Below are 55,931 nucleotides of genomic sequence, written 5' to 3' on the forward strand. Positions count from 1 at the left end.
GGCCACCTGACCGTGCCCACCGGCCCCGGCATCGGCGTCGACCCCATCCCCGACCTCCTGCGCGAGGTCACCGTCTCCACCGAATGGATCGCCCTGTAGGGCCGGTACGGCCAGAGCCGGGCAGGGGCGGGGCGGGGGCCTGACCCGCGAGATCGGGTGGCCGCCCGCGCGTGTCCGCGGCGGCTCAGCCGCCCTGCGACCAGACGCCCTCCCAGTCCGAGCACCTGCCGGTGATCCTGGTCGCCGTGCCCCGGCAGACCTTGGCCTCGGCGGACAGCATGTAACCGGCGTTCACCCGGAAGGCGAGGGTCGACGACTGTGAGCAGTTCCTGAAGGTGGCGACGCGGTACTTCCCGCGGTCGGTGAGCCACTTGATCTTCAACCACGAGCAGGTGCGCGCGCCCGAGGCGTCGTACAGGTCGCCGGAGATCCGCAGGCCGGAGCGGGTGGTCCTGATGACGCCTCCGGCCCAGCCCTTCGTGTCGGTCGAGGCGGTCGGTCCCCAGTGCCAGGTCTCGGCGGCGCCCGCCGCGGTCGTGGCGGATGCGCCCGAGGCGGTCACCGCGGCCGACGCCGTCGCGACGCCCTGTACGCCGAGTCCCAGGGTGGCGGCGGTGGTGAGTCCGAGCAGTAGGCGAAAAGCGCCACGCATGAGTCTTTCCTCCTGATGGTGGTGCGGCCGGCGCGCGGTGGAGATGGCCGCGCGCCGATGGAGCACATCGATGGATCGGTGCGCATCCATGGATAGGTCAGGGGGCTTGCAGATGGCTTGATGTTGCTTGCAGTGAACTGACCGTTGTGTCCGTTCTGTTTGGGGGAAGGTGACGACCCCGCCCTCCGGTCCCGTCCCCTCCCGTCACGCCGGCCTCCTGTACGGCGACGGCGACCGGGTGTCGTCACATTCCGTGTCCGAGCGAGTCGGATCCGTGGATCGGGGGTAAGGCGACCAGTGGGGCACGGGTGAACGGACGTGGGGAAGACGAGAGCACGGCGGGGTGACATGAGGGCACGGGGCGGGAGACGACCCGGGGCGGCGCATCGGACGCGGGCGGTGCGCCGGGTGCGGGGGAGACGTTGCGCGCGGACGGAGCGTCGCGCGTGTGCGGTGCGCCGGGTTCGGGCACGGGCGGGGCGGACGCGGGCGGGGCGGACGCGAGCGGTGAGGGTACGGCGAGCGGTGAGGGCACGGTAGTCCGGTGGGCATCCACCCGCTGGCCGCCGCCGCGACCGAGGCCGATCTCATCGCGGCGCGCACTCAGATGGCGCTCTCCCTGGGCTGGCACATCATCCTGGCCTGCTTCGGCGTCGGCATGCCCGCCATCACGCTGATCGCCGAATGGCGCGGGCACCGTACCGGCGACATCGGCTACCGGCTGCTGGCCCGGCGCTGGGCCAGGGCGATGGGCGTGCTGTTCGCCGTCGGCGCGGTCTCGGGGACGATCCTGTCCTTCGAGATGGGGCTGCTGTGGCCGGGGCTGATGGGCACCTACGGCGAGGTCATCGGCCTGCCGTTCTCCCTGGAGGGCATCGCCTTCTTCGTCGAGGCCATCTTCCTGGGAATCTACCTCTACGCCTGGGACCGTCTCACGCCCGGCAAACACATCCTGTCCGGGATCCCCATCGTCGTCGCCGGGGTCGCCAGCGCCTTCTTCGTCGTCACGGCCAACGCGTGGATGCAGCAGCCGACCGGCTTCGAGGTCGCGCACGGCCGGATCGTCTCGGTCAGCCCGTGGGCGGCGATGTTCAACCCGGCGACCCCGCCGCAGACCGTCCACATGATCCTGGCCGCCTTCATGGTGACGGGGTTCGGCATCGCGAGCGTCTACGCCGTGGCGATGCTGCGCGGGCGGCGGGACCGCTACCACCGCCTGGGCTTCCTGCTGCCCTTCACCGTCGCCGCGATCGTCACCCCGGTGCAGATCGGCGTGGGGGACTGGGCCGCCCACTTCGTCGCAGACAACCAGCCGGTCAAGCTCGCCGCCATGGAGGGCGTCTTCCACACCATGCGAGGCAGCCCCCTGCACCTGGGCGGTGTCGCCGTCGACGGGGAGCTGCGCTACGCCCTGGAGATCCCCAGAGGGCTCTCCCTGCTGGCCCGATGGAGTCCCGACGCGGAGATCGAGGGACTCGACAGGGTCCCCGAGGCCGACTGGCCGCCGGTGAACATCGTCCACTGGTCCTTCCAGATCATGGTGGCCGTCGGCTTCGCCCTGCTGATCCTGGCGGTCTGGCTGGCGGTCACCTGGAAACACCACCGGGACCTGCCCCGCTCGCCGTGGTTCACGCGCGCGGCGGCACTGTCCGGGGTGGGGGCGGTGGCAGCCCTGGAGGCCGGCTGGACCGTCACCGAGGTCGGCCGGCAGCCGTGGATCGTCTACCGCGTGATGCGCACCGCCGATGCCGTCAACCCCGCCCCGGGGCTCGTGTACGGCTTCGTGATCGTCACCGCCGTCTACGTCGCGCTGACCGTCGCGAGCGTCTACGTGCTGCGTCTCCTGGCCCGCCACAGCCCCGTCCCGATCGCGCCGCAGGAGAGCGACGTCACCGGCTACAAGGTCGTCTGAAGGACAAGGCATGCCCCTTCCCGAGATCCTGCTGGCCGTACTGTGGATCGGTCTGAGCGCCTACGTCCTGTTCGGCGGGGCCGACTTCGGCGGCGGCGTGTGGGATCTGCTGGCGGGCGGCTCCCGGCGCGGGCGCGAGCAGCGCGACCTCGTCGAGCACGCCATCGGCCCGGTGTGGGAGGCCAACCACGTCTGGCTGATCTTCGTCCTCGTGCTGATGTGGACCGGTGTCCCGTCGGTGTTCGCCGCCGTCGCCTCCACCCTCTACATCCCGCTGACCATGGCCGCGCTGGGCATCATCGCCAGGGGTGCGGCGTTCGCCTTCCGCAAGGCCAGCGTCGAGCTGTGGCAGCAGCGGCTGTTCGGCGCCACCTTCGCCTTCTCCTCCGTCGTCACGCCGTTCTTCCTGGGAACCGTGGCCGGAGCGATCGCCTCGGGCCGGGTGCCGCCGGGCATCGCCAGGGGCGACCTGATCACCAGCTGGGTCAATCCCACCTCCCTGGTCAGCGGTGCCCTGGCGATCGGCACCGCGGCCTACCTCGCCGCCGTCTATCTCACCCGCGACGCCCAGCGCGAGGGGAAAGGCGGGCTGGCCGAGGCCTTCCGCCGCCGCGCGCTGGTGGCCGGGGCGGTCGTCGGCCTGCTGTCGGCGGCCGGCCTGATCGTGCTGGCCGCCGACGCCCCGAAGTTGTTCGCCGCGCTGACCTCCGGGCGCGCCCTGCCGCTGCTGGTCCTGTCGGTGCTCTGCGGCCTGGCGTCGCTGGTACTGCTGTGGCTGCGCGTCTACCTGGCGGTACGGGTGACCGCCGCGCTCGCGGTCGTCGGCCTGCTGTGGGGCTGGGGGATCGGGCAGTACCCCGAGCTGCTGCCCGGGGTCCCGCTGCGCCGGGCGGCGGCGACGGACGCGGTGCTGGCCGCCAGCCTGGGCTCACTCGCCGTGGGCGCCCTGATCCTGCTGCCCTCGCTGTGGTGGCTTTATGCCACCTTCCAGCGTCCGGCGGAGCCCGCGGAACCAAGAGGGCCGGTCTCCTGACGTCCGGCTCCCGGGACGGACGTCAGGGAACCGGCCGGTCGGTGTCGACGCCGGCGTTCCGGCCGCCGGGGGCCGGAACGCGCGCCGCTCCTATGACCACTCGGTCAGGATCTTCGCCTCCTTCTCCGGATCGATGCCGTGCCTGCCGAAGGAACGCTCCGCCTCGGGGATCTCACGGAGCCAGGCCCAGGTGTCGCGTACGGTCTCGGCGACGGGACGGCAGCGCAACCCCGCCGCGTGGGCCTTCGCCGACGACGCCAGCCAGACACCGGCGAAGTCGGGACCCTCGGGTGCCCACAGCGGCAGCTCGGTCCACGGGGCGACCTCCCGGTCGAGCAGGAAGTGGTCCTTCACCCAGACGAACTCCGCGTCAGAACCCGTCACCGCCCGGCACTCCGCCAGCAGGTCGCCGTAGGTGACGTTGCCGAGCACCCCGCCGGTGAAGAAGCGGTCGCTCACCCCCGCCTCGGCCTGGGCGAGGGTGAAGGCGGCGATGTCGCGCGCGTCGATGACCTGCATCCTCGTGCCGGGATCGCCGGGAGCGAGGACCCGCCCGCCCCGGGCGACGCGGGTCAGCCACCAGGGCAGGCGGCCGACGTTCTCGCGCGGCCCGAGGATGAGGCCCGGTTCGACGATCAGGACGTTGCCGTCGAAGCCCCGCTCGACGGCGCGCTCGCATCCCGCCTTGAGCGTGCCGTAGTCCCCGTCCTCCGGACCGGCGTCCGGGGCGCACTCGAAGCGGGGCGAGCCCTCGTCGGAGCCCGCCTCGGCGGGCCAGGTGGAGCAGGCCGAGATGCTGGAGACGAACGCGTAGGTCGCCGCCTTCCCGTTCAGGGCGCGGACCGACGCGCCGACCACCCGGGGCACGAATCCGCAGACGTCGACGACGGCGTCCCACTCCCGCCCCTCGGTCAGTCGCGCCAGGTCCTCGGCGACCTCGCGGTCGCCCCTGACCGCTTCGACACCGGGCAGGTCGGCGCCGCTCCTGCCCCGGTTGAACGTGGTCACCTCGTGCCCGCGCCGCAGCGCCTCCTCGACGATCGCCCGGCCCAGGAAGACCGAACCGCCGATAACCAGAATTCTCATGTCGCTCATTGTTCGCCCGGGTTCGAGGGAGATCATCGGCTTTCACCCCTGGCGCAAGCCGTCCGCTCAGAGCGGACTCAGAGCGGACTCGGGGCGGACTCGGTGCGGACTCAGAGCGGACTCGGTGCGACCGGGGGCTGGTCGAGGATGTGGACCCGGGCCGCGGCGATGTCGAAGTAGAGGCCCACCAGCTCCAGGCGCCCCTCCCGGACGAGCCGGTCCACCCGGGGGTGGGTCCGCAGGTTCTCCAGCTGCTGGATCACGTTGATCCGGCACAGGCGGTCCAGCGGGCCCCTGTCGTCGGCGTCGTCCGCGCCCTCGCTCTCCAGCGCGGTGAAACGCGCCAGACTGTGGTCGCCGTGACGCAGCCAGCGGCCCAGCGAGGGCAGCTCCGTCGCCTGCTCCCCGCCGCCGAGCAGCGCGGCCATGGCCCCGCAGCCCGAGTGGCCGCAGACCGTGATGGACTTGACGGTGAGCGCCCCGGTGGCGTACTCGATCGCGGCCGCCACCGAGTCGTCCGGGGGTGCCGTGCCCCGGCGGGGAACCAGGTTGCCGATGTTGCGGACGGTGAACAGGTCGCCGGGACCGCTGGCGGTGATCAGGTTGGGCACGATCCGGGAGTCGGCGCAGGTGATGAACAGGTGGGAGGGCTCCTGCTTGCGGGCCATCGCGTGCAGGAACGGGCGGACCAGCGGTGCCGTACGGCGGTGGAACTCCCGTGCCCCCGCGATCAGGTCCGGCGCGGCGGGGTGGTCCTCCTCCGGGGCACGCTGGCCCGGAACGGAAGGCCCGCTCCCGCCCGGCACCTGCCCGGCGGGTACGGCGGGGCCCTGCCCGCTCCGCGTCCGCCGGCCCGGCGCGGCGAGGGCGGTGCCGTCCGGCGCGTGCCGGTCCCGGAGGTCCGCGATCGCCGCCCACCCGCGCCGCCGGTGCGCCCAGGGCAGCCACCAGCGGTCCGGCGCCCGCGGCGGGGTCTTGACCGGGAACAGCCTGGCGCCGCTGGCGGCCATGGCGTACCACTCGTCGTGGATCTCGTCGATGTCCACGGTGCCGCCCCCGCGCTCGTGCTCCTGCCGCCAGGCGTGGACGGCCTCGAAGGCCGCGTTGTCCATGAAGTCGATGTTCAGGTCCAGGTCGACCGCCGCCCCCCGGGGAATGGCACGCAGCTCCGAGGTGATCCTCGGCACGCCGAGGAAGGTCAGCGAGCCCCCGACCAGCACGTGCCAGCGGCCGTCGGGCTCGGGCGTGGCCCGTACGGTGACCCGGGTGAGGCGGCGCAGCGCCGACAGCGCGGCGATGCCCAGGCCGAGCAGGATGCCCTCGGCGAGACCCAGCAGCACGACCCCGGCCATGGTGACGCAGTAGATCGGTATCTCGCGGTGGCCGCGCAGGTTGCGCAGGTGCCCCATGTTGACCATCTGGACGCCGATGAAGACCAGCAGGGCGGCCAGCGCCTCCATGGGGATCAGCGTGATCGTCCATCCCAGGCAGACGGCGAACACGAGGATCCAGACGCCGTGCAGGACCGTGGACCAGCGGCTGCGGGCCCCGGCGCGGATGTTGGTCGTGCTGCGCACGATGACCCCGGCGACGGGCAGGCCGCCCAGCGCGCCGCTCACCATGTTGGCCACGCCCTGGGCGCTCAGTTCCCGGTCCAGGTCGGACCGCCTGCCGCCGTGCTGTTTGTCGGTGGCCACCGAGCAGAGCAGCGACTCGACCCCCGCCAGCAGCGCCACGAGCATCACCGCCGCGATGATCCCGTGCCAGTCGCCCTTCGGCCAGACCGGCGCGGCCCAGTCGCTCAGGCTCGCCGACAGGTCGATCCGGGTGACGTTCCAGCCGAACGCCGCGGCGGTCACCGAGGCCACCAGCAGGGCGGCCAGCGGCGCGGGCACGATGCGGAGCCGCCGCGGCAGGCGCGTCCAGCCGATCAGGACGCCGATGGTGAGCAGGCCGACGAAGACCGCGTGGCTGTGGTTGTCGGCGATCTGCCCGGGCAGCTCGATCAGGTTCTCCACGGCGGACCGCTGCGGGGTGCCGCCGAGCACCACGTGCAGCTGGGCCAGGGCGATCACCACGCCGACCCCGGCGAGCATGCCGTGCACGACGGCGGGCGAGACCGCCAGTGCCGCGCGCGCGACCCGGCACGTTCCCAGCAGCAGCTGCAGGGCGCCGGCCAGCAGGGTGATCGTGCAGGTCGCCCGCCAGCCGTACGTGCCGACCAGCTCGGCGACCACCAGTGAGAGTCCGGCGGCCGGTCCGCTCACCTGGACGACCGAGCCGCCCAGGAAGCCGGCGACGACGCCGCCGATCACACCGGCGACGAGGCCGGCGACCGGCGGCGCCCCCGAGGCGACCGCGATACCCAGTGAGAGGGGTACCGCCACCAGGAAGACCACCAGGGAGGCGGGCAGGTCGTGCCGTAGCACGGATGTCAGACCGCTCTTCGTGAGCGAGGTGTCGCTCTTCGTGTCCGTCCCCATGGGCCAGACACTACGATGTGGATGCCTCCTGGGTTAAGTAATTAGCGTGGCCTTTTACGGACACCGGAGGAAATCAGCGGTAATAGTCGGGGTAGTCCGGGTCCTGGGCCCGATGGTGATTTCCCCTGGAGTCCCTGTTTCCCTGTCCGTCGGCGGGGGCCGCTCCGGGCCCGTTGCCGTAGAGCTCCCCGTAGCTCGGCCAGGCCGTCTTGGCGGTGCCGTCACCGCCGGCGGAGGCGGTCTCGGGCCACGCGGAGGGGGTGGCGGGGTCGTAGCCGTAGCCGCCCGCGCCACCGCCGGCGCGCGTGTGGTCGTCGCGGGAGGAGACCGTCCTGGAGGGGCCCGTCGGGGTGGAGATCGCCGGGGTCGGGCCGGTGAGCGCGTCGTCGTCGATGGTCGCCCAGCCGGAGCTCACCTCGTAGGAGGCCGCCGACGGGGCGGCGGGCGGGGTGGCGGACGGGCCGCCGTACACCGGGTTCTGGTAGGAGGTGTAGGACGGCGCCGGATCGTCGAGGATGTCGGCGTTCATCGCCGCCGACCAGCCTCCCGAGTCGGGGGCGGTCGCCCGTGCCCAGGGATTGTCCGAGACCTGCTTGGGCGCTTCGGGCGCACCGTAGGCGGGGGCCGGGCCGGTGCCAGGGCTCGCGGGGAAACCGCCGCTGGTGGTCGGGCCCATGGGGGGCATCGGCGGGGGGACCGGTCCCGCGTCCTGGGCGGGCACCGAGCCGGGCACGCCGCGTCCCGGCGTCCCGCCGCCGGCCATCGGGCCGCGGGCGGGCGCGGGCGAGGCGCCGCGCGGATAGGGGCCGCCCAGCGGGTCGTTCAGCGGGTCGGGCCGGGAGGGCGTGCCGTTTCCGCCGCCCGCGGCCGCCGCTGCCGCCGCGCGTCCGCTGCCACGACGGGAGCTGGGACGCGGGGCGCGGGTCTCGCCGAAGGCGCCGGGGGTGGGGGCGGCGAAGGTGACCGTCTTCTGGTCGGCGAGCGCGGCGGCGGTGGGAGCCGGGTTCGGCTGGACCGGCTCGACCAGGTCGGCGAGGCCGGAGGGCAGCGAGGCGGAGGCGACGGCCGGGGCGGGCGGCGGCACCGGGGCCTGCGCGGGCCTGGGCGGCTGCGGCCTGGTCGGCAGCGGCGCCTGCATGGTCACCGCGTCCGCGTCCGTCACCGCCGGGGAGTGCCCCCGGTCGGCGGAAGCGGGACGGCTCGTGCCCATCCGGGCTGCCAAGGACCCTCCGAAACCGCCCTCGTCAGCCTGGAGCCGCGTCCAGTAGTCGTCGTCGTAGTCGTCGGCCACGCCGAACTCGTTCACGCCGCGCTTGCCGCGCGAGCTCGCGGGGCGGGGCTGCCGGGGAGGCTTCGGCTCGTCGAACGGTGTCAGGTCGGGGCTGAAGTGGTTCATCTTCGGCTCCCGAGTCGCGAAGTCGTCGATGGACACCCCGGGTGTCTGCGCCTCCTTCTCCTCCAACTCGCGAAGGCGTTCCGCGGGGAGCGCGCTCTCCCTGCGGTTCATCGACCGCATTCCCAGTGCCACGACGACGAGCACGAGGAGCACGACGGCGACCAGACTTACTACGACCGCGATCATTGCACCACCCTCAAGGCCATGGCCTTCCAGCGGCGCCGGTGAGGTCGCGCGGCCATCGACGCGACCTGCCCCCTTGCATCACCTGCGCACGGACATTGGATCTGATTGTGTCGGACCACTATGAGCGTTGTCACACCCTAAGTGAAGAATTGGTAACCATTACTACCTCCGGTGTTTGGGCTGTCACTCGATGTGCGCCGTGGTGAGCCGTCCCCAGGCGATCGTTTTGCCCGCGATGCTCTTCAAGGTCTTCTCCAGGGATGCCCCCTTGGCGAGATCGACCCTGGCGTTGAGCGCGTACACGGTGAAACGGTAGTTCTCCTGGGTGCGGCAGGGAGGGGCGTAGCCCGCCTTGCCGCCGGTCGTGCTTCCCTCGACGGCGCCCACCGGGACACTGCCCTCGGCCACCTCGTTGGTGCGCGGGTCGATGTCGAACACGACCCAGTTCACCTCTCCACCGGTGCGTGAGTTGTTGTCGACCACGATCGCGACCGACTTCGTGCCGTTCGGTACGCCCGACCACCGCAGTGGCGGGTTGCCCACCGACCCCTTGCACGAGTAGTCGGACGGCAGAGCCGCCCCGTCCCGCAGTTGGGGGCTCGAGACGCTGATCGGCTCCAGCTGTAACCGGTCGGCGGACGCGGAGCTGCCTCCCAGCCCGCAGCCTGAGGATACGACGACGAGCGCCGCGGCCAGTGCCGTTCCTGCGGCCCACCGCGGGCGGCGCGTAGACGTTTGCGGCTGCCCCATGCCCGATGATGCTACGCGGATCTGGAAGATGCGCAGACCGGATCGCGAGGTTCCACGGCGCGGAAATACTTGGGAATCGGACAGAAGCGGAGGAGGTGGAGAGTGACCTTGGACACGGAGGCCGGCTTCGCCGGCACCGGTCCCGGGCGGTCCCGCCCTCCCGGCGAGGGGCGCCACATCGGAGGGCGGCGCACCCGTACCTGCTCCGACCTGCCGCTATCCGGCGCCGGTCGGATCGCGCCGGTCGCCGTACCGTTCCCGGGGCCTCGAAGAGCGGTTCTCCGGCCGGTCCGCGGGGACCGCGGTGAGGGGCCGATCGGGAAAACAGTCATCGGGTGGATCCGATCCTGAATCGGGATCTATGTGAGACCGGAGACACGGCCGCGGGGACGGGACGGCCGGACGCGCGGGGGACACGGGCCGGGAAACCGGGGCGGCCGGGACGCGCGGGAACGCGCGGGGACGCGGGCCGGGAAACAGGACGGCGGAGACGCGCGGGGGACGCGGGCCTCCCGCGGCCTCACAGGGGCCCGCGGGAGGCGTCCGCGGGGCCCCGGGGAGGGTGGCGGCGCGGGGCTACCCGCGGCCGTCCAGCTCGCGGTAGGGCCGCCTGAGCAGGTCGACGAGCGGGATGTGCCGGACCTTGACCGGCGGCGGCTCCAGCATCCGAAGCAGCAGGTCCGCGGGGGCCGCGGGGGTCACAGGGGCGGCCGCGGCACCGGGGCGCGGCCGCAACCGGTGCAGTGAGACGCCGGGGGAGTAGAAGTCGGCCACGCGCTCCTCGAACGGCGCGTCCTCGGCCGGGACGTCCTCCACGTCAGCTCACCGCCCCGGGGCCGAGCCGGAACAGCTCGCGCAGCTGCTCGGTCGACAGGTCCGCGATCCACTCCTCACCGGCGCCGACCACGCTCTCGGCGAGCGACTTCTTCCGTTCGATCATCGCGTCGATCCGCTCCTCCAGTGTGTCCAGGCAGATGAACTTCCTGACCTGGACGTTCCTCGTCTGGCCGATCCGGAAGGCCCGGTCGGTCGCCTGGTCCTCGACCGCCGGATTCCACCACCGGTCCACATGGATCACGTGGTTGGCCCCGGTCAGGTTGAGCCCGGTCCCGCCCGCCTTCAGCGACAGCAGGAACAGCATCGGCTCGTCGTCGCGCTGGAACCGTTCGACCAGTTCCTCACGCGCGCTCTTCGACAGCCCGCCGTGCAGCCACAGCACCGGCCGGTCCAGGCGGGCGGCCAGGTAGGGACGCAGGAGGGAGCCGAACTCGGCGTACTGGGTGAACACCAGCGCCTTGTCCCCCTCCTCGACGATCTCCCCGGCGATCTCCTCCAGCCTGGCGAGCTTTCCCGATCGGCCCGCCAGCTGGGAGCCGTCCTTGAGCAGGTGGGCGGGGTGGTTGCAGACCTGCTTGAGCCGGGTCATCGTGGCCATCACGTTGGCGCGCCGCCCGGCGCCCGCCGAGCCGTCGATCCGGTGAAGCATGTCGTCGACGACGGCCTCGTACAGCCGCGCCTGCTCGGGGGTCAGAGTGCACCAGACCTTCATCTCCAGTTTCTCCGGCAGGTCGGAGATGATGGACCGGTCGGTCTTGAGCCGCCGCAGCAGGAACGGCCCGGTGGCGCGTTTCAGCGCCCTCGTGGCGTCCTCGTCGCGCCGGGTCTCGATCGGCTCCTGATAGCGATTCCTGAACCGCCTGGCGGAGCCGAGCAGCCCAGGGTTGCAGAACTCCATGATGGACCACAGCTCGGAGAGACGGTTCTCCACCGGGGTGCCGGTCAGGGCGAGCCGGGTCCCGGCCGGGATGGAGCGCACCGCCGCGGACTGCCGCGCGGCGCTGTTCTTGATCGCCTGGGCCTCGTCGCAGACCACCCGGCCCCACTCCAGCGCCGCCAGCGTCCCCAGGTCGCGCAGCGCCGTGCCGTAGGTGGTGACGACCAGGTCCGCCCGCCGTACGGCGGCCGCCAGATCCCCGTCCCGCATGCGCGAGCCGCCGTGGTGGACGTGGACCCGCAGGGAGGGGGCGAACCTGGCCGCCTCCTTCTGCCAGTTGCCGACCAGGGACATCGGGCAGATCAGCAGCGTCGGACGGGGCGAGCCGCCCTCGCGCTCCGACAGCAGCAGGGAGAGCGTGGAGACGGTCTTGCCCAGCCCCATGTCGTCGGCGAGGATCCCGCCGAGGCCGAGCCCGGACAGGAAGCTCAGCCAGGCCAGGCCCCGCTGCTGGTAGGGGCGGAGCGTCCCGTTGAGGGCCGCGGGCACGTCCACCGGGGTGAGGCGGCGCTCGGTCTCGCCGGACAGCAGGTCGCCGAGGACGCCGTCGGCGTCCACCGAGAGCAGCGGCAGCTCCTCGTCCCCGCCCTCCACGACCTCGCGGATCACCGCTCCCACGGTCGTCTCGCCGCCGTCGCCGCGCCGCTCGACGACCGCCAGCGCGGCCTTCAGCTGCCGCTCGTCCAGCTCGATCCACCGCCCTCCGACCCGGACCAGGGGGATCCCGAGTCTCGCCAGGCCGGCCAGCTCCTCCGGGCCGATCGTGTGGTCGCCGACGGCCACGTCCACCCTGAGGGCCACCCGCCCGCCCAGGCCGAGGTCCTCCTCGCCGCCGAGGGCGCGCGTGGTCAGCTTCAGGCCCAGTCCCTGGCGTCCCGCCCAGGCGGGCAGCCGTACGTCGTATCCGGCGGCCCTGAGCGCGGGCGCGCCGTTGCGCAGGAAGGAGAACGCCCAGGCGGTCTCGACCGTCAGGCCGGACGGCCGGGGGGCGCGCAGCGCGCGGTGCAGATCGGGGTGGAGCCGTACGGCCCGCGCCAGCTCGGTGTCCAGGACCTCGAGCGGCCGTTCGGGCAGCCAGGGTGCCCGCCGCCCGGCCCGGATCAGGTCGGCGGACAGGTAACCGGGCTCGTCCCCGTCCCCGTCCCCGTCGCCGGGGAGGACGGGGCCGGGAGGCGGGCCGGAACGGCCGGGAGAGCGGTCCGGGGCGGGGGCGAGGCCGAACTCCACCCGCCACGCGTCGTCGTCCCCGGCGGGCTCGATCAGCCGGAAACAGGCCCTGACGGGCCCGTCCAGCTCGTGGGCGGCGGAGAACCAGCCGTCGAGGGCCTCACCGAGGGCGGCCCGCTCGGCGGGCCTGGCGGCGGGAAGCGCGGCGTCCTCACCGGTCAGCGCGTACAGCCAGCGGTCGGGCAGCGGCGCCCTGAGCCCGGGCCGGTTGCCGAGGATGAGGCGCTCGGGCAGCGACAGCCGTGCCGCGCCGTCCACCAGGCCGTTCAGCGACTCGTCGAGCACCTCGGCGGACGGGCGTTCCCCCGGCACCGCCCTGCAGACCGGGGGCATCGCGGCGCCGACCTCGCCGAGCGCGGCCAGGTCGGCGCCGGTGAGCACGGGCCGCCAGCGGGCCGCGGGCTCGCCGTCCTCCACGACGAGCCGGGGCAGGATCCGGCCGCGCCGTACCAGGCTCCACGCGTGCTCGGCGACCACGGCGAAGTACCGCAGGGACAGGCCGGGCCGCCAGCCGGCCTCCTCGCCCGTCGCGGCCGGGTCCCCGGGCCCCGGGGCGGCCGGGCCCGCCTCCCGGACGGCAGGGGAGCCGAGCAGGTGGAGCGCGTCCGCGCGGGAGAGCAGCAGCGCGGGGACGCGCCAGGTGAGGATCCCCGGGGTGCGCGCCCGGCTCGTCAGGCCGGACTCCGGCGAGGGCAGCGGCCCGCCGGCCGAGCCGGGCAGCCGGACGGTCAGCTCGCGCTCCTCGGCTCCGGCGCCGATTCCCGCCCCGCCCGCAGCGCCGCCCGCTGCTCCGCCCGCCGCCGCGGTGGCCGGGCCGGGGGAGACCTCCTCGCCCGGGGCGGTCCCGGCGAGGGCGAGGGCCAGCGCGGACGCCGGGGCCGCGAAGGGGTGGGGGCGTATCGTGGCCCGGGAGGCGGTGCCCGGTGCGCGGGAGGTGTCCTCCGCCCAGACGGCCAGTCGCCCCTCGACCCATGCGCCGTGGATCACCAGCACGTGACACACTCCCGTTCTCGTGTTCTCGCCTTCCGGCCGGACCGCTCTCGCGAGCACGTCCCGGCGGCGCCCCGTTCTCCGGGGGCACCGCACGCCCGGCCGCCTCCGCCGCCCGGGCACGGCTCGCCCGGACAGGGTAGATCGGCCGGATGTCCCGCGCGGCGCCGCCGATCTCGCCGGGAGACCGGAACGACCGGCCACGCCGATCTCTTCCCGATCGTCCCCTGCCACCCCTCGGCCGTCGCGTGGCGCGGGAAGAACGCCGCGTGGCGCGGAAGGGCCGCCGGAGATCGCGGACATGAGGCGCGGCTCGCCGGGACGGGACCGTTTAGGCTGACAGCGTGAGCGACCAAGCCGACGAGCACGCAGACATCACGGGCGGGGCCGTGGCTCGTGTGAGCGGGCGGGCCGCCGTGCCCGGGCGCGTCCCGCTGCGGGCCCCCGCCAACCCGGTCTCCCGCAAGGCCATCGTGCTGTGGCTGCTGGAACAGCTGTTCTGGTCCGTCGTCCTGATCGGCGGCTCCTTCCTCCTCGCGCGATGGATCGACGGCGACCGATGGTCCTGGCTGCCCGGCTGGGCGCTCGACCACATCTGGTGGCTGCCCGCGCTGACCGTGGTCGCCGTGCTCCCGGGCGCGATCGCCGAGCCGTTCTGGCGTTACGCCGTGCACCGCTGGGAGCTCAGCGGGGACGTGGTCTACGCCCGTTCCGGGTGGATCAGCAGGGAGTGGGCGTTCGTCCCGGTCAGCCGGATCCAGACGGTCGACAAGGCCCAGGGCTGGTTCGAGCGGGCCCTGGGACTGGCCACGGTGGAGATCCGCACCGCCTCCCACGCCGGGTCGTCCACTATCAAGGGGCTCGACTACGGCGTCGCCGCCGCCCTGGCCTCGGAGCTCGCCCGGCGGGCCGAGGAGCTGAGGGACGACGCGACGTGACCGGGCCCGCCGAGCCGACGCGCCCCTGGGGTGACCCCGCCGACTCCCCGGACATCGTCCGAGGAGTGCCCGAGGGGGGGTTCCCCGCGCCGGGCCCGCGGGCCGCGCCCCGGGACCGGGAGGGCGTTCCGGCATGGGGCGCCCCGGACCCACCGGTTCCGCCGGACGGCCGGAACCTCGCTCCGCCGCCTTCGGAGCCGCCGCTGCGGCTCAGCCCCAAGGTGCTGCTGACGGACCCGATCCGGATGCTCCCCTCGCTCTTCCTGCCGCTGGCCGGTGTGCTGTTCATCGGCGGCTTCTCGCCCGGCTCGTTCGGGTGGGCGGCCTTCGGCGTCGTCGGCTCGGTCGTCTACGCCGCGGCGCGCTGGGCCACCTTCACCTACCGGGTCGCGGGGGACAGGATGGAGCTCACCAGGGCCCTGGTCAGCAGGTCGGTACGGACGATCCCGCTGGAGCGGATCCGCGGCGTCGACGTCAGCAACCCGCCGTTGCACCGCCTGCTCGGCATCGCCGTCCTCAGGATCGACACCGGCGCGGGCGGCGACGACAAGCAGGAGGGCGAGCTCGACGGGGTGACGGTCGCCGAGGCGGAGCGGCTCAAGGCCGTCCTGCTCTGGCACGCCCGGGCCCGGATGGCGCGGCGTGCCCAGAGCCGGGAGGGCGCCTCACAGGTCGCGACGGACGATCCCGCGATGGCCGGCGCGGTCGCCGGACCCGAGACGGGCTCCGGTGGGGGCCGGGGGAACGCGGGACCGTTCTCGGCCCGTCACGAGGTCGGTGAGACGACCCCCGAGCGGGTGTTCTTCGTGGTGCCCCGTGCGTGGCTCGCCTACGGTCCCCTGTCCGGGGCCTACCTGCTGACCCCGTTCGCGCTGGTCGCCGGTGCCGTGGGCGCGGCGTTCCAGTGGGGCTCGGAGTTCAGGATCGACGGACGGGTCGTGATCGGCGCGGGGGAGTGGCTCTGGGAGCATCCCGCGCTCCTCGCCGCGGCCCTGGTGCTGCTGGTGCTGGCCATGCCGGTCGTGGGCGCGGTCATGTACGCCGTGTTCAACTGGGACTTCACCCTGCGTGCCAGGGAGGGCTACCTCGTCGCCGAGCGCGGCCTGGTCACGCGCAGGAGCGTGTCGCTCGAGCGGCGCAGGGTGCGCGGGTTCGAGCTGGTCGAGGGGGTGGCCGAGCGCTGGGCGGGGGTCGCCCGCGCGTGGGCGATCGTGACCGGGCTGGGTGACTCGCGGACCCGGGGACAGCTGATGCCGGTGGCGCCGCGCGCCACGGTTCTGAAGGTGGTCGGCGAGGCGGTCGGCCCGATCGCCACCGGGCTGCGGGCACACCCGCCCGCCGCGCGCAGGCGCAGGCTGTTCCGCGCCGTCTTCCCGTGGCTGGTGGTCGCGGGCTGCGCGGTGGCCGCCGCCCTGGCCTGGTCGCCGCTGTGGTGGATCCCGGCGTCGGTCGCCCTGCTTCTCGCGGTGCTGGGCGTGCCGCTCGGGCTGGACCGCTACAGGTCCCTCGGTCACACCTACGACGGTTCCCGCCTGTCGGTCAGGTCGGGTTCGCTGCGCCGTTCGCAGGCCGTGATCGAGGAGCGGGCCGTGGTCGGCTGGAAGCTGCGCCAGACCTGGTTCCAGCGGCAGGCGCGCCTGCTGACCGTGACGGCCGGGGTCGGCGCGGGCAGCGGGGGCTACGCGGCGATCGACGTCGGTGAGGCCGAGGGCGTGGCCTTCGCCGCCGAGGTCACCCCCGGCTGGCTCGCGCCGTTCGTCGTCACGGAGGCCGCCGACTCCGCCGGGTGAGTCCGGCCTCTCCGCGCGGGGGAGTCCCCCCGTACGGCGAGGCGGGGGTGGCCGGAGACCCGGCCACCCCCGCCCCGTGCGGTGTGCTCAGTCCTGGCGCCGGGCGCCGAACATGATCTCGTCCCAGGTCGGCACGGACGCGCGCCGTCCCCGAGCCTTCTTCGCCGGTCGCGCCGGGGCCGGTTTCGGCGGGTCCACGGGCTTGTCCGGCACGGGCTTGGCGATCGGGGGCTCCGGAGCCGGGACGGTGGCCGCCTCCTTCGCGGCCTTCTCGGCCATGGCCCGCTCGTCCAGGCTGAGACGCGCGGCGGGCACCGCGACCGGGGACTCCTGGACCGCCCCGGCCTCGGCGGGTGCCTCGGCGGGGGGCTCGGCGGAGGACTCGGTCCGGGACTCGCCGGAGGGCTCCGTGACGGGCGCCTCGGCCGTCTCGGCTGTTTCCGCCGTCTCGGCGGAGGGCAGCTCGCGGACGGTCTCCTCGCCGTCCGTGACCGGCTCCGGTGCCGTCTCGGCGGGTCCGGGCCTGACGGCCTCGGGGGGCCGCACACCGAGCGGCAGGCGGGCGGGATCCGGCCCGGCGGCGGGCCCCGTGGCGGGCCCGGCGGCCGGTGTCGCGGTCCACTCCGGCCGGTCGGCCGTCTCGGCGGGCGCCGCGGACCCGGCCGCCTCGGCCGTCTCGGCCGGGGTGAGGGGACCGGCGGCCACGAAGGGGGCCACCGGCTCCCGCGTGGCGGCGGCCTCCGGCGCGGTCCACACCGTCTCGGAGGGGGCGTGCTCCGGAGGTCTCACCCTGGTGATGAGCTCGGGCGCCCTGGCGGCCTCGGGGGTCCTGATCGGCTGCTCGTAGGGCGGAGCGGAGTCGGGGGCGCGCAGCGGCGGCACCGTCGCCCTCGGCGCGTCGTATCCGGGGGGAAGCGGCGGCATCGGGGGTTGCGTGTAGGCCGCAGGCGGCTCGGGCTGCGACTGGGCCGCCGGGGGCTCCGGCTGGGCGTGAGCGGGCCTGGCCGGGGCGGGCGGCTCCGGCCGCAGGACGGAGGGGAAGGAGACCGGAGGCTGGTTCAGCGGCTCGGGCGTCAGCGGCGGCACCGGCGCGAGCTTGGCCACCCGGGGGACGAACGGGGTGACCGTCGAGTCCTCGACCGGCTCGACGTAATCGCCCGCGGACAGGCGCATGGCCTCCTCGTCGTGCGGGGTGATGTGGCGCCTTCGCGGATCGAAGATCCACTCGGCCCTGCGGGTGTGACCGTTCCAAACGAAACCGAGCTTGATCCGCCACAGGTTGTCGTCCCGCTTCGCGGAGTCCCAGTCGATCTCGTCGGCGGGCACGCCGCGACGGGTCAGCCGCTCGGCGACCAGGTCGCCGAGTGTGGGACCGGGAGCGGAGTCGCCCGGCAGCCGTACGGCGCAGCGCTGCGCCTGCTGGGCCATGTACTCACGTTCCTGGAGCACGGGGCCCTCGAACCACCGCACGCGCTCGACCGGGATGCCCGCCGTGGCGGCGATCTCCTCTGCGGTCTCGCCTGCGCGGATCCGAGCCTGGATCTCCTTGGGGCGCAACGGACTCTCCACTTCGATCTCGTACTGGCCGAGACGGGAGAAGTTGCCGCGGACGGCAGCGCGGAGCCGGTCGTCGACGGGCAGCGTGAACCGGGTTCCCCGGCCGGCCGTGGCCAGCACAAGGTAGGTCCCGTCCTCACTCACCGCGACGAGTCGGAGCTCCTGCATGCGAGTCCCTTCGTCGTCGTGCTCAATCTTCCCCCGGACCCTTGAGTCTCTCGCGTGTGCCGGTTGCCTGCCAGCACCGTACCCGGCATGTCCGAACATCGCCTTCCTGGATGGGGCTCGCAGCGATGTGACGCCGGTCACATTTGCTCCATTCATCTGCTTATCGGGCATCGTTGTGGAGCAGTACATTCGGAGTCCTCGTCGGATTCTCCCGAATAACCCCCCGGGCTGTCGTGAACTTGGGGCAAGACTCCGGAGACGGCGACGGGACCCGCCCGCCGGTCTCGGGGCGGAGGGCCGCCGTGGCGGTCTGGGGCGACGGGCCTGGACGGCGGGAGAGGATCATCTCCGGCGGACTCCCTCGGGGTTGAGCGGCGCGGGCGTCTGCGAATCTGCCCCCAGCGCGCGCCGGGGCGACGGCGGGACACGCCGATGCGTCATTCCTCGAAGGAGGCTTTACGCACGCCTTTACCGGAACCTTGTGACAAGGCGCCGATTCGGGGAACGGGTGGCGAGCGTGGATTCGGCCGGGGCGTCCTGCGGCACCCCCGAAGGCGCCGGATGTGCCGGGGCGCGAAGGTCTCCGCGGGGCCGCGGGGCGGAGGTCAGCCCAGGACGGTGTCCAGGTGGTCGTTGGTGAACACCCGCCCGGGGTCCAGCCGGTCCCGCAGTGCCAGGAAGTCGGCGAAGCGCGGGTAGACCGTGGCCAGGTAGGCCGCGTCCCTGGTGTGGAGTTTGCCCCAGTGGGGGCGGCCGCCGAACCCGGTCATGATCTCCTCGACGCCCTCGAAGTAGGCCGGGTTCGGGGTCGGCCGGTAGACGTGGCAGGCGATGTAGGCCGAGTCGCGGCCGTAGGCGGTGGACAGCCACGCGTCGCTGGGCGGGGTGACCCGGACCTCGATCGGGAAGGTGATCTTCCAGCCTCGCCGTTCGATCAGATCTCGGGTCTCCCGGAGGGCCTGGCCGAGGTGCTCGCGCGGGAGGGCGTACTCCATCTCCAGGAACCGCACGTCCCGCACGGTCGCGAAGACCTTGTACGAGGTGTCGGTGTGCGCCGAGGTGGACAGCGCCGCCGCGGAGACCGCGTTGATCCGCGGGATGGCGCCGGGGAACCGCGCGCCGACCCCGCACAGCGCCCCGAAGAGGGTGTTCTCCAGGAACCGGTTGTCCAGCCAGTGCCTGAAGGCGCCCGGCGGGTCGGCCGGTCCCGTGCTCCGGTTGTTGCGCTTGGTCAGGCAGGTGTCGGTGTGCGGAAGCCAGAAGAAGTCGAGATGCTCGTTGCCGGAGGTGAGCGCGTCGAGCGAGCCGAGGATCTCGGTCAGCCTCATCGGCTGCCTGACGGTGTGCAGCAGGAACGACGGCTCGACCCGGAAGGTCACCGCGGTCACCACGCCGAGCGCGCCCAGGCCGACCCTGGCCGCGTCGAACAGGTCCCGCTCGGTCACCCCGTCGCGGACCTTTCCCGTGCCGTCGGCGGAGACCGTGACGACCTCGCCGTCGGCGAGCACCAGCTCCAGCGCGAGCACCTGGTCGGCCAGCCCGCCCGCCTGCCTGCCGGTGCCGTGGGTGCCGGTCTGGACGGCCCCGGCCAGGGTCTGGGCGGTGATGTCGCCCATGTTGGCCAGGGCGAGGCCCATCCGGTCGAGCTCCTCGTTGAGAACGCTGAGCGGGGTTCCGGCCGCCGCGGTCACCCGGCCGTCGCCGACCTCGCGGATCCCGGTCAGCGCGTTCGGCCGCAGCAGCAGGCCGTCGGTCAGCGCGATCCCGGTGAAGGAGTGGCCGGTGCCGACCATGCGCACCCGCCGGCCCGACTCCGCGGCGTCCCGTACGGCCCGCGCCACCTCCTCGGTCGAGGAGGGCATGCGGACCTCCGCCGGGGTGACGGACTGGTTGCCGGCCCAGTTGCGGAAGACCTCGCTCATGCCTGCTCCTTGACTGTCGGCGTCACGAAGCACGCATGGTTCACACCGGGGGAGTCGGTTCACCTCCGCTTCGCTCGCGAATGTGAACAATACTCATGATTGCTGCTGTGGAACAGGGGTTCGCAGCCAGACCGAACCGCCGACGCCGACGATCACGGCCACCAGCGCGAAGCCGAGGGGGAGGAGGTAGGAGTTGGAGGCGCCGAACGTGTCGGTGAGCCGCCCGGCCGCCCACGAGCCGAGCGCCACGCCGAAGCCGATCGCGGTGGACAGCCACGACATGCCCTCGGTGAGCAGGCGGGCGGGGACCAGTTGCTCGATCAGCGTGTAACTCGTGATGACCGTCGGGGAGATGGCCAGCCCGGCCAGGAACATGAACGGGACCATGACCCCGATGTCGTCGATCAGGGAGAACGGGGAGATCCCCAGGACGAACACCCCCAGGGCGCGGACGAACCGGCTGCGGAGCGAGACCTTCCACTTGCGCGCGCCGTACCAGAGCCCGGAGATCAGGCTGCCGCACGCGATCACCGACAGCAGCAGCCCGGAGGCGGCCATGGAGCCGTGCTCCTCGGCGAAGGCCACCGTGATCAGGTCGAACGAGCCGAAGACCGACCCCATCGCCAGGAAGACGCACGACAGCAGCGCCACGCCGGGGATGGTGATCGGGCTGCCCGAGCGCCCGCCGCCCTCCGTGATCGGGGGTTCGGTACCGCGGTGCATGGCGAAGGCGATGGTGCCGATCACGGTGGAGACCATGGCGACGATCAGCCCGGCGTAGGGGCTGACCGTGGTGGCCAGGGCGGTGACCAGCGCGGGCCCGGCGACGAAGATGATCTCGTCGACGATCGACTCGAACGAGAACGCCACGTGCAGCTCGGAGGAACCGCCCAGGAGATGCGACCAGCGGGCCCGCACGAGCGAGCCGAGCGAGAGAGCGCTCCCTCCGACCACGACGCCGGTGGCGAACAGGGTCCAGGCCGGGGCTTTCAGCGCTCCGCAGAGCATCATGGCCGTCAGCGCGGCACCGTGCGTCAGGACGAAGGGGACGGCTACCCTTGCCTGGCCGAAGCGGTCGACCAGGCGTCCCGTGAGGGGGCCCGCGATGGCGAAGGCGACGTTGACGGTGGCCGCGACCGCGCCCGCCATGGCGTAGGAGTCGGTGAGCGCCTCGATGAGCAGCACGACGCCGATGCCCAGCATCGACATCGGCATCCGTCCGAAGAATCCCGCGACGACGAACCCTTTGACGCCGGGCCTGCTGAACAACTTCCGGTACGGCCCGACCACGAATGCCCCTCTCACACGTTTCAGTCGTCGATCGTATCGACCATTTCGGACCAAACTATTGCCGGGCACCCCATTTTTCGGGCGATCGCCCATGCTGTTGGCAGTTGGGCTAACGTGAGCGCAGTGTCGCATCATCCCAGGTTGGGGGTGTTCGTCGCGGTACTCGCCGTGATCGCCCTCGCGGTCGCCGGTGGCGCGGTGTTCCTCGTCCTGCGCCCCGCGGACCCCCCGGCGTTCGCCGCCGCCGATTCGGGTCCCTCGGGATCCTCCGGTACGAATGTCGCCGTCGGAGACCTGGCGAAGCTCGCCCCGTGGACCGGTCCCGCCCGCCCGAGCCCCCAGCCGTCCGTGCCGTCCCCGGCGACCTCGGCGACCCCGGGAACCCGGGGCACGACGACCGGCGGCCCGGGAATCACCCTCACCCCGCCCCGGCTGTTCGTGATCTCCCAGTCGACGCTGCCCGAGCGGACCAAGAACGACATCTCCCGGCTCAAGCACGTCCAGAAGATCGACTCCTTCGACGGGGGAGCGGTCAAGGTCTCCGGCGTCGGCCTCAACCTGCTCGCGGTCGACCCGGCCCGCTTCCGGGCCTGGGCGCCCCGGGCCGTCGCGGGCCACCAGGGGGTCTGGGACGCGCTGAGCAGGGGGGAACTCGTCGCCGACAGCTCGGCGGTACGCCGCCTGGGGCTGGTCCTCGGCTCGCAGTACCAGGTCGACGGCGGTCCCCGGCTGCGGGTCGCCGCCTCGGCCCCGTTCGGCCTGCCCGGTGTCGACGGCCTGGTCGGCACCGAGACGGGACGGCGGCTCGGCCTGCTGCCGGGCGTCGCGCTGCTGGTGAACGGCCCGCGGAAGGCGACCTCCGCGCTGAACGCGGGCGTGCGCGGGCTGCTGGGCTCGGGCGCGCAGGTGCTCACCGTCGGCGGGAGCCGTACGGCCGGGACCACCGGGCGCACGGGAACGGGCACAGACACCGGAACAGGCGCCGGCGCCGGAACGGGCAGCGGCACCGGCACGGGGACCGCCGCCTCCGCCGAGGGCGTGCCGCGGCCGGCCGGGCGGGCCACGGTCGGGCGGCCCGGCAGTTACCTGGAGCTCTACCGCAGGGCGGCCGCCGTCTGCCCCGGGCTCTCGTGGACGGTGCTGGCCGCGATCGGCCAGGTGGAGAGCTCACACGGGCGCAACAACGGGCCCTCGTCGGCGGGGGCCCTGGGGCCGATGCAGTTCATGCCCGCGACCTGGAAGGTCTACGGCGTCGACGGCGACGGGGACGGCGTCTCCGACATCTGGAACCCCTACGACGCCGTCCCCGGCGCGGCCAACTACCTGTGCGCCAACGGCGCCGGACAGGGCGGCGCGAAGCTGGAGAAGGCCGTGTGGTTCTACAACCACTCCTGGGCCTACGTCGGCAAGGTCATGTCCATCGCCCAGGCCTACGCCCGCACCTACCCGTGACGGCGGGGCGGGGCCGGGCAGCAGGTGGCCGCGCACGGGACGGGCTCTGGCTCGGCGAGCAGCTCGCCGACCATCGCGACGAACCGCGGATGGGTGCCCGCGGTCGCGGCCCTGGCCAGCGGCAGGCCGATCTCCCCGGCCAGGCCCGCGGCCTCCACGTCGAGGTCGTAGACGACCTCCATGTGGTCGGAGACGAAACCGATGGGCACCAGGACCACCGCGGAGGCGTCGACCTCCCTCAGGTGGTCGCAGACGTCGGGTTCCAGCCACGGGACGTGCGGGGGGCCGCTGCGGCTCTGCCAGACCAGGTCCCAGGGCCGGTCGCCGCCCACCTCGGCGGTGATCGCCGCGGCGGTCCGCCGCAGCTGCGCCTCGTAGGCCCCGCCGTGCGGTCCGGCCGTCTCGGCCATCGAGACCGGGATGCTGTGCGCGGTGAAGACCAGGCGGGCGGTGTCCCGGTGCTCGGCGGGCAGTTCCTCCAGGGCCCGGCGGGTGTGGTCGACCATGGCCGCGACGAAGCCGGGGTGGTCGGAGTAGTGCCTGAGCTTGACGACCTCGGGGGCGTTCTCGACCGCGGCCCTGGCCAGCGCGATGTCGTCGATGTACTGCCGGCAGGCCGAGTAGGAGCTGTAGGCGGAGGTGACGAAGGCGGCCGCCTTGCGCACGCCGTCCTCGGCCATCCGGCGGAGGGTGTCCTCAAGATAGGGGTGCCAGTTGCGGTTGCCCCAGTAGACGGGCAGGTCCACGGTCGGTTCGATGGCGGCGATCAGATCGCGGCACTGCTGGTTGATCGGGCTGCGCCCGCCGAAGCGCTGGTAGTGCGCCTCGACCTCGAGCAGCCGTTCGCGCGGGATGCCCCTGCCCCGCACCACGTTCTCCAGAAACGGCATCACGTCGTCCGGCTTCTCCGGTCCCCCGAACGAGACGACGAGCAGCGCGTCGTAAGTCCCCATGGGATTCATCAAACCGCATGGCGGGACGTCCTCCGGCACGGTCGCCCTGACTCTCCCGGAAAGAGGCTCTCACTCGGGTGTGTGATCGGAGAAGAGGTGCGGGGTAGGTTCGGGACGTGACCCCATTTAGCGACATCCGCGATTATGTCGGCACACCACGGTTGACATCCCTGCGGCTCTCTCCCGACGGAACCCGCCTGGTGAGCGTGGTCCAGGCCCTCAACCCCGACGGCAAGTCCTACGGTACCTCCCTGTGGGAGATCCCCCTCGACGGGCGCAGGCCGTACCGGCTGACCAGATCCGTGAAAGGCGAGGCGGGCGCGGAGTTCACCGCGGACGGCGACCTGCTCTTCGGCTCCCGCCGCCCCGATCCGGTGGTCAAGGACGGGGACGAGGACGTTCCCGCGCTCTGGCTGCTGCCCGCGGCGGGCGGCGAGGCAAGACAGATCGCGTCGAGGCCCGGGGGCGTGACCGGGTTCGCCACCGGCGGCCGGAAGGTGGTCTTCGGTTCGGACGTGCTGCCCGGTGACGAGGCGACCGAGGCGGATCGGCGCAAGGCGCGCAAGGACAACGGGGTCAGCGCGATCCTGCACGAGGACTCCCTGGTCCGTCACTGGGACCACGACCTCGGTCCCGGCGAGATCAGGTTGTTCGCCGGAATCCTCGGGGACGACCGGCTGACCGAGGTGCGGGACCTCACGCCGCAGCCGGGCAAGGGACTGGCCTTCTCCTCCTTCGACGTGGCGCCCGACGGCGCGACCGTCGTGACCAGCTGGACGGTGCACCTGCCGCACGGCGAGTTCGGGTGGCGGCTGGTGGCGATCGACCTGGTGGACGGGGGGACCCAGCGGATCCTGGCCGAGCAGGACGGTCACGACTTCGAGGAACCGGTCGTCTCCCCCGACGGGCGCCTGGTCGCGTGCGTGCGCAGCACTCACGCCACGGCCGACCGCGTCCCGGAGAGCGTCCTGTGGATCGTCGACCTGGCCACCGGCGAGGGGCACGCCGCCGACGCCGGGGGGTGGCCGGTGAACTTCGCCTGGGCGCCCGACTCCCGGTCGCTGTACGTGGCCGCCGACCACCAGGGGCGCCGCCCGGTCTTCCACGTCCCGGCCGACGGCTCGCGGGCGGTACGGCTCACCCCCGACCACGGCGCCTACCTGTCGGTCCAGGTCGCGCCCGACGGTTCCGTCTACGCGCTGCGCAGCGCCGTGGACCACCCTCCGGCCCCGGTCCGGATCACCGCCGGCGGCACGGTCGAGGAACTGCCCTCCCCGGCCCCCGAACCGCCCCTTCCCGGGACGCTGACCGAGGTCACCGCGACCGCCGACGACGGCGAGACGCTCAGGGCCTGGCTGGTGCTGCCCGAGGGCGCCTCGGCGCAGAGCCCGGCGCCGCTCCTGCTGTGGATCCACGGCGGCCCGCTGGCGAGCTGGAACGACTGGTCGTGGCGGTGGAACCCGTGGATCATGGCCCAGAACGGCTACGCCGTCCTGCTGCCCGACCCCTGCCTGTCCACCGGCTACGGCTCCGGGATGATCCGGCGGGGCTGGAGGAACTGGGGGCCGCGCACCCACGCCGACCTGATGACGATCACCGACGCCGCGCTGGAGCTGCCCGAGCTCGACGCGTCGCGGACCGCCGCCATGGGCGGCTCGTTCGGCGGCTACATGGCCAACTGGATCGCCGGGCACACCGACCGGTTCAAGGCGATCGTCGCCCACGCCGCGCTGTGGCACCTGGACCAGTTCGCGGGCACGACCGACGCGGCCATGTACTGGCAGCGCGAGTTCGGCCCCGTGGGCGGTCCGCTGCACCGTGAGCTCTCCCCGCACCTGTCGCTGGAGCGCATCTCCACGCCCATCCTGGTCGTCCACGGCGACAAGGACTACCGCGTGCCCATCGGCGAGGCCCTGCGCCTGTGGTGGGACCTGCGGCGCTCGGAGGTCGAGTCGAAGTTCCTGTACTTCCCGGACGAGAACCACTGGGTGCTCAGGCCGGGCAACGTCGTGGTCTGGTACGAGACCGTGCTGGCCTTCCTGGCCCAGCACCTCCTGGGCCGGGAGTGGAAGCGGCCGGAGTCGCTGTCGTGATCCCGGCGGGGCCGTCCGGCGGCGGGCCGGAGAAAGCGACGGGGCGCCTCCCGGTCCCCGCCGGGAGCGAGAGGGGCGAGAGGGGAAGGAGGCGGACATGGAGAGCGTCCTGACCTTCGTACGGCTGGCCGAGGAGATCTCCCGGGAGGCGGGGGAGATGCTCCTGGCCAAACGGCCCGCCAGGCCCGAGGTGCTGGCCACCAAATCCAGCCCGACGGACGTGGTGACCGCGCTCGACCGGGCCTCCGAGGAACTGATCCGCGACCGGATCAGGGCGGTCAGGCCCGGTGACGCCATCCTCGGCGAGGAGGGCGGCTCGACCGGCGACGGCAGGGTCCGCTGGATCGTCGATCCGATCGACGGGACCGTCAACTTCCTGTACGGCCTGCCCGAGTGGGCCGTCAGCCTCGCCGTCGAAGTGGACGGCGAGATCGTCGCCGGCGCGGTCAACGTCGTGCCCCGGGGTGAGGTCTTCACCGCGGGCAGGGGGGAGGGCGCGTGGCTGGGCGGGGAGCGGCTGCGCTGCAACACCGGGGTACCGCTCGGCCGCGCGCTGATCGCCACCGGGTTCGGCTACGAGGCCGGGCGGCGGAAGGTCCAGGCGGAGGTGCTCGCCCAGGTGCTGCCGCGCGTGCGCGACATCCGCAGGGGCGGCTCGGCGGCCTCCGACCTGTGCTCGGTGGCGGCGGGGCGGGTCGACGGCTACTTCGAGCGCGGCCCGCAGTACTGGGACTACGCCGCGGGCGGTCTCGTCGCCACCGAGGCGGGGGCCAGGATCGGCGGGCTCGGGGGCCGGCCGTACAACCCGGACCTCACGATCTGCGCGGCGCCCGGGCTCTTCGAGGAACTGCACGACCTGCTGGCGCCGCTCGATCCCGAACGCGACGCCTGACGTCGCCGGACGGGACGTCCCGGCGGGGCGCCGCCCACGGTGGGACGGTGCCTGGGACGGTGCCGGAGACGAACGAGCCCCCCGGTGCACGACCGGGGGGCTCGGCTCGCATCAGCGCTGGATGGGGACACCGTTGTCTGTCGCCAGACGGTGGAGATCCTCGATCTCGGCGGTGAAGGTGTCGGCGAGGTATTCGTCGCCGGAAGACCTGGCTTCCTGCAGGTTTTTGTAGGCCTGGTCGAGGCGGTGTTCGATCGTGGCGGTGAACTCGCCCATCTCACCTTCTTTCTCACGGGGGCTGAAGGATCGGGCTGGTGGGGGGACTGGCTTTGAGCTCTACCCAGAGCCTTGGGGGCTCTAAACCTTTATGTGTCTTACATCACGCGTTGTCTAGGGTGGAGACAGCCTTACCGTCGTCTTACGGGGAGTAGGGCAACAATGAATAGCCGCCTCGGCGGCTGTTTTCGGATCTTTCACGGGAGGTAACAGAGGCCGTGCGAGTGCTTGTGGTTGAGGACGAGCGGGTGCTCGCGGACGCGATCGCGACGGGGCTCAGGCGTGAGGCCATGGCCGTCGACGTCGCCTATGACGGCGCGGGCGCGCTGGAGCGGACCGGCTACATCGACTACGACGTGATCGTCCTGGACCGCGACCTGCCCAAGGTCCACGGGGACGAGGTCTGCCGCCGCCTGGTGGCCGACCGGACCGCCTCCCGGATCCTGATGCTGACCGCCTCCGGCGACGTGGACGACAAGGTGGAGGGGCTCGGGCTGGGCGCCGACGACTACCTGGCCAAGCCCTTCGTGTTCATCGAGCTCGTCGCGCGGGTGCGGGCGCTCGGCCGCCGTTCGGCCCCCGCGCTGCCGCCGGTGTTGGAGCGGTCCGGCGTCCGCCTGGACCCGGGCAAGCGGCTGGTCACCAGGAACGGCGAGGAGATCGCGCTCACGAAGAAGGAGTTCGCGGTCCTGGAGGAGCTGATGCGTGCCGAGGGCGCCGTCGTCAGCCAGGAGGACCTGCTGGACAAGGCGTGGGACGAGAACATCGACCCGTTCACCAACGTGGTGCGCGTGACCATGATGACCCTGAGGAAGAAGCTGGGTGAGCCTCAGGTGATCGAGACGGTGCCCGGGGTCGGATACAAGCTGTGAGCGTTCCGGCGAGCGGGGGAGAGGACCGGTTCGCGGGCGTCCCGGCCGAGGAGCTGGGCGGGGCGGTCCCCACCCACCCGATGATCAGCCCGCACTCGGAACGCAGGCGCGACGGCGGGCGGCAGGGCACGGTCTACCCCGTGCGGGTCCAGCCGCCCCCGCCGACGGGGGAGCCGGTGTGGGACGGGCCCCCTCCGCCCGGCGTGACGCATGTCCCGCCGACCCCGCTGGAGCGGCTGCAGGCGCTGGTCGACCGGATCAGCATCCGGTGGCGGCTGACGATCACCTACGCCGTGCTGTTCTTCATGGCGGGCGTCCTGCTGCTGTTCGTGATCTACATGATGGTCGGCTGGGCGATCGAGTCGGCCTGGCCGCCGGCCGACACGAGCGAGCTGCCGCCCTCCATCGCGATCCAGGTCCAGCAGTGGTGGAACTCCAACCTGTACCTGGCCGTCACCGGGGCGCGCAAGGTCCTGCTGACCCGGTCGCTGCTGGCCCTGGGCGGGGTCGGCATCCTGGCGATCATCATCGGCTATCTCGTCGCCGACCGCGCTCTCAAGCCGGTCCAGCAGATGACCGCGACGGCCCGCAAGCTGTCCGGCAGCACCCTCGCCCACGAGCGGATCGACCTCAAGGGGCCCGACGACGAGCTCAAGGAACTGGCCGACACCTTCGACGCCATGCTGACCAGGTTGAATGTGGCGTTCGACACACAGCGGAGGTTCGTGGCCAACGCCTCGCACGAGCTGCGCACCCCCCTGACGATCAACCGGACCGTGCTGGAGATCGCGCTGGGGGACCCGCAGGCGTCGGAGGACCTCAAGGCGCTGGGCCGTACGCTCCTGGAGGTCAACGCCCGCAACGAGCGCCTCATCGAGGGGTTGCTGCTGCTGGCGCGCAGCGAGCGCGAGCTGAGCGTGCGCAAGCCGGTCGACATGAAGGACGTGGCCGAGACCGCCGTCGAGCAGCTCGCCCCGCGTGCCGAGGAGGCCGGGGTCACGGTGACCGCCGAGCTCCAGAGCGCCGAGACGGTGGGCGATCCGGTGCTCCTCGAACGCTGTGTGGCCAACCTCGTCGAGAACGCCATCAAGCACAACCTCCCCGAGTCCGGACGTCTGTGGGTGCGTACGGGAATGGTGGAGGGAGCCCTGATTGTTCAGGTGGCCAACACGGGACCGCATGTGCCCGCGTACGAGGTGAACGGGCTCTTCGAACCGTTCCGGCGGCTCAACGCCGAACGGGTCGACTCCTCCAAGGGGGCGGGGCTCGGACTGTCCATCGTCCGCGCGGTCGTGCGGGCCCATGGGGGCAACGTGACGGCCGTTCCCAGGGACGGAGGAGGCCTCGTGGTGACGGTGAGACTTCAGGCAAGCTGATCCGGCGGGGGGCGTCTCGTTCACGCCCCACATGTGGTTGGATGTGCCGTCGAACACGGTGGTGCATGCCGCCAATGTTGTGGTTTACGCCATATTTGGCTAACCACGCCCATTGGCAGTAGGTCCCTCACGTGTAGGGAGGTTCGGCGACCATTCCGACGGGGTACCGAGCAGGAATCTATCTGGCGGATCGGGCACAAGTTGAGCCTCTCGAACGTTACACACGCGCGAACGAGCGCAGACAGATTCACCAGCCACACAGATAGATGAGGGGGATGGAGCACACCGATGGCTACCGACTACGACAGTCCACGCAAGACTGACGACGACCTCAACGAGGACAGTCTTCAGGAACTGCAGGCGCGCCGTACCGACAAGTCCTCGGGCAGCATTGACATCGACGAGACGGATCTCGCCGAGTCGCTCGAACTGCCGGGTGCGGACCTGTCCAATGAGGAGCTCTCGCTCCGGGTGATTCCTCGTCAGGCCGACGAGTTCACCTGCGCGCGGTGCTTCCTCGTGCATCACCGCAGCCAGCTGGCTGTTGAGAGGAACGGCCAGCAGATCTGCAAGGAGTGCGCGGCCTGACGATGTTCCGACGGCCTGTCCGATGTGTGTCCTTCCATCGACGGGTAGGGCTCCAGGACAGCCTTGAGGAGGTTCCGCGACATGACGTCAGAGAACAAACAGACCGGTGCTGAGCCGGGCGACTCCACGACCGGGGAGTCGGCCGGCGCACCGAACCGGCAGGAGGGCGCGATGGAGCGCCGGGACGGTGTGCCCGGCGGACCGGCGGGTGAGCCGAACGGACGGGCGGACGTCTCCGAGCGGGAGGTGGCCGAACTCGTCGGCAGGCTCACCGAGTCCGGTGACATGAACGGCGCCGAGCGGCGGCAGCTGCTCGGCCGCCTGACCGCCACGCTGGCCAAGGGGTCGAAGAAGGCCAAGGAGGCCGGGATCGGCCGGGGCAGGTGGCTGGCCGACGTGTTCACCGCCGTCGCCCCCCGCATCCCCGTCCGCGACCTCGCCACCCTCTCCGAGCACCACCACGGCCTCACCTCGGAGGACCTGGCCGACGACCTCGTGCGGACCGCGGCCAAGGCCACCATGACGGTCGGCGCCATCGGCGGAGCCCTCGCGGCGGCCGAGTTCGCCGCCCCGCCCCTGTTGCTGTCCGCCCCCGCCCAGCTCGTGGCCGAGACGCTGGTGGTCGCCGCGATCGAGGTCAAACTCCTCGCCGAGCTCCACGAGGTGTACGGCGTCCCGGTGCCCGGCACCGGCACCCAGCGGGCCATGGTCTTCGTGAGCGCCTGGTCCAAGCAGCGCGGAGTCGACCCCCTGTCTCCCGCCACGGTGTCCGTCGCGCTCGGCGCCGCCACCAAGACCGCGCTGCGCAACCGGCTGATGCGCACCCTCGGCCGTCATCTGACCACGCTCGGACCCTTCCTCACCGGAGCCGTGGCGGGCGGAGCCCTCAACCGGGCCGCCACAAGGAAGCTCGCGCAGGCGGTCAGGGCTGATCTAAGAATTAATCGGGCGCTTCCACCCCGTAAGTCATAGAAACGCCTGAATTGGGTAGTTGTTAGCAGTAGACCGACTACCTGGAGGGTTTTGTGCAGGGCCGCAGCACATTTTTGATCGTCGCAAACCGCCTCCCCGTCGACCGCGCGGGTGACGACATGTGGCGGCGCAGCCCCGGCGGTCTGGTCACCGCGATCGCTCCCGTCCTGCAACGACGGGAAGGCGCGTGGATCGGCTGGCACGGTGCCCCTGGAGAGTTCCTCGACCCCTTCGAGCACGACGGCATGCACCTCATCCCCGTGCCGCTGTCGGAAGCGGAGGTGGAGCTCTACTACGAGGGCTTCTCCAACGCCACGCTCTGGCCCCTCTACCACGACGTGGTCGCCACCCCGATCTACTCGCGCCTCACCTGGGAGGCCTACCGCGCGGTCAACGAGCGCTTCGCCCGCGCCGCGGCCGAGGAGGCGGCGGAGAACGCGGTGGTGTGGATCCAGGACTACCAGCTCCAGCTCGTCCCGGCCATGCTCCGCAAGCTCCGCCCCGACCTGCGCATCGGCTTCTTCCTGCACATCCCGTTCCCCCCGGTCGAGCTGTTCTCGCAGCTGCCCTGGCGCAGGGAGATCGTCGAGGGCCTGCTCGGCGCCGACATGGTCGGCTTCCAGCGTCCCGGCGGCGCGTCGAACTTCATCCGGCTCTGCCGCCGTCTGCTCGGTCTCCAGCACCACAAGAACGAGATCTACGTGGAGGACCGGGTGGTGCGGGCCGCGGCGTTCCCGATCTCGGTCGACTTCGGGGAGCTCGACTCACTGGTCCGCGAGCCGCACATCACCGAGCGGGCCAAGGAGATCCGTACCGAGCTGGGCGACCCCGAGTGCGTGCTGCTCGGCGTCGACCGCCTCGACTACACCAAGGGCATCGGCCAGCGCCTGAAGGCGTTCGGCGAACTGCTCTCCGAGGGTTCGATCAAGCCGGGTGAGGCGGCGTTCGTGCAGATCGCGACGCCGAGCCGGGAGCGGGTCGAGGAGTACATGCGCCTTCGCGACTCGATCGAGCTGCAGGTCGGCCGGATCAACGGCGAGCAGGGCGAGTTCGGTCAGCAGCCGGTGCAGTACATGCACCAGTCCTACGGCCGGGAGGAGCTGGCCGCGCTCTACCTCGCGGCCGACGTGATGGTGGTGACCCCGCTGCGCGACGGGATGAACCTGGTCGCCAAGGAGTACATCGCCTGCCGCAACGACCTGCGCGGTGCCCTGGTGCTCAGCGAGTTCGCCGGGGCGGCCGACGAGCTGCGGCACGCGTTCATGGTCAATCCCTACGACGTGGACGGGCTCAAGCGGACGATGCTGGCCGCGATGCGGGCCACGCCGCACGACCTGTCGCGCCGGATGCGCTCGCTGCGCAGACGGGTGGCGACCTACGACGTGGACCGCTGGGCGAAGGAGTTCCTCGCCTCCCTGGAGTCCTGACACCCCCGCCCCCGACGTACGGCGCGCCGGCCCGGCGCGCCCCGCGGCCGGGAGACGTCAGACGGAGATCTCCTGGGCCGTGTCCTGGGCCGTGTCCCGCATGGCCTTCCACGCGTTGTAACGCTTCTTCGCGGTGCGGGCGACCACGATCTGCGCGACCTGCATGCCGACCCCCATCACCACGGCGTAGCCGATCGCCTCGCCGAGGCTGATGTCCAGCGACTCGCTGTCGGCCGGCGGCTTCTTACCGGTCGTCTTCTCCCAGGCGAACCCGATGACCTTTTTGGCGGCCCACGCCGTCACGAGTCCCGCCAGGCCACCGATGGCCCGCCAGGCCAGATCCTGCTTCTCGGTCTTGTCGGCCATGTGGTTCCCTCCCTTTTCTCGCTCCGCACAAGAACACTAGTCTCCTCCAGCGGGGTACCACGTGACGCCATACCATAGGGAGGCATGACACGACAGCGACCGCACCATGCGCCCATGCCCGAGAAACCGACTCTCGACGGCCTGGAAGCCGTATGGGTAGCTCGCTGGGAGGCCGAGAGCACCTACCGTTTCGACAGGTCGCGCACCCGGGACGAGATCTACTCCATCGACACCCCGCCGCCGACCGTCTCCGGATCACTGCACGTCGGCCACGTCTTCTCCTATACCCACACCGACACGATCGCCCGCTTCCAGCGCATGCGCGGGCGTGAGGTCTTCTACCCCATGGGCTGGGACGACAACGGCCTGCCCACCGAACGCCGGGTGCAGAACCACTTCGGCGTGCGCTGCGACCCCTCCGTCCCCTACGACCCCGCCTTCCGGCCGCCGGCCAAGCCGGACGCCAAGCGTCAGATCCCCGTCTCGCGCGGCAACTTCATCGAGCTGTGCGAGCGGCTCACGGCCGAGGACGAGAAGGCGTTCGAGGAGCTCTGGCGCCGCCTGGGCCTGTCGGTCGACTGGTCGCTGACCTACGCCACCGTCGGCACGGGGGCGCGGGCGGCCTCCCAGCGCGCGTTCCTGCGCAACCTCGCCAGGGGCGAGGCCTACCTGGCGCAGGCTCCCACGCTCTGGGACGTCACCTTCCGCACGGCCGTCGCCCAGGCCGAGCTGGAGGACAGGGAGTGGCCGGGCGCCTTCCACCGGATCGGCTTCACCCTGTCGCCGGAGCAGCGGGAGGCCGGGTTCGGCGAGCGGGTCTGGATCGAGACGACCCGTCCCGAGCTGCTGCCCGCCTGCGTCGCGCTGGTCGCCCACCCCGACGACGAGCGCTACCGCCCGCTGTTCGGCACCACGGTCAGGACGCCCCTGTTCGGCGTCGAGGTGCCGGTGCTGGCCCACCACCTGGCGGAGCCGGAACGGGGCTCCGGCATCGCGATGATCTGCACCTTCGGCGACGTCACCGACGTCACCTGGTGGCGCGAGCTGGACCTTCCGACCAGGGCGGTCGTCGGCAGGGATGGCAGGCTGCTGCCAGAGGCGCCGCAGGGCGTCCCCGCGGAGCCGTACGCCGAGCTGGCGGGCAGGACCGTGCACGGCGCCCGCGAGCGGATCGTGGAGATGCTGCGCGGGTCCGGCGAGACGGAGGGCGAGCCCCGGCAGGTCAGACGCCCGGTGAAGTTCTACGAGAAGGGCGACCGCCCGCTGGAGATCGTCACCACCCGCCAGTGGTACATCCGCAACGGCGGCCGCGACCGGGCGCTCAGGGACGCCCTCCTGACCCGGGGCCGGGAGCTGGCCTGGCACCCGCCGCACATGAGGGTCCGCTACGACAACTGGGTCGAGGGACTGGCGGGTGACTGGCTCATCTCCCGGCAGCGCTTCTTCGGCGTGCCGATCCCGGTGTGGTACCCGCTGGACGAGGCGGGGGTGCCCGACCACTCGGCGCCGATCCTGCCCGAGGAGTCCTCGCTGCCGATGGACCCCGCGACCGACGTGCCGCCCGGCTACACCGAGGATCAGCGTGGCAGGCCGGGAGGCTTCGCCGGCGACCCCGACGTCATGGACACCTGGGCCACCTCCTCGCTGACCCCGCAGATCGCGGGCGGCTGGGAACGGGACGAGGACCTGTTCAAGCGGGTCTTCCCGATGGACCTGCGCCCCCAGGCCCACGAGATCATCCGAACCTGGCTGTTCTCGACCGTGGTCAGGACGCATCTGGAGGAGGGCGCCCTGCCCTGGAGCGACGTCGCCATCTCCGGGTGGATCCTCGACCCCGACCGCAAGAAGATGTCCAAGTCCGTGGGGAACGTCGTCACCCCGCTCGGCCTGCTGGAACAGTACGGCTCCGACGCGGTCCGCTACTGGGCCGCCAGCGGCCGCCCGGGTACCGACACCGCCTTCGACACCGGGCAGATCAAGATCGGCCGCCGCCTGGCGATCAAGATCCTGAACGCCTCCCGGTTCGTCCTGGGCCTCGGTGAGGACGGCGGCGAGGTCACCGAGCCGATCGACCTGTCGATGCTGGCCCGGCTGGGAGAGGTGGTCCGCGAGGCCACCGAGGCCTTCGAGGCCTACGACTACACCCGCGCGCTCGAACGGACCGAGCGGTTCTTCTGGGAGTTCTGCGACGACTACCTGGAGCTGGTCAAGGCCAGGGCCTACGACACCGGCGCCGGCGCGCGCTCGGCCCACGCGGCGCTGCGGGAGGCGCTGGACGTCATGCTCCGGCTGTTCGCCCCGTTCCTGCCGTTCGTCACCGAGGAGGTCTGGTCCTGGTGGCGCGAGGGGTCGGTGCACCGCGCGGCCTGGCCGGCGGCCGCCCGCCCCGGCGGCGCGCCCACCGGGGAGCCGGAGCTGCTCCCGGTGGTCGCCGCGGTCCTCGGTCACGTCCGCAGGGCCAAGTCCGACGCCCGGCTGTCGATGCGCGCCGAGGTGGCGCGCCTGACCGTCACCGGTGAGCGGGCCGGCCTCGTACGGCAGGCGCAGGACGACCTGTGCGGCGCGGGCGCCGTCGAGGAGTTCGTGCTCCAGCAGGGTGAGGGCGACCTGAGGATCGAGGTCGTCCTCACCTGATCGCGCACACGAATCTGTCCTTTCCGTTCAGCGGTCCTGCCGTACGGTCGATACACGAGCAGGTGAGGAGAGGAGAGGGCATGGTCCCAGGCTGTGGCAACTGCAGCTGCTACCTCGACGACAGGGTGATAGCCCGGCCGCCCGAAGAGCGCTGATCCGAACCACGCGAGGAGGGGCCCGGATTACCGAACCGGGCCTCTCCCTTTACGTGTCCGGCCGATAACCATGCGCGTCACAGGCCGTGGCATGACAGTCTGGAAGGGTGATCTCCGATCGGGAACGTCTGACGAACCTGGTGCCGCGCACCTTGCTCCGCGTGGCCCTCTGGAGCCTGTGCCTGATCATCATCGGCTGGGCCGTGTTCTACTTCGCTCAGTTCATCGCGGTGTTACGCATCGTGGCGCTGCCGGTGGCCATCGCGCTGCTGCTGACCGCGCTGCTGTTCCCGCTCACCCGCAGGCTCAGGGCGGTCGGAGTCAGACCGATCTACGCCACCTGGATCACCATGCTGGTCGCGCTCGCGCTGCTGGGCGGCATCGGGTGGTTCATCGGACTGCGGGCCAACGACGAGTTCCCCGGCCTGGTCGACCAGGTGCGCAAGACCTCCCAGACCCTGGAGCAATGGCTCTACACCGGGCCGCTGCACCTGCAGCCGACCCAGCTCACCTCCTGGATCAACGAGATCACCAACCAGATCACCACGCAGCGCAACCAGATCACCCAGACCGTGCTCACCGGCGCCACGGTGGCCCTGGAGGTGCTCGCCTCCATCGTGCTGCTGCTCTTCATCACCTTCTTCCTGCTCAAGGACGGCGACCGCATCTGGGTGTGGTTCCTGAAGGCGTTCGGGGCGGCGGCGCCCCGGGTCGACCGGGCGGGACGGGTCGCCTGGGTGACGCTCTCGCACTACGTGCAGGGCACCGTGGCGGTCGCGGCCGTGCACGGTGTGGTCATGGGCATCGTGCTGGCCGGAATGGGCGTGCCGCTCTGGGCGCCGCTCGCCGTGCTGATCTTCGTGGCCAGTTTCATCCCGATCGTCGGCATCTTCTTCGCCGGGGGCGTCGCCACCCTGGTGACCCTCGGCGCCAAGGGCCCGATCTACGCCCTGATCTTCCTGGGCATCCTGGTGGTCGAGCAGCAGCTGGAGAACCACGTCCTCCAGCCGCTGATCGTCGGCAGGGCGCTGAACTTCCACCCACTGGCGATCATCCTGGTGCTGGCGGTCGGCGGCATCGTGGCGGGCATCGCCGGGGCCGCGGTCGCGGTGCCGGTCGCCGCCGTGATCTACCGGGCACTGCCGGAACTGATGGGCGACCGGCCGATCGCGCTGCCTCCGGCGCCGGAGCACCCGGCGCCCCCGCCGGAACCGGGGGCCGCGAGACCGGCCGGGCCCGCCGGGGACACCGGGTCCGGCGAGGCCGACGCGTCCGACGGCGGTGGTGCGACCGGTGCGGCCGGTACGTCCGACGGCGGTGGTGCGTCCGGCGCGGAGGCCGGGCCGGGCGGACGGAGCGGGCCGGAGACCCCCGCCGGGCCCGCGAATGAGGAATCCCCGCAGCACAGGGGGTAACGTTCTGCTCCGTGACCCGTTCCACCGTGACGACCCCTCCGCCGGAGGCCACCGTGCCGCGGGCGCGACCGGACGCGCCCGCGCCCGGCACCCCGCTCGGCCCCCACTACAGCCGCTGTTTCGGCTGCGGGGAGCAGCACCCGACAGGCCTGCACCTGAACGCCACCAGCCCCGACGGGGTCACGGTGGTCGCCGAGTTCACCGTGGGGGAGGCTCACCAGGGCGCGCCCGGCCTCGCGCACGGGGGCGTGCTGGCCACGGCGATGGACGAGGTCATCGGCATGTCGATCTGGCTGTTCCAGCGCCCCTACGTCACCGGGCGCCTGGAGACCGACTACCTGGCGCCCGTTCCGGTGGGCGCGACCCTGCATCTGCGCGCCTGGTGCACCGGGGTGTCCGGGCGCAAGGCGTACCTTGAGGCTGAGGGGCGAATCGGCTCCGCGGAGGGACCGGTCGCCGTGCGGGCCGCCGCGCTCTTCATCGAGGTGGGCATGGAGCACTTCGCCAGGCACGGAGACGCCCAGGCGATCATCGACGAGCATCACGATTACGAGGTGAACCCGTGACCGGCAAGGTCGAGGTGTTGATTCACCGGCTTGACGCCGAGCTGCCCGTACCGTCCTACGCCCACCCCGGCGACGCGGGCGCCGACCTGTACGCCGTCGAGGACGTCGAACTGCTCCCCGGGGAGCGGGTCATGGTCGGTACCGGCGTGGCGATCGCGCTGCCCGACGGATACGCCGCGTTCGTCCACCCGCGCTCCGGCCTGGCCGCCAGGCACGGGGTGACGCTCGTGAACGCGCCCGGTACCGTCGACGCGGGCTACCGGGGCGAGATCAGGGTGACGCTGCTCAACACCGACACCAAGGACGCGGTACGGCTGCGCCGAGGAGACCGCATCGCCCAGCTCGTGATCCAGCGGGTGGAAAAGGCCGTGTTCTACGAGGTGGACCGGCTGCCCGGCTCGGCGCGAGGCGCCGACGGGTTCGGATCGACCGGTCGCTGACAAGGGGGCGGACCGGATGAGAGACGTCGAGGCGCGGACGACCCCGCCGGAGCCGCCCTCCGGCGGAGCCGCCGCCGGTGAGACGGGGCCGGTCGGCGAGTCCCCAGTGAACCTTCAAGGAGTGTGAGGAAAATGTTCGGACGTCGCCGTCGCGAGGAGACCTCCCCGGCCCCGGCCGCGGAGGTCGAGCAGGCCGAACGGGCCCCGGAACGTGAGTCGGGGCCGTGGGACTCCGGCGAGCCGTACCCCGAGCGGGAACGAGTGGATCTGGGGGGCATGCGCCTGCCGGTGGACTCCGGCTTCGAGGTGCAGCTCAACCTGGCCGGTGACCACATCGTGGGCGCGGTCGTCTTGTTCGAGGAGAGCGCCCTGCAGCTGCACGCCTTCGCCGCGCCCAAACGCAACGGGATCTGGGACGACATCCGCGCCGAGCTGGCCCAGGGCGTCAGGAACGCCGGAGGCACGGCCGAGGAACGGGAGGGACCGTTCGGAGTCGAGCTGGCGGCCCAGGTCCCGGCCGACGAGGCGCCTCCCCAGCCCGTCCGCTACATCGGCGTCGACGGGCCGCGCTGGTTCCTCCGCGCGGTGATCAGCGGCCGTGCCGCGCTGGACGCCGGGGTCGCGGCGACCCTGGAGGGGGTCGTCCGCGACCTCGTGGTGGTCCGCGGGGACGAGCCGATGGCGCCCAAGGAGGCGATCGAGCTGCGGCTTCCGCCCGAGGCCAGGAACGCGGTCGAGCAGCGGGCCGGCCAGGCCGACGTGCCCGACCTCAACCCCTTCGAGCGCGGTCCGGAGATAGCGGAGATTCGCTGACGTGGGGGATCGCGTACGCTGATTCAACACGTATGTGAAGGAGAGGTCGTGGGTTCTCAGGAACCGCATAAACAGGGCGGCTTTCGAGGCTTCCTCCGGCGGCTGACGACGAGCCAGGAAGAGCTGGAGGCCACCGAGCTCCAGCAGGACCTCGATCGTCACGGCGCCACGCCGATCGTCTCGTGCGGCGGCCGGCGCCGATTCTGTGTAACCGGAACACTACGGACCGTTACACTCCGTCCTCGTGGGGGTGCGCCCGCCCTGGAGGCGGAGCTCTACGACGGTTCGGATGTGATCGACCTGGTGTGGCTGGGGCGCCGGAAGATCGCCGGCATCGAACCGGGCCGCATGCTCCTGGCCGAAGGGCTCGTCAGCCTTCAGGATGGGCGCAAGGTGATGTTCAATCCCAGATACGAGCTCCGCCCGGCGGGCGGTGCGTGAGCGATCGACTATCACGGAGCGGTGAGCGAGAGCAGATGAGCACGACCGAGGAGAACACCGCGCACGCCACGGTCGAGGCGGCCATGCGGGGTCAGCTGGCCAAGGCCTTCGGCGGCGTGCGGGGCACCATCGAGGCCGCCGTGCCCACGATCGCCTTCACCGTGATGTGGATCGTGACCTCCGACCTGCGGATGTCGCTGATCGTCAGCGTCGCCGCCGCCGTGGCGCTGCTGCTGGTGCGGGTGCTGCAGCGCTCGACGCCGCAGTTCGTGCTCAACAGCCTGGTCGGCATCGGCATCGGAGCCTTCTTCGCCTCCCGCACCGGTGAGGCGAAGGACGTCTTCCTGCCCGGCATCCTCTACAACGCCGGATACGCCATGGCGATGCTGCTGTCGATCGTCACGCGGTGGCCCGTGGTCGGCTTCCTGATCGGCTCGGTCACCGGCGACCCCACCTCCTGGCGCAAGGACCCGGACGTCGTGCGCCTGTGCTCCAAGCTCACCTGGATGCTCATAATCCCGTGCGTGGTCCGGGTGGCCGTGCAGCTTCCCGTCTATCTCATCGGCGGGAACGACGCGGTCGCCGAACTCGGCATCCTCAAGATCGTCATGGGGTGGCCGCTCCAGGTCGCGGGCCTGGCCGCCATGGTCTGGCTGCTGGCCAGGGGGCGGACCCCGATCAGGCCGGCCGTCCCCTGAACGCGACGGTCCCGTACGGCCGTGCCGTACGGGACCGTGACGCCGGATCGCGGGAGATCAGTTCGGCGAGCGGTGCGGCGAGAGCAGCCGCCCCAGCTCCTCCTCGACCTCCTGGCTGGCCACGAACATCAGCTCGTCGCCCGCCTCCAGCGGGTCATCGTCACTGGGGACCAGCACCCTTCCCTCCCGCAGGATCGCCACCAGGGCGGTGTCGGCGGGCCAGGGCACCGAACCCGCACGGTGGCCGACGACCGGGGCGTCCTCGGGCAGGGTCAGCTCGACCAGGTTGGCCTGTCCCTGGCGGAAGGTCATCAGGCGGACCAGGTCGCCGACGCTCACCGCCTCCTCGACCAGCGCGCTCAGCAGGCGCGGGGTCGAGACGGCCACGTCCACGCCCCACGACTCGTTGAACAGCCACTCGTTCTTGGGGTGGTTGATCCTGGCCACCACGCGCGGCACGCCGTACTCGGTCTTGGCGAGCAGTGAGACGACGAGATTGACCTTGTCGTCGCCGCTGGCGGCGACGACCACGTGGCAGTCGGCCAGGCCCGCCTCGTCGAGGGAGGAGATCTCGCAGGCGTCGGCGAGCAGCCACTCGGCCCTCGGCACGGTGTCGATCTTGATGGCCTTGGGGTCGATGTCGATGAGCAGGACCTCGTGGCCGTTCTCCAGGAGCTCGGCGGCGATGGACCGTCCCACGGCTCCCGCACCCGCGATGGTGACGCGCATCAGTGGCCCTCCTCCGGCCCGCCGGAGAGCACCTTGTTGATGCGCTCCATGTCGTTCTCGGCCGCCATGACGTGCAGGATGTCGCCTTCCTGCACCACGGAGTCGTTCTTGGGGAGCAGGGTCTCGCCCATCCGGTTGATGAACGCCAGGCGGGTGGCCGCGGCCTCCTCCAGGTCTCTCGCCCTGATGCCGATCCAGCCGGGGTGGTAGGCGACCTCGGCCAGCACCACCGATCCGGTGGGGTCGCGCCACAGGGGTTCGGCGCCCTCGGGCAGGACCCGGCGCAGGATCTGGTCGGCGGTCCAGCGCACGGTGGCCACCGTGGGGATCCCCAGCCGCTGGTAGACCTCGGCACGCCGGGAGTCGTAGATGCGGGCGACCACGTTGTCCACGCCGAACGTCTCGCGGGCGACCCTCGCGGAGATGATGTTGGAGTTGTCGCCGCTGCTGACCGCCACGTAGGCGCCCGCGGACTCGATGCCCGCCTCCTCCAGGACGTCGCGGTCGAAGCCGATGCCGGTCACCCGGCGTCCCCGGAAACCGGCGCGCAGCCGACGGAACGCCTGAGGGTCCCGGTCGATGATGGCGACCGAGTGGCCGCTGTCCTCCAGGATGTGCGCGAGGGTCGAACCGACCCGGCCACATCCCATGATCACGATATGCATGCTCCCCCGCCGGTCGCGTTGAGGCGGATCTTGTTGCCGATGTACCTAGCCAGTATGGCCCGCTCAGGGAGTGCCGCGTCAGCGGGGCGTATGGATGGGGACTAGCATCGGCAGACGTGTCAAAGGTGACGGACCTCGTCAAGCGCCTCTTCATCGGGCGCGCGCTGCGCAGCACGCAGTTACATGAGCAATTGCTCCCTAAACGTATCGCGCTGCCCGTTTTCGCGAGTGATGCCCTCTCCTCGGTGGCCTATGCGCCACAGGAGATCCTGGTCATTCTCTCCATCGCCGGACTTTCGTTCTACAACTTCGCGCCATGGGTGGCGGCGGGCGTCGTCCTGGTGATGCTCACGGTCGTGGCGTCCTACCGGCAGAACGTGCACGCCTATCCCAGCGGCGGCGGCGACTACGAGGTGGCCACGGTCAACCTGGGCCGCAACGCGGGCCTCACGGTCGCCAGCGCGCTCATGGTCGACTACGTCCTCACCGTCGCGGTCTCGGTGGCCAACGGCGTCGACTACGTGGGCGCGACCATTCCCTACGTCGCCGAGCACAAGCCGCTGGTGGCGATCGTCATCGTCATCCTGCTGACACTGGTCAACCTGCGCGGCATCCGCGAGTCCGGCGCGGCCTTCGCGGTCCCCACCTACGCCTTCATGATCTCGGTCATCGGACTGGTCCTGTGGGGCGGCTTCCGGCTGCTCGTCCTCGGCGACGAGCTGCACGCCCCGACCGCCGACTACCAGATCGTCACCCAGGAGAGCGACCTCACCTCCCTGGCGGCGGCCTTCCTGATCCTGCGCGCCTTCTCCTCGGGCTGCGCCGCGCTGACCGGTGTCGAGGCGATCAGCAACGGCGTCCCGGCCTTCCGCAAGCCGAAGAGCAAGAACGCCGCGACCACGCTGCTGATGATGGGCCTGATCGCGGTGACGATGTTCGTCGGCATCATCACGCTCGGCCTGGCCTCCGGCGTCAAGCTCGCCGACCCCGCCACCGTCGCCCACGACGTGCTCATCGGCGGCAAGCCCGCCGGTCCCGGCTACTACCAGCAGCCGATCATCGCCCAGGTCGCCGACGCGGTCTTCGGCAGCGGGTCGCTGTTCTTCTTCGTCATCGCCGCCGTCACCGCGCTGATCCTGTTCCTCGCGGCGAACACCGCCTTCAACGGCTTCCCCGTGCTCGGCTCCATCCTGGCCCAGGACCGCTTCCTGCCCAGGCAGCTGCACACCCGGGGCGACCGGCTGGCCTTCTCCAACGGCATCGTCATCCTGGCCGCGGGCGCCTGCCTGCTGCTGTGGGGCTTCCAGGCGGACGTCAGCCGCCTGCTGAACCTCTACATCGTCGGTGTCTTCGTGTCGTTCACGCTCAGCCAGATCGGCATGGTCCGGCACTGGACCCGCCACCTGAAGACCGAGACCGACCCGAAGGTCAGGGCGCAGATGCGGCGCTCGCGGGTCATCAACTTCTTCGGCGGCGTCATGACCGGCGTGGTGCTGGTCGTCGTGCTGCTCACCAAGTTCACCCACGGCGCGTGGATCGTCTGCGTCGCCATGCCGGTGCTGTTCCTGACCATGAAGGGCATCCACCGCCACTACGAGAACGTGGCGGCCGAGCTGGCCGTGGCCGACGACCTCCAGGTGGACGAGTCGATGCTGCCCGCGCGCAACCACGCCATCGTCCTGGTCTCCAAGATCCATAAGCCGACCCTGCGCGCCCTCAGCTACGCCCGCGCCACCCGCCCCTCGACGCTCGAGGCCGTCACCGTCGGGGTCGAGGGCGAGGAGGCACGGGCGCTCCAGGAGGAGTGGGAGCGCCGGGGCATCCCGGTCCCGCTGAAGATGCTCGACTCGCCCTACCGCGAGATCACCCGGCCGGTCCTGGAGTACGTCAAGTCGCTGCGCCGCCGCTCGCCCCGCGACGTGGTGACCGTCTACATCCCCGAGTACGTCGTCGGCCGCTGGTGGGAGCACCTGCTGCACAACCAGAGCGCGCTGCGCCTCAAGGGCCGTCTTCTCTTCCAGCCCGGCGTGATGGTCACCAGCGTGCCCTGGCAGCTCCACTCCTCCGACCGCCTCAAGGGACGCCCCGAGCCCTTCGCCCCGGGCGCGGTCCGCCGGCCTCGCCACGATGCGGCTCGGCCGGAGGTGGCTCGGGAGTCCGACGCCAAGGCTTAACCTTTCGTATGTACTCCTGACCGCGGGGAGGCTTGAGGCGACGACGAACCTTGGGGGCGTGGCGATGGCGATCGAACTGACTGTGGGACCCGTCGCGCACGGTGGCTGGTGCGTCGCCCGTCATGACCGCCGGGTGGTCTTCGTCCGGCACGCGCTCCCCGGCGAGCGCGTCCTCGCCGAGATCACCGAGGAGACCACGCGGTTCCTGCGGGCCGACGCGGTCAAGATCCTCGAAGCCTCCCCCGACCGGGTGACCCCGCCCTGCCCGTTCGCGGGGCCGGGCCGCTGCGGCGGCTGCGACTGGCAGCACGCCTCCATCGACGCCCAGCGGCTGCTGAAGACCGAGGTGGTCGCCGAGCAGCTGAAGCGGCTGGCCGGGATCGAGTGGAAGGGCATCGTCGAGGAGGTGCCCGGCGCTCCCGACGGGCTGGGCTGGCGCACCCGCGTCCAGTTCGCCGTCGACCGCGACGGAGTCCTGGGCCTGCGGCGCCACCGCTCCCACGAGATCGAGCCGGTCGACGCCTGCCTGATCGCCCACCCCGAGGTGGAGAACGTCGGGGCCGAGGTCATGAACTGGCGCAACGCCTCCTCCGTCGAGGTCATCGCCTCCAACACGGGGGACCAGGCGGTCGTGGTGGCCCCCAAGCCGCGCCGTACGGTGGCCGTGCCGGACCTCGACACGAGCGTGGCGGTCTTCGTGGACGAGGGCGGCGGGCAGAGCCGCGTCGTCCACGGCCGCAACCACCTCGTCGAGCGTGTCCGAGACCGCGACTTCCAGGTCACCGGGAGCGGCTTCTGGCAGGTCCACCCCGGCGCCGCCACGGTGCTGCTGGAGGCGGTCCTGGAGTTCGCCGCCCCGCAGCCGGGGGAGTGGGCCCTCGACCTCTACTGCGGGGTCGGTCTGTTCGCCGCGGGCCTGGCCGAGGCGGTCGGCCCCGAGGGCGCGGTGTTCGGCATCGAGTCCGAGACCGTGGCCGTGCGTGACGCCGAGCGCAACCTTCGCGACCTGCCCCAGGCACGCTTCGCCCGGGGCCGCGTGGAGAGCGCTCTCGACCGCTACGGCATCGAGCGGGCCGACCTGGTCGTCGTCGACCCGCCCCGCGCCGGTCTCGGCCGCGAGGTCGTCGACCGGATCACGGCCCTGGAGGCCACCCGCATCGTCTACGTCTCCTGCGACCCCGCGACCCTGGCCCGAGACCTCGCCTGGTTCGCCGACCAGGACTACCGCCTCGCTGACCTGCGAGCCTTCGACGCCTTCCCGATGACCCACCACGTGGAGTGCGTGGCCCTCCTGGCCAGAGACTCGATCTAGCCCCTGACCAGGAGTTATGCAACACGTCATCTGTCGGTGTGAGTCACCGTGAACCGGCGTTTTTCAAGATCGTTGCGCACGGGATGCGCACGATCATGAAACGTGAGCCGTCGCCCCGAGTGGACGGGTGGCCAGAGCGAGTAGACAGATAGTCGGAGCACGCGCGAACGCCCCCGTCCTCCGTGTTGGAGGCGGGGGCGCCGTCATGCCGTTCAGTGCCGCGTCAGTCGAGCAAAATGATTCTGTAGCCGACCAGCTTGCCCGATATGGACGCCATCGATATCTCGCCGACCCCTACCGGGTCGCCAGAGCGGTAGATGTACCCCACCTGAGGGTCTACGTGCAGGCCCTCGGCGTGGATCGCTTGCCGGCCCGTGCCACCCGTGCACTGGCTGTAGGCGGTGTTACCCGAGTGCCACGCGGTGCAGCCTGTCAGGGTGGCGTAGGCGGGGGATGCGGAGCCCACCAGCAAAGAGGCGGTGAGCAGGGCGGTGGCGGACACAGCCGCAGCCCGGTTTCTTCTCATGTGCGCTTCCTCCGGTTCCGAAGGTAAATGGCGCTTCCGGTAAGAAACTTTCCTAAGTGGACGATACGTCCCAGGAAGGGCGAATCAAGCGCTTTCCGCGCCTCCACCAGGACAACAGCGCCTCACAGGCCGAGCCCCACTCTCCGTGTCGGAGGCGGGGGCCTCTTGCTGTTCGGGCCTGGCAAAACAGCCTCAGGGCACGGACCATGCAGCCGAAATATGGGAAACCGGGATCTCCTCGACCCCGGCGATCGGTGCTCATCTGAAGGTGTTCCCTACCAGCCGCAAGGAGACCTCGTGAAAATCCGTCGACTATCCACCGCAGCCGTACTCGCGGCGATGAGCGCCGGCGTCCTGGCCGGCGCGACACCCGCCGTTGCCTCCAGCCAGGCAAGCGCCACCACGGCCTCTGCCAGTGAGCACCCCTCTCTGATTGCAGAGCAGTGGTATCGAAAAGGTCCCTACCCGACCCTGGCTGCCTGCCATGCGGCACTGCTGTATGAATTCACCGACCTACCGATAACCGACTGCTATTACTACGACGGCGATCGGCGCCCGGGGATGCTGGGGTACTACTACGACATATACCAGTGACGAACGGGACGCATCCCGCCTGCCCCGTGACGAGTGCGGTTGACGCCCCCGCCGTCTCCGACCGGAGGCGGGGGCGTCCTGCTGTCTACCCGCACACGATCACCCCACCACGAGAACAGCTCACACCATGCCGGTTCCACGCCCCGTCTCCATGCCAGAGACGGGGCTGTCGCGAGCAGGAATGCCGGCACTAATCACCTTGCAGCTGAACAGTGGCGCTTCGCGCATTGCAGGAGGCAGTCGACGTACTACCCGTACCCACCCACGGGCCGTACTTGATGTAGTTCTGCTGCCCCTGACGGGCACAGCTAACCGCGACCCGGTGGCTGCCACTGCCCGACGCGCAATAGGACCGTCCATAGCTGCCTGTGAAAACCGTCGCCTGACAGTTTTGGGGCCAGGCGAAGGCGGGCGAGACGTTCAACGTCACAATCCCGGCAGCCATGACCGCGGCGGCGCCCACCACACTGGCGAGCTTGCGGATAAGGATCATTGCCGTCCTTCCGGTGAGATACGACAAGTGCCCGTCCGAGGCACCCGGCACCAAAGTTCTCAAGTAACGGCCGCGAAGTCGTTGCCGATTTCCGCACGGTTGTTGTCGCTTCCTGCACGGCTACGCCGACCCCGCCCGGCCGCCGCCCCGTACTCTGACCACAACACCGGAGGAGGACCCGTGAGCGAGGTCATCACCACCGGCGTCGGCGACCGCTACCATGCCACCGAAAACTGCCGCGCGCTCCAGGCCGGCCGCCTCGGCGGCGAAGCCCAGGGCTACCGGCTACACGAGACCCGCCGATTTCCGAGCGCCGCAGAAGCCGAAGCTGCGGGCCGGACACCATGCGGAATCTGTGTGGGACGGGACCTCGCCGCCGGCGGGAGCCAGAAGAAGGCAGACGCCATCCTGCGAGGTGAGGACGATGAGCTCCAGCCCGACCCTGCCGATCTCGCCCGCATGCTCGAAGGAATCGAGGAGCGGCGAGCTGCACCGGCCGGACCGGACAGCGTTGAAGAGATCCACGCATGGTTGGCGGCCCGCTTGAGCCGGCCGGACCGACGACCGGTAGACGGACGCGAACAAGCCCCGCCGCTCCCTCGGGAGCGCGGGGCTTTCTGCTGTTCAGGCCCGGCGAAACAGCTGTGAAACGCAGGCCATGCGGCCGAAATATGGAAGACCGGTAGCTCCCCGACCTCGCCGATCGGTGCTCCCCTGGAGGTGTTCTCCCACCCGACCGTGAGGAGCCACCGTGAAGATCCGTCGACTACCAGCCGCAGCCCTGCTCGCAGCGGCACTGGGCACCGCCGCCCTGGCCGGCGCCACACCGGCCGCCCTGGCGGGCGCCGCACCCACCGCCATGACAGGCCTAACCGTCCCCGCCGTCGCCGCGACTTTGCCGCCGGACTGGTACGAGCGGGGCCCCTTCGCCACTCTGGAGATCTGCAAGGCACGCCTGCAGGCAGAAGCCGAGAACGGCGGAATCAACGGGGCACGCGCCTGCCACTACGAGGACCGGCCGTACCAGTGGCAGGATGGCTACTACTACGCGGTGTACATCCCCTGACCCTGACCGGGCGCGACCCGGCCACCAGCGCGGGGCGCGCCCGCCTCAGCCCCTGGCAGCCTTCTGCGGCGCCATCCACGCGGCGTGCCGACCGCCGGTGCCACCCCACCACTCGTGACGGTTGAGCGCCTCCAACGCCTGCAAGCGGGCCTCCCGTGCAGCCTCCGGCTCGGCCCGCTGCTCGTCGGTCATGGCCCCCTCAAGGACTTCCTGCGCCGACGGCAGCGCGGCCGTGACCTCCTGCACCCGGGCGTCCGCCGCCCAGTAGGCGCGCTGGAGGTCGAGCAGGCGGGTGTGGATGTCGGCGGTGGTGTAGGTGGGCCGGTCGGGGTTGCGGACGTCGATGACGCGCAGCGGCTCCACCGCGGGGACGGTCATCGGCGCCTCCTTAGGTCTGCGTGGCCTCCTTAGGTCTGCGTGAAGGCGGGCCGTCTCCTCGTCACGAACTGCGAGTACGGCGTCCGCCACCCCGGACGGCACAGCGAGATTCTTGGGGTCGCCGGTCAGGACCGCGCGGAGCATCTGCCGGGCGACGTCGCCCTTTGCGGCGGTGGTATTCGGTCTTGGCGCGGCGGGCGTTCGGGTGGGTGGTGCTGCCTAGCTGCAGCCACACGCCCCAGTGGTGGAGGCTCGCCACACGGCCGCCGGCTGGGTGGCCGGGGAGTTCGCCGCTTTCGGCGAGCTGCCGGTAGCGGTCGCGTCGGGCCCGGATCTTGCATGCCTTGGCGGATGGTGTCGGCGGGGTCGAAGTGGTGGGGTGGCGTTTTGGTCACCAGTTCCTCATTTCATGGGATTACCGGCACCCGAAGCCGAGAACGGCTCACCTCGCGATGACCGCCTCACGCTGGGGCGGCGGTACAGGAAGAGGACTTGATCATGCCCAAATACCTCATCCAGGCGAGCTACACCGTGGACGGCGTCAAAGGGGTGCTTCGAGACGGAGGCACCGGCCGGCGGCAAGCGGTGGATCGCGCGGTGGAGAGTGCCGGCGGCCAGGTGGAGAGCGCGTATTTCGCGCTCGGTGAGGACGATATCTACGTCATCGTCGACTTGCCGAGCAATACGGCTGCGGCCGCCATGAACCTCACCGTAGCGGCGGGCGGCGGAGTGACGACGCGGACGGTGGTGCTGTTGACGCCGGAAGAGGTCGACGAGGCCACGAGGCAGCAGGTGGAGTACCGGGCTCCTGGTGCGTGACAGCTGCTCGGGGGTCACTGGGTGCCTCCGTTCGGGTAGGCCTGGCGGGCGATGCGGGCGGCCTTCCCGCTGTGCCACGGCAGCGCGAGCCCGTCCCCGTCCTGCCTGGGCACGATGTGCAGGTGCAGGTGAAAAACGCTCTGCGTGGCCTCCCGCCCTGCCGAGGTGATATCGGGATTCGCCTGGACAGGGTCGAGGAAAGGTCCGGCGCGGGCAGGTGTCCGGGTGTTCGGCTAACGTACGCGAGAGTCCGGCCTTGGCCGGTCGCCGTTGCGGTACGTGTCCCGGGCGAGCAGGGTCAGCCATGACCAGGCCGCAACAATCATGATCCGCTGGAACAGGCCGCCGAAGGCCACGAGATTCGGCGATTGGGCGAAGGCGGCGCCGGACAGTGCGAGGGTGACGAGGACGGCGATGGCGGTGGCGGCCGAGTACAGTGCCCAGGCCCGTCTGTTGTCGGCGACGAACCGGCGGGCGAACACGATACAGACCGCCATGATTGCGATGAAAGCGACGAGCGATACGCCGTCGTGCAGGGCCGCATGGGTGCTGCCGTAGGCGGGCATCAGGTTTGGGCTGCCGGGCGGGTATCCGCTCACCGGGTCCGTGGTGAACAGGCCGGCGCCGACGAGGCCGATCGCCCATACGCCGACGAGCAGTGGGCCCCACAGCCGGCCGGGTCCCCGGCGCAGGGTCCGCTGGAGTCCGACGGCGAACACGATGGTCAACGTGCCGGTGATCAGGAACGTGGCGGTCTGCGTCCAGCCGTGGTCGCCGAGGGCGAGGGAGCTGACCGGATGGCGCATCGGATCGTAGCCGTCGCGGGTGGCGCCCTGAATCAGGAAGCTGAGCACGAACAGCGGGCCGGCGGCGATGCCGCAGATGAGTGAGATTTTGGACATGGAGCCCTCCATGCGTCGTCGAGAGACTGTCAGTCTGGATTGACAAACGCGGCGTTGTCAATCCAGACTGACAGGCATGGAAGAGTCCGAACTGGTGGCCCGACTGCAGTCCCATGACCCGGCCGTGGGGCTTCGTGCCGTTGGCGCCCTGCACCGGCTCGCTGAGCAGGTCGAGGCTGCGGCGGTGGCTCGTGCTCGAGCCGAAGGCTGGTCCTGGGAGCAGATCGGCGACGCGCTCGGCGTCTCGCGCCAGTCTGCCCATACCAAGCATGGAAAGTGAGTTGCGATGTTCGAACGATTCACGGCAGGTGCCCGCGCCGCGGTCGCGGCGCACGCACCGGCGGAGGCGCGGCAGCGCGGCGACCGGCGTATCGGCACGGAGCATCTGCTCCTCGGTGTGCTCCATGATGCAGAGGCGGCTCAGGCGCTCGGCGTGGACGTCGAAACGGCGCGGTCCGCGCTCGCCGCCTTGGACGAGGCGGCCCTGGCGGTGATCGGCGTCGACGCCCGTGGCGTCGAGCGGATCACGATTCCGGCACCGTCGAAACGGATGCCTTTCACATCCGGTGCGAAGGCAACGCTGTCGCGGGCTCTTGCCGTGGCCAGACGCGCCGGCGCGCGCCGGGTCACCGGGGGCCACCTACTGGCCGGGCTGCTGGACGGCGACCGCACGGATCCCGCGACCGGTGTGCTGACCGAGCTCGGCGTGGACCGATTTGCTGTCCGCGCCCGTCTCGCGCCGTAGCCGTAGCCGTAGCCGTAGCCGTAGCCGTAGCCGTAGCCGTAGCCGTAGCCGTCGGCCTCGACGGTCCGAGCGGGTCTGTGCCCAGTGGTCGTATAACGACAACGCCGCCGGTGGCGCCGAGGGCGCGATGCCGGGGTCTCGGGGAGACAGGGCGCTCGTGTGGATGACGGAGCACCCCGGAAAAAAAGGGGGTGCTCCGCACGTCGTCAGCAGTTCATGCGGCCGTCGTTGTTCTGTAGGAAGCCGTCGACCTGGCCGACGCCGTGTCCGGCGGCCCAGCCACCGGCGTTCCAGTAGTAGTCAAGGTAGAAGCCTCCGCCCGAGGGGATCAGGTAGAGGGCCGTTCTTCCGGGGGCCGAGTAGACCCACGTGTCCCGGTTGACGTGGCAGAGAACCTGCGCGTGCGCCGGCGTGACCCCGATCAGGGGGGCCGCTACGGCGGTTGCGAGGGTGAGGGCGAGGACGATTCGCTTCATCATTGCGGGGGGGAGCCTCCGGGCTTTGCGGAAGGGGGGCCTGGCCAGGGCTTTTCTTTAGGAAACTTTCCTGTTTGGAACATACCTGACCGGCCATGGACGTCAATACCTTGATCCCGGTGGCTCTGTCGGCCGGGCGCTCACAGGTTCGAGCCCGGTGGAAAAGACCAGGGGAAGCGCCCCATGCGGCCGAAATATGCGGCAAGTGGTAGCTCCTCACGGCAGGTGGCCGGTGGTCACCTTGAGGTGCCCTCCTAGCCGACCGTGAGGAGCCACCTGTGAAAATTCGCCGATTGTCCGCCGCGGCCCTGCTCGCGACGGCACTGAGCACCGCCGTCCTGACCGGCGCCGCACCCGCCTTCGCCGCCGCTCAGACCGGCGCGCACGTCTCTGGTGAAGTCTGGGTGGTCACGTACGGCCCCTACGCCACCCTGGAACAGTGCCAGGCGGAGCGGGAAATCGTCCTCGCGTACGGCGACCCGACCGGCCCCTGCCTGGGCTCCCCCTCATATGGCTACCGCTTCAAGGTCTACATCAACTGAGGGGCGACGGGTGGGCGCGCCGGTCCTCCAGCGGGCCGCCGGAGAACTCGTGGCCGGCCACGGCGCGGATCGGTGTCAATCACGACCGATGACCTCGGGCGAGGAACCGGCGAAGACGATGATCTCGTCGATGTCGCCGTCCGCGGTCACATGGACGACGTCCATACCGGACAGGAGGCTCTCACCGGCGGCGTTTTCGTAGCTCCAGCCGAACCGCGCCCATTCCTGGGGCGCGTCGACCCGGGTCGTCCTGACAAGGCGGCATGGTCCGGCCGGACTGCCCTGAACCACCTCGGTGATGAAGTCCTCGACGGCCTTGCGGCCGACACCGCGGCCCAGTGGCCCCCAGAAGACGACATCGGCGGTGAGAGCGCGGCTCAGGAGGGTGGCGCGTCGCTCAGGATCGGTGGTGGCGGTGGCTTCGATGAAGGTGTCGATGGCCTGCGCGCGGTGGTCCTCGTCCATCACTCGGTAATCCTCTCACCGAGTAGCGCCGGCACGTCCCCGACACGGTACAGCGGACGCCCGAACTCGTTCCTCCCGTGAGCCGGGATCCCACGGAAATTCGCCATGGTCCCGATGATCCGCCAGGTGGAGTGCGTGGTCGTCCTGGTCGGCGGCGCGCTCCAGCCGTCGGCTCCGCCCGCGGCGCGATCACCGGGCCGGATGGCCGGGAGTGCCTTCCGAATCGGACATAGCGACACGCTATGCAAAAACGTTGGCTGTTCGTCTCCTGGCGGCACGGGCACTGTGGGAGTACCCCCGTTTTCGAAGGAGCCGCGGTGAAGCGCATCTCCACCTCCGCCACCGCCGTCCTCGCGGCGGCCGTACTGGGTGCCCTCCTGTACGGTGCCCCGCCCGCCGCCGCCGAGACCGGCGGTGGCGGAACGGCACAGGTGGCCGGCATCCCCGAGTGGCAGGTGGGGCACAGGTGCGCGGCGGGTGACCTGATCGTCTACGGCGGCCACGTCTACAGGTGCCTGGTGAGTCACGTGTTCGTGATGGGCTGGGAGCCGCCGAACACTCCGGCCCTGTGGCGGCTCGTGAAGTGACGGCGGCGAGAGGGGCTACTCTCCGGCGGCCTGCCGCAGCGCCTTCTGCGCGGTGTATCGGTCGTCCACATCCCGCCACCACGGATGCCGGTTCAGCGTCTCCAGCGCCCGCAGCCGTGCCTCCCGAACCTCGGCCAGTTCCGCGCGCTGCTCGTCGGTCATGGCCCCGTTCAGGATCTCCTGCGACGACGGCAGTGCGTCGATGACCTCCTGCACGCGGGTGTCCGTGGCCCAGTAGGCGCGCTGGGCCTCCAGCAGGTCGGGCGGGAACTCGTAGTCAGCCATGGTGCATCTCCCGGGATATGGTTCCGGGCGATCCTAATCCCGCTGTGATGGCAAACCGAAAACGCCGCGCCCAGGGCGGGAGGCGAGGGCGGAACGCCGCCGTCCGGGTCTTCGCGCCGGGTGCCGTTTCCCCGTTCGAGGCCGGGTGGCCCGCTGTGACGTGTCCGTACGGCGGGCGGGAAGGCGTGCTCCGGACGGGGCGGACCGGTGTTCGCGGCGGGGGATCGGTGCGGGCCGGACCTTGCGGGCCGCGCGGCCGTACCGGTTGCGAACCGTGACCGGATATCGCTGGACATGAGGGAGGCTCGCGCATAGGTTGATCTCCCTCGGCCGCCGCGGATTCCCCCTCTCCGGCGGCCGACTCACTCTCCGGGGCGGCCGGGCCGCTCCCGCCTGACGGGGCGAGGCCGTTCACCTCGAGTTCATACCGGTCGGTTATGGCCGGTCAACGGCTATGAACGATGAGGCATCCTCCGGGGCGAGGAGGACGCTCATGGCGACGTACAACACCCTCGTGGACGAGGATCTCCGGCTGGAACTGCTGCTCGTCGAGGTACTGCACCACGAAGCCGAGCGGCTGGCGGACGGCCGGGATCGCGCCCCCCGCTCCGGTGACGGCGGCCGGGGCTCCGGACGCACGCGGGGCTCCGGACAAGCGAGACCCCCGCCGTCCCGAGGGACGACGGGGGCTGTTCTGCGTGCTTGGCCGTGCTCTTGGCCGCGGTCCTACCTGGGCGTCGAGGTCGAGGTCGGGCTGGGCGAGCCCGGACCCTTCGGGCCGTCCTCGTCGTCGCGCTCGTGGCCACCGCCGCCGCTGCTACCGAGCTTGGTGCACTTCAGGCGGGGGTAGCCCTTCACGCTGCCGTCCCACTTGCACAGGGACTGCACGCCCTGCAGGTCGAGAACGAAGGTGTCGAGGCTCTTGCCGTCCTTGCCAGGGGCGCCGTCCTTGCCGTCGCGGCCGTTCTGGCCGTTCTTGCCGGGAAGGCCGTCCTTGCCGGGGGCGCCGTCCTTGCCGGGAGCGCCGTCCTTGCCGGGGGCGCCGTCCTTACCGTCCTTGCCGTTCTCGCCGGGAAGACCGCGGAGACCCTGCTCGCCCTTCGGCCCCTGCGGGCCGGCGGCACCCTCCTTGCCGGGCTGACCCTGCGGACCGGTCTTACCGGGCAGGCCCTGCTGGCCTTGCGGTCCGGGGGCGCCGTCCTTGCCGGGGGCGCCCGCGGGGCCGCGCTCGCCCTGCGGGCCGGGGCCGGAGACCTGGGTCTGTCCCTGGGCGGCCCGCTTGGTCCACCAGGTCTTCGTCTCGGTCGGCTTGCATCGGGTGGTCCTGGAAACCAGGCGCAGCGCCCCGGTGTCCTTGGCCGCGCACGCGTAGACCAGCTCGTCGGCCGCCGTCTTCTGCGCTGCGGAGGCGGTGGTCACGCTGGACAGGCCGACCGCGAGAACGGCGGTGGCGAGGATCGCGACGGGAGTTTTCAAACGCATGGTGTGGAGCTCCGTGGAGAGGTTACGAAAGGCGAGAATCGTGACGCGGCTCGACCAGGGTGGCAGATGGGAACGATCCACGCGGATCGTATCGGATCATGTGATGAAAAAGAGACATGCCTCCACATCCCTTGGGGGCAGGGCGTATTCGTCACACATTGCGCGCCACATCGCCCCTGTGCGTCGCGTACCGCGCCGTCCGTGCGCGTTATATGCCGCACCGTCCGTTCGGGGGGACTCGTGCCCGCCTCACTCCTCCCCGGCGACTCGCTCCAGCCTCTCCTCCAGCTGTTCCAGGCGCCGCACGATGGGCCGCAGTTCCCGGTGTATGGCCGCGGACAGGGACTCCGCCGGATCGCCTGATTCGGAGGCCCGAGCGGCCTGATCCTGTGCTCTGAGGTGGACGTAGCCGGCCAGGGCGGCGGTGACGGCACGGCGCGTCAGCCTCGGGTCGGCGCCGAGACTGCGCAGGACGTGCCCCGCGACCCCGCTGGGTTCGGCGATCAGGCCGAGGAGCAGGTGCTCGCATCCGACGTAGTTGTGCCCCATGGCGATCGCGTCGGTGACCGTCAGCTCCAGGGCACCCGCCGCGGACTCGCTGAACCGCAGCGCGGCGTCGTCCGCCGCGACGGTCTCGCGAGGGGCCAGCCTGGCCAGCTCGTACCGCACCTGCTCGGGGTCGATCTCCATGGCGCGCAGGATCTGCAGGGCCAGGTTGGAGCCCTCCGCCAGCATGCCGCTCAGCAGGTGCTCGGTACCGACCTCGGCCGTCTTCGCGGCGCGCGCCTGCTCGGCCGCGAGTGTGATCGCGGTGCGGGCTCGCGGCGCGAAGTTGGCGAAACGCGCGCTCCCGCCGTCGAGGTCGGGAGCGCTGAGCCCCGTCTCCCTGATGGCGGTGATCCGCCGTACGGCCTGCTCCAGAGCCCGCTGGCAGACGGCGGAGACCGGAACGCCCGCCTCCTTGACCGCCTCGGCCAGCTCGTCGGGCAGGTAAACATTGATTTTCGGCATGTCTCCCCTATGGGGTTATCAAAGGGTTATAGTCCATGTATAACCCCGCCTCCGGTGCCTGTCCAGTAGGACCTGATCATGCTGAGACCGGCCCGGAGAGTCACCCGGTGACCGGCCTCAGAGTGGGGAGACGGCGGGACACGGCACTAGCGGGAGATGTCCCCGAGAAGGCGGGTCACGCTTGCGCTGGGAGAGGCTCCGCGGGTGGAGAGCCAGGCCATCCCGTTGCGGGCGGCGTAGGCGGCCAGTTTGCGCGCGTCGGCCGGAGTGAGGTCACCCGGCCCGGCCAGCATGGGGGAGAGGGCGATCCGGTGCCGGCAGGTGGCCTCGCCCAGCGAGTCGGCGATCTGAGGGTGGGCCGCCCGGACGGCTGTGACGATCGGCCGCAACCGAGACCGGCCGGCGGGCGCACTCCTGAGCGGGACGAGGAGGTTGACCGCCGAGACCTCGGCACCGCGCCGCCGGGTGACGCGGAGCATCTCCTGATCGGCGCGGGCCAGACCGGATCCGCCCGCGGGCAGGGTGAAACTCACCGTGAGGGCTCCGCCGCCCGCCGCGGCCTCGTGCTGGAGGGCCGCGATGGCGTCGGCGCGCCGTAGGACGGCAGCCTCGTCGGAGGGCGTCCTGAGGTCGAAGTCGATGTAGTCCGCGCCGAAGGTGCCGACCGCCCGCCGGTACGCCTCGGCGAGCCTGCCGGGGTCGGCGCAGGAGTCGGCCAGTTCGCGTCCCGCCGGGCCGCCGAAGACCAGCCCGGCGTCGCCGCCCGCCGCGCGCAGGCGCCCCAGGCGGCCCGCGACGGGACCGTCGTCGCGCTCATCACGGCCGTGCCACTCGGAGCTGCAGCCGTCCGCCGCCGCGGTGAGGTGCCCCAGCGTGAACCAGTGGACACGATCCCGCCGGCCGGTCTCCGGTGGCTCGGAGGGCAGCGCGGGGAGCGGATCCCTGGCCGCGTCCACGAACGTCACGAACCCCGAGGGGCGCCGGATCCGCACCGGTGCCTTGACGGCGGCGGGTCTGACGGCGGACGGGGGCGCCGCGATCCCGGCGGGGGACGGGCGGGCGGGCCGGAACGGGTGCTCGCCGGTGCCCGAGGGCAG

Annotated in this window: 54 protein-coding genes (1 of these 54 running past the window's edge); 29 read left to right on the top strand and 25 right to left on the bottom strand. The window is 71.4% G+C overall.

Annotation, left to right across the window (positions count from 1 at the left end):
* Positions 1–184: 184 nt before the first annotated feature.
* On the bottom strand, positions 185–652 hold the full coding sequence (locus tag AB0N02_RS06755; protein WP_363943454.1) for a hypothetical protein: 468 nt from the start codon (positions 650–652) through the stop codon (positions 185–187).
* A 544-nt stretch (positions 653–1,196) separates the two neighbouring features.
* Here AB0N02_RS06755 and AB0N02_RS06760 point away from each other — a divergent pair.
* Together AB0N02_RS06760 and AB0N02_RS06765 are read left to right on the top strand one after the other, a co-directional pair.
* Positions 1,197–2,564 carry a cytochrome ubiquinol oxidase subunit I gene (locus tag AB0N02_RS06760; protein ID WP_363943456.1) on the top strand — a complete coding sequence of 456 codons (1,368 nt, stop codon included), beginning with the start codon at positions 1,197–1,199 and terminating at the stop codon, positions 2,562–2,564.
* 10 nt (positions 2,565–2,574) lie between these two features.
* Positions 2,575–3,597: a cytochrome d ubiquinol oxidase subunit II gene (locus tag AB0N02_RS06765; protein ID WP_363943458.1), complete on the top strand. Its 1,023-nt coding sequence runs from the start codon at positions 2,575–2,577 to the stop codon at positions 3,595–3,597.
* A 90-nt stretch (positions 3,598–3,687) separates the two neighbouring features.
* Here the strand turns inward: AB0N02_RS06765 and AB0N02_RS06770 are convergent, their stop codons facing one another.
* The 6 genes from AB0N02_RS06770 to AB0N02_RS06795 all read right to left on the bottom strand — a co-directional run bounded on the left by AB0N02_RS06770 (position 3,688) and on the right by AB0N02_RS06795 (position 13,492).
* Positions 3,688–4,683, bottom strand: a complete 996-nt coding sequence (locus AB0N02_RS06770; RefSeq protein ID WP_363943459.1) for an NAD-dependent epimerase/dehydratase family protein — start codon at positions 4,681–4,683, stop codon at positions 3,688–3,690.
* 110 nt (positions 4,684–4,793) lie between these two features.
* Positions 4,794–7,166: a bifunctional SulP family inorganic anion transporter/carbonic anhydrase gene (locus AB0N02_RS06775; protein ID WP_363943461.1), complete on the bottom strand. Its 2,373-nt coding sequence runs from the start codon at positions 7,164–7,166 to the stop codon at positions 4,794–4,796.
* Between the two features lie 73 nt (positions 7,167–7,239).
* Positions 7,240–8,748: a hypothetical protein gene (locus tag AB0N02_RS06780; RefSeq protein ID WP_363943463.1), complete on the bottom strand. Its 1,509-nt coding sequence runs from the start codon at positions 8,746–8,748 to the stop codon at positions 7,240–7,242.
* A 183-nt stretch (positions 8,749–8,931) separates the two neighbouring features.
* Positions 8,932–9,498, bottom strand: coding sequence for a YbhB/YbcL family Raf kinase inhibitor-like protein (locus AB0N02_RS06785; protein ID WP_363943465.1), 567 nt, complete (start codon positions 9,496–9,498; stop codon positions 8,932–8,934).
* A 576-nt stretch (positions 9,499–10,074) separates the two neighbouring features.
* The gene (locus AB0N02_RS06790; RefSeq protein WP_363943466.1) at positions 10,075–10,314 is read right to left on the bottom strand and encodes a hypothetical protein; all 240 of its coding nucleotides are present in this window, start codon (positions 10,312–10,314) and stop codon (positions 10,075–10,077) included.
* Position 10,315: 1 nt separating this feature from the next.
* Positions 10,316–13,492: a DEAD/DEAH box helicase gene (locus tag AB0N02_RS06795; RefSeq protein ID WP_363943468.1), complete on the bottom strand. Its 3,177-nt coding sequence runs from the start codon at positions 13,490–13,492 to the stop codon at positions 10,316–10,318.
* A gap of 341 nt (positions 13,493–13,833) precedes the next feature.
* Between AB0N02_RS06795 and AB0N02_RS06800 the strand changes: the two genes are divergently transcribed.
* Both AB0N02_RS06800 and AB0N02_RS06805 read left to right on the top strand, forming a co-directional pair.
* Positions 13,834–14,427 carry a PH domain-containing protein gene (locus tag AB0N02_RS06800; protein WP_363943470.1) on the top strand — a complete coding sequence of 198 codons (594 nt, stop codon included), beginning with the start codon at positions 13,834–13,836 and terminating at the stop codon, positions 14,425–14,427.
* Positions 14,424–16,217 carry a PH domain-containing protein gene (locus tag AB0N02_RS06805; protein WP_363943472.1) on the top strand — a complete coding sequence of 598 codons (1,794 nt, stop codon included), beginning with the start codon at positions 14,424–14,426 and terminating at the stop codon, positions 16,215–16,217. The genes AB0N02_RS06800 and AB0N02_RS06805 overlap by 4 nt, the downstream gene beginning before the upstream one ends.
* Before the next feature lie 87 nt (positions 16,218–16,304).
* Here AB0N02_RS06805 and sepH read toward each other — a convergent pair whose 3' ends face one another.
* From sepH to AB0N02_RS06820, 3 genes are all read right to left on the bottom strand, one after another.
* On the bottom strand, positions 16,305–17,942 hold the full coding sequence (gene sepH / locus AB0N02_RS06810) for a septation protein SepH (RefSeq protein ID WP_363943474.1): 1,638 nt from the start codon (positions 17,940–17,942) through the stop codon (positions 16,305–16,307).
* 605 nt (positions 17,943–18,547) lie between these two features.
* Positions 18,548–19,864, bottom strand: a complete 1,317-nt coding sequence (locus AB0N02_RS06815; protein ID WP_363943476.1) for a D-arabinono-1,4-lactone oxidase — start codon at positions 19,862–19,864, stop codon at positions 18,548–18,550.
* Positions 19,865–19,957: 93 nt separating this feature from the next.
* A complete protein-coding gene (locus AB0N02_RS06820; RefSeq protein ID WP_363943478.1) occupies positions 19,958–21,169 on the bottom strand; it encodes an MFS transporter in 1,212 nt (403 codons plus the stop codon).
* Between the two features lie 108 nt (positions 21,170–21,277).
* On the opposite strand from AB0N02_RS06820, the gene AB0N02_RS06825 reads away from it, so the two are divergent.
* Positions 21,278–22,606, top strand: coding sequence for a lytic transglycosylase domain-containing protein (locus tag AB0N02_RS06825; protein WP_363943480.1), 1,329 nt, complete (start codon positions 21,278–21,280; stop codon positions 22,604–22,606).
* Here the strand turns inward: AB0N02_RS06825 and AB0N02_RS06830 are convergent.
* Positions 22,597–23,559, bottom strand: coding sequence for a ferrochelatase (locus AB0N02_RS06830; protein WP_363943483.1), 963 nt, complete (start codon positions 23,557–23,559; stop codon positions 22,597–22,599). The two genes, AB0N02_RS06825 and AB0N02_RS06830, sit on opposite strands and share 10 nt — an antisense overlap.
* Positions 23,560–23,675: 116 nt before the next feature.
* Between AB0N02_RS06830 and AB0N02_RS06835 the strand changes: the two genes are divergently transcribed.
* Entirely contained in the window at positions 23,676–25,652 is a 1,977-nt protein-coding gene (locus AB0N02_RS06835) for a S9 family peptidase (RefSeq protein ID WP_363943485.1), read from the top strand.
* 97 nt (positions 25,653–25,749) lie between these two features.
* The gene (locus tag AB0N02_RS06840; RefSeq protein WP_363943487.1) at positions 25,750–26,544 is read left to right on the top strand and encodes an inositol monophosphatase family protein; all 795 of its coding nucleotides are present in this window, start codon (positions 25,750–25,752) and stop codon (positions 26,542–26,544) included.
* A gap of 111 nt (positions 26,545–26,655) precedes the next feature.
* On the opposite strand, the gene AB0N02_RS06845 is transcribed toward AB0N02_RS06840, so the two are convergent.
* Entirely contained in the window at positions 26,656–26,820 is a 165-nt protein-coding gene (locus tag AB0N02_RS06845) for a hypothetical protein (RefSeq protein WP_363943488.1), read from the bottom strand.
* A 218-nt stretch (positions 26,821–27,038) separates the two neighbouring features.
* On the opposite strand from AB0N02_RS06845, the gene AB0N02_RS06850 reads away from it, so the two are divergent.
* The 5 genes from AB0N02_RS06850 (at position 27,039) to AB0N02_RS06870 (ending at position 32,055) form a co-directional block, all read left to right on the top strand.
* A complete protein-coding gene (locus AB0N02_RS06850) occupies positions 27,039–27,692 on the top strand; it encodes a response regulator transcription factor (protein ID WP_363943490.1) in 654 nt (217 codons plus the stop codon).
* A complete protein-coding gene (locus AB0N02_RS06855; RefSeq protein WP_363943491.1) occupies positions 27,689–29,068 on the top strand; it encodes a HAMP domain-containing sensor histidine kinase in 1,380 nt (459 codons plus the stop codon). Before AB0N02_RS06850 ends, AB0N02_RS06855 begins: the two co-directional genes overlap by 4 nt.
* Before the next feature lie 288 nt (positions 29,069–29,356).
* Positions 29,357–29,656 carry a DUF4193 domain-containing protein gene (locus tag AB0N02_RS06860; RefSeq protein ID WP_271222331.1) on the top strand — a complete coding sequence of 100 codons (300 nt, stop codon included), beginning with the start codon at positions 29,357–29,359 and terminating at the stop codon, positions 29,654–29,656.
* 81 nt (positions 29,657–29,737) lie between these two features.
* A complete protein-coding gene (locus AB0N02_RS06865) occupies positions 29,738–30,628 on the top strand; it encodes a hypothetical protein (protein ID WP_363943493.1) in 891 nt (296 codons plus the stop codon).
* Positions 30,629–30,681: 53 nt separating this feature from the next.
* A complete protein-coding gene (locus tag AB0N02_RS06870; RefSeq protein WP_363943495.1) occupies positions 30,682–32,055 on the top strand; it encodes a trehalose-6-phosphate synthase in 1,374 nt (457 codons plus the stop codon).
* Between the two features lie 57 nt (positions 32,056–32,112).
* Here the strand turns inward: AB0N02_RS06870 and AB0N02_RS06875 are convergent, their stop codons facing one another.
* Complete coding sequence (locus AB0N02_RS06875) at positions 32,113–32,421, bottom strand: DUF4235 domain-containing protein (protein WP_363943497.1); 309 nt, start codon at positions 32,419–32,421, stop codon at positions 32,113–32,115.
* Positions 32,422–32,535: 114 nt separating this feature from the next.
* On the opposite strand from AB0N02_RS06875, the gene valS reads away from it, so the two are divergent.
* From valS to AB0N02_RS06910, 7 genes are all read left to right on the top strand, one after another.
* The gene (gene valS / locus AB0N02_RS06880; RefSeq protein WP_363943499.1) at positions 32,536–35,055 is read left to right on the top strand and encodes a valine--tRNA ligase; all 2,520 of its coding nucleotides are present in this window, start codon (positions 32,536–32,538) and stop codon (positions 35,053–35,055) included.
* A 316-nt stretch (positions 35,056–35,371) separates the two neighbouring features.
* Positions 35,372–36,625: an AI-2E family transporter gene (locus AB0N02_RS06885; RefSeq protein ID WP_363943501.1), complete on the top strand. Its 1,254-nt coding sequence runs from the start codon at positions 35,372–35,374 to the stop codon at positions 36,623–36,625.
* Between the two features lie 11 nt (positions 36,626–36,636).
* Positions 36,637–37,191, top strand: a complete 555-nt coding sequence (locus AB0N02_RS06890; RefSeq protein ID WP_363943503.1) for a PaaI family thioesterase — start codon at positions 36,637–36,639, stop codon at positions 37,189–37,191.
* The gene (dut, locus tag AB0N02_RS06895) at positions 37,188–37,631 is read left to right on the top strand and encodes a dUTP diphosphatase (protein ID WP_363943505.1); all 444 of its coding nucleotides are present in this window, start codon (positions 37,188–37,190) and stop codon (positions 37,629–37,631) included. Before AB0N02_RS06890 ends, dut begins: the two co-directional genes overlap by 4 nt.
* A gap of 132 nt (positions 37,632–37,763) precedes the next feature.
* On the top strand, positions 37,764–38,444 hold the full coding sequence (locus tag AB0N02_RS06900) for a DUF3710 domain-containing protein (RefSeq protein WP_363943507.1): 681 nt from the start codon (positions 37,764–37,766) through the stop codon (positions 38,442–38,444).
* Positions 38,445–38,492: 48 nt separating this feature from the next.
* Positions 38,493–38,885 carry an OB-fold nucleic acid binding domain-containing protein gene (locus AB0N02_RS06905; RefSeq protein ID WP_363943509.1) on the top strand — a complete coding sequence of 131 codons (393 nt, stop codon included), beginning with the start codon at positions 38,493–38,495 and terminating at the stop codon, positions 38,883–38,885.
* Positions 38,886–38,920: 35 nt separating this feature from the next.
* Positions 38,921–39,583: a DUF3159 domain-containing protein gene (locus tag AB0N02_RS06910; RefSeq protein WP_363943511.1), complete on the top strand. Its 663-nt coding sequence runs from the start codon at positions 38,921–38,923 to the stop codon at positions 39,581–39,583.
* Positions 39,584–39,640: 57 nt separating this feature from the next.
* Here AB0N02_RS06910 and AB0N02_RS06915 read toward each other — a convergent pair whose 3' ends face one another.
* Both AB0N02_RS06915 and AB0N02_RS06920 read right to left on the bottom strand, forming a co-directional pair.
* The gene (locus AB0N02_RS06915) at positions 39,641–40,312 is read right to left on the bottom strand and encodes a TrkA family potassium uptake protein (protein ID WP_363943512.1); all 672 of its coding nucleotides are present in this window, start codon (positions 40,310–40,312) and stop codon (positions 39,641–39,643) included.
* A complete protein-coding gene (locus AB0N02_RS06920; RefSeq protein ID WP_363943514.1) occupies positions 40,312–40,977 on the bottom strand; it encodes a TrkA family potassium uptake protein in 666 nt (221 codons plus the stop codon). Before AB0N02_RS06920 ends, AB0N02_RS06915 begins: the two co-directional genes overlap by 1 nt.
* Positions 40,978–41,093: 116 nt before the next feature.
* On the opposite strand from AB0N02_RS06920, the gene AB0N02_RS06925 reads away from it, so the two are divergent.
* Together AB0N02_RS06925 and AB0N02_RS06930 are read left to right on the top strand one after the other, a co-directional pair.
* On the top strand, positions 41,094–43,151 hold the full coding sequence (locus AB0N02_RS06925) for an APC family permease (RefSeq protein ID WP_363943516.1): 2,058 nt from the start codon (positions 41,094–41,096) through the stop codon (positions 43,149–43,151).
* Positions 43,152–43,215: 64 nt separating this feature from the next.
* Entirely contained in the window at positions 43,216–44,463 is a 1,248-nt protein-coding gene (locus AB0N02_RS06930; protein ID WP_363943518.1) for a class I SAM-dependent RNA methyltransferase, read from the top strand.
* Positions 44,464–44,686: 223 nt separating this feature from the next.
* Here the strand turns inward: AB0N02_RS06930 and AB0N02_RS06935 are convergent, their stop codons facing one another.
* Entirely contained in the window at positions 44,687–44,989 is a 303-nt protein-coding gene (locus AB0N02_RS06935; RefSeq protein ID WP_363943520.1) for a hypothetical protein, read from the bottom strand.
* A gap of 297 nt (positions 44,990–45,286) precedes the next feature.
* On the opposite strand from AB0N02_RS06935, the gene AB0N02_RS06940 reads away from it, so the two are divergent.
* From AB0N02_RS06940 to AB0N02_RS06950, 3 genes are all read left to right on the top strand, one after another.
* Positions 45,287–45,583: a hypothetical protein gene (locus AB0N02_RS06940; RefSeq protein WP_363943522.1), complete on the top strand. Its 297-nt coding sequence runs from the start codon at positions 45,287–45,289 to the stop codon at positions 45,581–45,583.
* A 673-nt stretch (positions 45,584–46,256) separates the two neighbouring features.
* Positions 46,257–46,724, top strand: a complete 468-nt coding sequence (locus AB0N02_RS06945) for a hypothetical protein (RefSeq protein ID WP_363943524.1) — start codon at positions 46,257–46,259, stop codon at positions 46,722–46,724.
* A 103-nt stretch (positions 46,725–46,827) separates the two neighbouring features.
* Positions 46,828–47,142, top strand: a complete 315-nt coding sequence (locus AB0N02_RS06950) for a hypothetical protein (RefSeq protein ID WP_363943526.1) — start codon at positions 46,828–46,830, stop codon at positions 47,140–47,142.
* Positions 47,143–47,187: 45 nt separating this feature from the next.
* Here the strand turns inward: AB0N02_RS06950 and AB0N02_RS06955 are convergent, their stop codons facing one another.
* Positions 47,188–47,520 carry a hypothetical protein gene (locus AB0N02_RS06955; protein WP_363943528.1) on the bottom strand — a complete coding sequence of 111 codons (333 nt, stop codon included), beginning with the start codon at positions 47,518–47,520 and terminating at the stop codon, positions 47,188–47,190.
* Positions 47,521–48,018: 498 nt separating this feature from the next.
* Between AB0N02_RS06955 and AB0N02_RS06960 the strand changes: the two genes are divergently transcribed.
* On the top strand, positions 48,019–48,339 hold the full coding sequence (locus tag AB0N02_RS06960) for a GYD domain-containing protein (protein WP_363943529.1): 321 nt from the start codon (positions 48,019–48,021) through the stop codon (positions 48,337–48,339).
* A 14-nt stretch (positions 48,340–48,353) separates the two neighbouring features.
* On the opposite strand, the gene AB0N02_RS06965 is transcribed toward AB0N02_RS06960, so the two are convergent.
* Together AB0N02_RS06965 and AB0N02_RS06970 are read right to left on the bottom strand one after the other, a co-directional pair.
* On the bottom strand, positions 48,354–48,509 hold the full coding sequence (locus AB0N02_RS06965; protein ID WP_363944209.1) for an HIT domain-containing protein: 156 nt from the start codon (positions 48,507–48,509) through the stop codon (positions 48,354–48,356).
* Between the two features lie 63 nt (positions 48,510–48,572).
* A complete protein-coding gene (locus AB0N02_RS06970; RefSeq protein ID WP_363943531.1) occupies positions 48,573–49,253 on the bottom strand; it encodes a DUF998 domain-containing protein in 681 nt (226 codons plus the stop codon).
* Between the two features lie 64 nt (positions 49,254–49,317).
* Here AB0N02_RS06970 and AB0N02_RS06975 point away from each other — a divergent pair, with 64 nt between their 5' ends.
* Together AB0N02_RS06975 and AB0N02_RS06980 are read left to right on the top strand one after the other, a co-directional pair.
* Positions 49,318–49,521, top strand: coding sequence for a helix-turn-helix domain-containing protein (locus tag AB0N02_RS06975; protein WP_363943533.1), 204 nt, complete (start codon positions 49,318–49,320; stop codon positions 49,519–49,521).
* A 6-nt stretch (positions 49,522–49,527) separates the two neighbouring features.
* Positions 49,528–49,986, top strand: coding sequence for a Clp protease N-terminal domain-containing protein (locus AB0N02_RS06980; protein ID WP_363943535.1), 459 nt, complete (start codon positions 49,528–49,530; stop codon positions 49,984–49,986).
* Between the two features lie 206 nt (positions 49,987–50,192).
* On the opposite strand, the gene AB0N02_RS06985 is transcribed toward AB0N02_RS06980, so the two are convergent.
* Positions 50,193–50,465, bottom strand: a complete 273-nt coding sequence (locus tag AB0N02_RS06985) for a hypothetical protein (RefSeq protein ID WP_363943537.1) — start codon at positions 50,463–50,465, stop codon at positions 50,193–50,195.
* Between the two features lie 275 nt (positions 50,466–50,740).
* Here AB0N02_RS06985 and AB0N02_RS06990 point away from each other — a divergent pair, with 275 nt between their 5' ends.
* On the top strand, positions 50,741–51,004 hold the full coding sequence (locus AB0N02_RS06990) for a hypothetical protein (protein WP_363943539.1): 264 nt from the start codon (positions 50,741–50,743) through the stop codon (positions 51,002–51,004).
* 75 nt (positions 51,005–51,079) lie between these two features.
* Here the strand turns inward: AB0N02_RS06990 and AB0N02_RS06995 are convergent, their stop codons facing one another.
* Complete coding sequence (locus AB0N02_RS06995; RefSeq protein WP_363943541.1) at positions 51,080–51,469, bottom strand: nuclear transport factor 2 family protein; 390 nt, start codon at positions 51,467–51,469, stop codon at positions 51,080–51,082.
* A 317-nt stretch (positions 51,470–51,786) separates the two neighbouring features.
* On the opposite strand from AB0N02_RS06995, the gene AB0N02_RS07000 reads away from it, so the two are divergent.
* The gene (locus AB0N02_RS07000; protein WP_363943543.1) at positions 51,787–52,056 is read left to right on the top strand and encodes a carbohydrate-binding protein; all 270 of its coding nucleotides are present in this window, start codon (positions 51,787–51,789) and stop codon (positions 52,054–52,056) included.
* 15 nt (positions 52,057–52,071) lie between these two features.
* Here AB0N02_RS07000 and AB0N02_RS07005 read toward each other — a convergent pair whose 3' ends face one another.
* From AB0N02_RS07005 to AB0N02_RS07020, 4 genes are all read right to left on the bottom strand, one after another.
* Positions 52,072–52,341 (bottom strand): hypothetical protein, encoded by a 270-nt coding sequence (locus AB0N02_RS07005; protein ID WP_363943544.1) that lies wholly within the window; start codon positions 52,339–52,341, stop codon positions 52,072–52,074.
* A gap of 726 nt (positions 52,342–53,067) precedes the next feature.
* Entirely contained in the window at positions 53,068–53,823 is a 756-nt protein-coding gene (locus AB0N02_RS07010; protein ID WP_363943546.1) for a hypothetical protein, read from the bottom strand.
* 249 nt (positions 53,824–54,072) lie between these two features.
* On the bottom strand, positions 54,073–54,834 hold the full coding sequence (locus tag AB0N02_RS07015) for a Clp protease N-terminal domain-containing protein (RefSeq protein ID WP_363943548.1): 762 nt from the start codon (positions 54,832–54,834) through the stop codon (positions 54,073–54,075).
* Positions 54,835–54,980: 146 nt separating this feature from the next.
* On the bottom strand, positions 54,981–55,931 hold the 3' portion of the coding sequence (locus AB0N02_RS07020; RefSeq protein ID WP_363943550.1) for a hypothetical protein. 123 nt of this gene lie beyond the right edge of the window; 951 of the gene's 1,074 nt are visible here — the last part of the coding sequence; its start codon lies off the right edge, out of view — the gene reads right to left on this strand; the stop codon is at positions 54,981–54,983.

The organism is Streptosporangium sp. NPDC051022 (assembly GCF_040683035.1).
Taxonomy (GTDB): Bacteria; Actinomycetota; Actinomycetes; order Streptosporangiales; family Streptosporangiaceae; genus Streptosporangium.

What these genes read in the sequence shown, in the direction of transcription:
- AB0N02_RS06755 (WP_363943454.1), bottom strand. Translation starts at nt 652, where the DNA reads ATGCGTGGCGCTTTTCGCCTACTGCTCGGACTCACCACCGCCGCCACC.
- AB0N02_RS06765 (WP_363943458.1), top strand. Translation starts at nt 2,575, where the DNA reads ATGCCCCTTCCCGAGATCCTGCTGGCCGTACTGTGGATCGGTCTGAGC.
- AB0N02_RS06770 (WP_363943459.1), bottom strand. Translation starts at nt 4,683, where the DNA reads ATGAGAATTCTGGTTATCGGCGGTTCGGTCTTCCTGGGCCGGGCGATC.
- AB0N02_RS06775 (WP_363943461.1), bottom strand. Translation starts at nt 7,166, where the DNA reads ATGGGGACGGACACGAAGAGCGACACCTCGCTCACGAAGAGCGGTCTG.
- AB0N02_RS06780 (WP_363943463.1), bottom strand. Translation starts at nt 8,748, where the DNA reads ATGATCGCGGTCGTAGTAAGTCTGGTCGCCGTCGTGCTCCTCGTGCTC.
- AB0N02_RS06785 (WP_363943465.1), bottom strand. Translation starts at nt 9,498, where the DNA reads ATGGGGCAGCCGCAAACGTCTACGCGCCGCCCGCGGTGGGCCGCAGGA.
- sepH (WP_363943474.1), bottom strand. Translation starts at nt 17,942, where the DNA reads ATGCAGGAGCTCCGACTCGTCGCGGTGAGTGAGGACGGGACCTACCTT.
- AB0N02_RS06815 (WP_363943476.1), bottom strand. Translation starts at nt 19,864, where the DNA reads ATGAGCGAGGTCTTCCGCAACTGGGCCGGCAACCAGTCCGTCACCCCG.
- AB0N02_RS06830 (WP_363943483.1), bottom strand. Translation starts at nt 23,559, where the DNA reads ATGGGGACTTACGACGCGCTGCTCGTCGTCTCGTTCGGGGGACCGGAG.
- AB0N02_RS06840 (WP_363943487.1), top strand. Translation starts at nt 25,750, where the DNA reads ATGGAGAGCGTCCTGACCTTCGTACGGCTGGCCGAGGAGATCTCCCGG.
- AB0N02_RS06845 (WP_363943488.1), bottom strand. Translation starts at nt 26,820, where the DNA reads ATGGGCGAGTTCACCGCCACGATCGAACACCGCCTCGACCAGGCCTAC.
- AB0N02_RS06860 (WP_271222331.1), top strand. Translation starts at nt 29,357, where the DNA reads ATGGCTACCGACTACGACAGTCCACGCAAGACTGACGACGACCTCAAC.
- AB0N02_RS06865 (WP_363943493.1), top strand. Translation starts at nt 29,738, where the DNA reads ATGACGTCAGAGAACAAACAGACCGGTGCTGAGCCGGGCGACTCCACG.
- AB0N02_RS06875 (WP_363943497.1), bottom strand. Translation starts at nt 32,421, where the DNA reads ATGGCCGACAAGACCGAGAAGCAGGATCTGGCCTGGCGGGCCATCGGT.
- valS (WP_363943499.1), top strand. Translation starts at nt 32,536, where the DNA reads ATGCCCGAGAAACCGACTCTCGACGGCCTGGAAGCCGTATGGGTAGCT.
- AB0N02_RS06900 (WP_363943507.1), top strand. Translation starts at nt 37,764, where the DNA reads ATGTTCGGACGTCGCCGTCGCGAGGAGACCTCCCCGGCCCCGGCCGCG.
- AB0N02_RS06910 (WP_363943511.1), top strand. Translation starts at nt 38,921, where the DNA reads ATGAGCACGACCGAGGAGAACACCGCGCACGCCACGGTCGAGGCGGCC.
- AB0N02_RS06915 (WP_363943512.1), bottom strand. Translation starts at nt 40,312, where the DNA reads ATGCGCGTCACCATCGCGGGTGCGGGAGCCGTGGGACGGTCCATCGCC.
- AB0N02_RS06920 (WP_363943514.1), bottom strand. Translation starts at nt 40,977, where the DNA reads ATGCATATCGTGATCATGGGATGTGGCCGGGTCGGTTCGACCCTCGCG.
- AB0N02_RS06930 (WP_363943518.1), top strand. Translation starts at nt 43,216, where the DNA reads ATGGCGATCGAACTGACTGTGGGACCCGTCGCGCACGGTGGCTGGTGC.
- AB0N02_RS06935 (WP_363943520.1), bottom strand. Translation starts at nt 44,989, where the DNA reads ATGAGAAGAAACCGGGCTGCGGCTGTGTCCGCCACCGCCCTGCTCACC.
- AB0N02_RS06955 (WP_363943528.1), bottom strand. Translation starts at nt 47,520, where the DNA reads ATGACCGTCCCCGCGGTGGAGCCGCTGCGCGTCATCGACGTCCGCAAC.
- AB0N02_RS06960 (WP_363943529.1), top strand. Translation starts at nt 48,019, where the DNA reads ATGCCCAAATACCTCATCCAGGCGAGCTACACCGTGGACGGCGTCAAA.
- AB0N02_RS06970 (WP_363943531.1), bottom strand. Translation starts at nt 49,253, where the DNA reads ATGGAGGGCTCCATGTCCAAAATCTCACTCATCTGCGGCATCGCCGCC.
- AB0N02_RS06975 (WP_363943533.1), top strand. Translation starts at nt 49,318, where the DNA reads ATGGAAGAGTCCGAACTGGTGGCCCGACTGCAGTCCCATGACCCGGCC.
- AB0N02_RS06980 (WP_363943535.1), top strand. Translation starts at nt 49,528, where the DNA reads ATGTTCGAACGATTCACGGCAGGTGCCCGCGCCGCGGTCGCGGCGCAC.
- AB0N02_RS06985 (WP_363943537.1), bottom strand. Translation starts at nt 50,465, where the DNA reads ATGATGAAGCGAATCGTCCTCGCCCTCACCCTCGCAACCGCCGTAGCG.
- AB0N02_RS06995 (WP_363943541.1), bottom strand. Translation starts at nt 51,469, where the DNA reads ATGGACGAGGACCACCGCGCGCAGGCCATCGACACCTTCATCGAAGCC.
- AB0N02_RS07005 (WP_363943544.1), bottom strand. Translation starts at nt 52,341, where the DNA reads ATGGCTGACTACGAGTTCCCGCCCGACCTGCTGGAGGCCCAGCGCGCC.
- AB0N02_RS07010 (WP_363943546.1), bottom strand. Translation starts at nt 53,823, where the DNA reads ATGCGTTTGAAAACTCCCGTCGCGATCCTCGCCACCGCCGTTCTCGCG.
- AB0N02_RS07015 (WP_363943548.1), bottom strand. Translation starts at nt 54,834, where the DNA reads ATGCCGAAAATCAATGTTTACCTGCCCGACGAGCTGGCCGAGGCGGTC.